A 57671-nucleotide genomic window follows, 5' to 3' on the forward strand; every position below is an offset into this window, starting at 1 on the left:
TGTTATTGAAAAAAGAAACATTAACTGAAGAAGATTTAGCTAACTTACATATCAAGTAATAACTGCCCAGGCTGTCTTCGTCTGGACGCGCTTTGTTTCATTGAGTCTTCATAAACTCCTCTAACTTAATGGCTTTAAAGCATTCGTTTTATCAAAATGAATTAGTCCATCAAACTGATAAGGGAGTCGCGTAAAAAAATAATGGCTGAAGCGCTCGGTATCTGGGAGATAGATCACGCCTATTGCCCGTTGCAAGCGAGGAATATTGAGATAATGTTCCAATTTTTCATTATTTTGTAAATTTAAGAAAAAATTCGGGTATTTTAATTGGTGAAAAAGTTCCTCAAAGCTTCCTGGCAAACCAGGTCTTACTTGCTTTTTCTCTCCAGGTCCCCCCCAATCAGATGCAGCCATAACAGTCCCTTCACACGTTGAAAAACCAAGAGAATAAGAATGTATGCCATATTGCTCACGTATTAACTGACCTAAATTCAATTCGTCACGTTCCCCCATTTCGGTCGCACGGGCATCTCCGATATGAGAATTATGGGCCCAGATGATAATTTTAGCCGGTTTATTGAATCGTGATTCTAAATGATCCGCTAACACATTAATTGTTTCGGCCATATGAGTATCTCGGATATTCCATGTAGAGATCCGACCTTCCAACATAGAACGATAATAATTTTCTGCATTTTTTACCAATCGAGCATTTTGAGTGGCAAAAAAATACTCATCCGCCACAGCAATGCCATCCCGATGCAGATATTCAAAAGCACGGTGCTGCAATTCCACGAGTTGAGCCACTGCTTCATTAATACAAGCTTTCTTAATTCCTGCGCTAATTAAATAGCCATACATTTGAGGATCTTGATTAAGATGATCAAAACACGCATAACGATGTTTGGCACGTTGTGCTGCTTCAGGATCGACTTTATCTAAAAAATCAATTACCGCTTGCATGGAGGAATTTAAACTATATAAATCAAGTCCATAAAATCCAATTTTTTGTGCTGTAGGCAAGCGATCATTGTAAAGACGTAGCCAATTAAGAAAAGGCGGAATCGTGGTATTACGCCACATCCAAGTGGGAAATCGTTCAAAAGCATCCAACGACTGCTCACTATGCGCTATACTCCCTTCTCCTTGTAAATAACGATGGACAGGGTACGCATCAGGCCAATCGCCTTCAATTGCAATCGCCATAAATCCGCGCTCTTTGATCAGACGTTTGGATATATTGATACGAGTCTGATAAAATTCATAAGTTCCATGGGAGGCCTCCCCAATCAATACAAAACGAGCATCTCCTATTTTCTCAAGCACCGCATTATAATCTTCATCCTGGGCATCTAGGGCAACAACGGCCTCGTTCAGTTCGTCGATTAACTTTTGCAGCGCATCCCTATTCATAGAGCCTCCTCCGCATAATATTAAAGTTATGCATTATTCAATTACCCAATACAATATTGCTCAAACCATTTTTTGGCTAAGTTTGAAACCTCTTGTAAAGTCCCAGGCTCCTCAAACAAATGAGTTGCGCCAGCAACTAGTTGCAATTGGGTGATACAACTCATCTGAGCCATCGCTTGCTGATTAAGTCCAATTACCATCTCATCATCGCCTCCCACAATAAGTAACGTAGGCGTTTTGACTTGTAGTAAATAGGCTCCTGCTAAATCAGGTCTGCCACCACGTGATACAATGGCTTTGACCAAATTAGGTCCCTGAGCTACAGCAACAAGTGCCGCAGCCCCTCCGGTGCTCGATCCAAACAAACCAATAGGAAAATGGTATTCAGCAAATTCTTTAGTACACCAATGAATTACATCAAGAAGCCGAGAAGCTAACAAATGAATATCAAAACGAAACTCTCGAGTTACGTTATCAATGACCTCTTCTTGTGAAGTAAGCAGATCAAAGAGCAAAGTTGCATATTTTCCTTCGTTCAAGATATTTGCCACAAATTGATTGCGACTACTGAATCGACTACTCCCACTTCCGTGTACAAAAATCACCATCCCTTTCGCTTCTTCAGGGATAAATAGAAACCCGTTCAGATAAACATTTTTACTGGGAATGGTTACTGGATGTTGGATGTCTACCGTATAAGCGTTCATGGGAATTCCTTTTTCTGGAACCGATATTATCCCAAAGTATAGACTTATTCTTGAGATGAGATGCGATGCTAAGCCGGTAACTTATTTCAAATTAGGCAACAGCAATTTAGAGCTGAATTATTGCATAGTAAAAAAAGAGCCTATATGATTAAGTTGCGTTAAAATTATGTCAATTTGATGCGATAAATGAGCTATTTCATAACTATAGATTATTCGTACACGACAGTCTTTATACGAGGAGCGGAGTATACATGAAGTAACTGAGCCCTCAGAAAGGAAAATAACCAGCCATAAAAAGGCAAGTTATGAAAATGCTCTAATAAATAACTTAGGGATAAGGAATTATCATGGGCAAAAACAACAAGCAGACAACTTCATTTATAAGAAAGAAGAATTTTGATATTCCTACAGGATTGGTTGCTCAAAGAAGAGCGGAATTAATTGCCGCCAGAGAACAATCTAGATTAAAAGAAATGGCCTCCATTGATACCGCCCCAAATAATCTTAATCCGAAACCACTCTCTCATCTTACTAAATCTAGACCTCAAATAGGGCACAAAAAGCCTTCACGACGACGCAAAACCTCAGAATCAACATCGGATTTTTTTAAACAAAATGAGCAAATAAGCAGTGAAGTAAGGGAGATAAAGGTACCAGTAGACTGGTTGAATGCGTTGAAAACCACTATATCGGATGCATGGCTTGCCTATAATAATTACTATAAATTGGGTATTAATACTCGCCAAGCTAATGGTTGGTTTAGTTGGTGGCGTCATACTGAGGATGGCCAAAAAAGAGCCGAGCGAATCAATAAAGAAGCACAGGCAAGCGATGATCCTCATAAAATTATGGAACAGTTAGAGCTATTTTTCGAAGCGCCCTTTACCCGCTATGAAAACCACTCTTTCGCCACTTATTTATTCGAAGAATTCAACAATCTGTTAGAACGTCATGAACAGAAACCTCGGGAAAGTGTAGTTTTTGATAAAAACTATTGGCATAAAATTTCAGAGCAGTTACACCTTTTAATGGCCAAAGAAGACTACCACCACAACTCAGAAACTCCCGTTCTGTGAGTCTCAGTTCAAATATAAGGGCAATTATTCATGCATAATCAAAATTCTTGGGCTTTAAAGGCTCCCATTGATACTTTTTTCTTTGATTGTGATGGAACGCTTTCCCTTATTGAGGGCATTAATGTCTTAGCAACAACCAATGGAGTTGGAGAGCAAGTTCATCAGATTACTGCACGATGTATGGGTCAAACCGGTATGACTCCAAGTGATTATCGACAACGCTTAGAGTACGTGCAACCCACCCGAAAACAAATAGAGGAGTTGGCAAAGCACTACAGACAACATATTGCTCCTGGGGCACAAGAACTCATTCAACTATTACAACGTTTGAATAAAAAAATCTATATCATTTCGGCTGGAATTAAGCTGGCAGTAGTTCAGTTTGCCAAGACTTTAGGAATTCCAGCAAGCAATGTACTCGCAGTGGAAGTATATTTTGATGAGCAAGGTAATTATGAAGGATTTGATGTACAAAGCAACATGACGAAAGGTAATGGGAAAACGGTAGAAATTGCCTCAGTACTTAAATCCGAGGAGCGCTCTTTATTGGTAGGGGATGGGGTAAGTGACTGGGAAGCTCGGCAAATAGTCACCCGATTTATTGGTTTTTCTGGCTTAAATCCTAAAGAGTGGGTAAAAAATCACTCAGATCTTTACATCAGCACTACTAGCTTTTACCCAATAATCCCTTTAGGATTAACTCAGGATGAGTTGAACGAATTGCCTCCCCAATATTATGCTTATTATGAACAGGGACTTACAGAAATTTACAATTCTAGCGTTCTGATCAAGGGAGATACCCATGTTTATCATTCAAATTCTTGATAATATATCACCACAAGGCTTGAGTTTGTTTCATCATGACATTTATCAATTAGGTCTCAATCCTGTTGATCCTGATGTCATACTAGTACGTTCCCATAAATTACATGATCATCCATTTTCAAAAAACTTAAAGGCAGTAGCACGAGCAGGAACGGGTACTGATAATATCCCTGTTGAAATACTTACCAATATGGGGATCCCCGTATTTTATGCTCCTGGAGCAAATGCTAATGCCGTAAAAGAACTGGTAATGGCAGCAATGATCATGGGTTATCGACATTTAGACGAAACCCGCTCCTTTATTAGTCAACTGGCTAAAGAGGATGATCAATTATTCAGTCGAGAAATTGAAACGAATAAAAAGAAGTTTATTGGGCATGAAATTTCAGGAAAAACTTTAGGTGTAATTGGCTTGGGCAATATAGGTGTTAAAGTAGCTAATGCAGGTCTGGCTTTAGGGATGAAAGTACTAGGTTTTGATACGAATATGACTTTGACTAATGCTTTGGCATTAATGCCGGGTGTTGAAAAAGTTATGGAAATGAATACCTTACTTGCTCACTCAGATATTATTACCCTGCATATCCCATTAAATGCAGCGACCACGAATCTAATTAATGAAGAAAATATTGCCTTGGTGAAACCTCATACCTTATTACTCAATTTTTCTCGCGAACAAATCGTTAATGAAGTTGCAATTTTGCAACAGTTAAATAATCAGCAAATTATGGGATATATCACAGATTTTCCAACAATTAATTTGGCGGGTCATCCCAATGTTTTGTCCTTTCCTCATTTGGGAGCAAGTACTCAAGAGGCGGAACAGAGTGCTGCAGAAATGGTCATTCGCAATATTTGCAATTATTTAGAACATGGTATCATCGAATATTCAGTTAATTTTCCTAATATATCCCTCTCGGCGACGCAGGTACCGAATTGCTACCGTATATTAGTGACCAACAAAAATACCCCAGGAGCCATGGGTAAAATCACCCAAAATATATCCAAACTAAAATATAATATTGAGCAAATGGAAAATAAATCCCGTGGGAAAATTGCTGTAAACCTGATTGATATATCTGGGCCTAAAGAATCATTACCCCCCCTATGCGATAAATTGAAAAGCATCCCCAATATAATAGATGTACGATTGGTTTCTAACGCTCACAAACAATAAAATTAACTTTTTTTGGAAATACTTTATTTTCTTTACTACACTTTTATATGTTGTTCCCTTATTTGGATATTTTTTTTATTTTAATAAGGATTGCTGTGCATAACATTGAATTACTCGCTATTCGTGCTCATAAAACCAATGGCATGACGGTTTGTTTAAAGCCCAAAATTCCTTATATCATTACCCCTTCCCTGGTACATGAGATTCGTAAACTGCAAAATAAAATAGCAGAGCAGTACTACGCCAAACCTTGGGATGGAGTTTACTACCTGCTTTGGTATTTACATTTTGATACAACGCCCTGGAAAGGACTAGACTTTCACTTTATTCATGAAGCACTACTCAATCACCATGAGCATAAAATAGAACTCTACATCGAAAAAATATTTGAATTACTTTTTATTAATTATGTGGGTTTAGGGCTTCCCTTAATTAACTGCTCTTTTGTAAACAGAAAACTAAGCGGCATTTCGCAGGATTTTTTCTATTTAAATCGAATAAACTTCATAAAGCGATATAAAGAATTCGATAGCACATGTTACAATAAACAGCCTTTTACTAAGCTGAATTTCAATTCTGAAATAAAAAAGGCCTCCTTTCCGATAAAAATTTATACTCGTAATAATTTCTATGGGTTTGATGCTATTGACTTGCACTTGATGAAAAAAATTCTGTGCTCGCATCGGTATTCACCCATTTTGCCACAGCAACAAAATGAGATAAGAGTGATTTTCAATCAAATAAGTCAGGAGACTATTGCAAGAATTTATCAATTGGCCTCAGAAAATATCCATTTAATCGAGCGGTTCTCTTTGATTCAATCTGCAAACCAAAAGTAATTATCACATGAGAAATACATGCTTTTGCTGCGCGTTCTCTAGGAGCTTATAAAATAAAAAATAAATGACAAGGGCTCACATTTTAAAAGCAATAGAGTATAATATGTAAAAAATTTATACACATCAAGGTCAATTAATGTTCGGACTGAACGAAAAAGTAGGAAAATCTTTTTTTAAGGAGGCAAAGCCAGGGGAGCTTTTTGTTACCAGTCGTTTTTTTACTTTGCAAGGAGAAGGACCTTTTCGTGGTCATCCAGCCTATTTTATTCGTTTAGCCAAATGTAATTTAGCATGTTCTTTTTGTGATACTTACTTTGAGATGGGAGAATGGAGAAGTTTTTCTTCCTTATTAGAAGAAGCAGATACTCTAATTGATGCTTTTTTTCAGAATCGAAGCCTGCCAACTCCTTCCTGGGCGCAAGGGCATGCAAAAAAAATAGTTTTAGTCATCACCGGTGGAGAGCCTTCACTACAACAAAATTTATCAGCATTTTTAGAGGAAGCTAAACCATACTTCCAATATACTCAGATCGAATCCAATGGCATCTCTATTTTATCTGACCTTCCTACAAGCACGATATTAGTAGTGAGTCCCAAGTGCTTGGAAAAAAATGGGAAATCAATTCGATATTTAGAACCAAATACCAAAATGTTGGAACGAGCAGATTATTTGAAGTTTGTCATGTCAGCCCCGGAAGATGAACAATACAAAACTTATAGTAGAATACCTGCATGGGCACTTGAATGGGCTGAAAAAACCAATAAACAGGTTTTTGTGAGCCCTATGAATAGGTACCAAAAAGAACCTCAGCGTGTTCGTGCCATGCGTGATAAAGGACGCGATCTAACGTTGGCAGAACGTTCGGAAATCAATGAAGTAGTGAGCTTTTGGGAGCCTGGTCTTTTAGATCTGGAAAAAAATCAACGCAATCATGAATATGCAGCAGAATATTGCATGAAATATGGATTTATTCTTAATTTACAAATCCATTTGTTTGCAAGCTTACCTTGAGTCAGTTAAGGGGCTGAACCCTTTAAAGAAAAGCTCTGGATCCCGCGAACTAGCCGCGGGACGGAGAATAAATTTATAACTTTAGCTTTGGATCCAGCGGACTACCCGTGGATTATATTAAATCATTAAGCAGAACATACCATATCATGACCGCAACATGTTGGTGATTTAATTTGTCCACAGCCGTGAGGACATTTTCGAAACTTGCACTTTACCATGGTCTGTTTTTACAACATCGCTAACCAATGGGGAATTGCATTTGGTACATGTTAAGTTTTTCACACCCATTCCACATTTATGACATTTGTATTCCATCACAATTTCTCCTTATCAGAATAAATTTCTTTCAACCCAACAATCTAGCAAAGTGTATCATTACCTCTCAACGAGCCTCGTTTTCTTGGTTAACTATAGCCACAATATAATGTTCTTGTAAATCTAGATCAGCTTTTTTGGGGTTTACCTTAATGCCGCATCCAATGCTTCATCAATATGGTGTTCATCGAATATCTGTACACCGTGCTCCCTTAAAAGAGCAGCCGTAACGCCCTCACCTTCCATCAATGTACGTGTATATGATCCATCATAAATCTCCTGCGCACCGCAAGAAGGACTTCGGGACTTCAAAATAGCAACACGTAGGTCATACTTTTTTACAAGCTCAAGTGCTTTTTGTGCTCCTTGAAGAAAAAAATGAGTCACATCCTGACCATTTTTTGTTTTGACTAAAGCATTTCTATTTAATACATCCGCACCCGATTTTTTATCCTGAATCTCAGCGGGAGCTCTTGGTGTAGGTAACCCACCTGCCATTTCCGGACAAAAGATAATGATTTTCCCCTCCTCAAACCATTGCTGTAAGAGTGGATGATTTTGCAAACAATCACCCCCATCATAACGAACTTTATGGCCAAGAAGACAAGCGCTTAGGAGTATTTTAGGCATTATTTTTGTATCAATTAAATCACATCGATTACGAAACTATAGTCCATAGCACTGGGTGAAACAAGGCTATTACAGGGTAACTTTTCGTAATCTCAGTGCATTAATAATCACCGAAACCGAACTTAATGCCATTGCCGTTGCAGCGATAATGGGATTTAATAGCCATCCTGTTACAGGGTATAGGACTCCCGCTGCCAAGGGAACTCCTAATCCATTATAAATAAAAGCAAAAAATAAATTCTGACGTATATTGCTCATTGTTGCCCGAGACAGATGGTGCGCTTTAACAATTCCATTTAAATCACCATGGAGCAAAGTAATACTGGCACTCTCAATTGCAACATCAGTACCTGTGCCCATCGCAATACCAATATCCGCAACTGCCAACGCAGGGGCATCATTAACTCCATCCCCTGCCATTGCCACAACAAAACCTTTCTCTTTAAGCTCACTAACGATACGACGCTTATCTTCAGGCATAATTTCAGCAATCACGTGATTAATACCTAACCGACTTGCCACGGCCTCTGCAGTTGCTTTACTGTCTCCAGTGAGCATATAGACTGCAATTCCATTTTTTTGCAACTCAAGTATGGCATCAGGTGTGCTCGACTTGATGGGATCCTCAACTGCCAGAATCGCAACTGTTTCACCAGAGACAGCAAGAAACATGACGGTTGCTCCCGTAGCACGTAACTCATCCGCACTTTCAATAAGTGATGGGTTATTTGTCCCATGTTCTTGCATCAATTGCAGATTACCAAGTGCAATTTTTAAACCATCAACTTTGCCAATAACCCCTTTTCCCGAAATCGATTCAAAATCTGATACCTTAGCAAATGATAATTGCTTCTCTTTTGCTTCAGAGATGATTGCATTAGCCAGTGGATGCTCACTTTGGTGTTCGAGTGCAGCCGCTAAAGCCAATATTTCATCGGCTTCAAACTCTTTATCAGTAAGAATTTGGGTTAATTTTGGGTGGCCAAGCGTCAAAGTACCTGTTTTATCAACAACGAGTACCTTAACTTGCTCCATTTGTTCCAAAGCGACAGCATTTTTCACTAAGACCCCATTCTGCGCCCCTTTACCCACACCCACCATGATGGACATAGGGGTTGCTAAACCGAGCGCACAAGGACAAGCAATGATCAGTACTGAAACCGCAGCTAGTAATCCATAGCTGAAAGCGGGTTGCGGGCCTAGGAAGAACCATGCGAAAAAAGCAATTATTGCGATTAAAATAACCAGCGGCACAAACCAGCCTGAAACAGTATCGGCAAGTCGTTGAATAGGAGCACGGCTACGTTGCGCTTCACTCACCATGTGTACAATGTGTGATAACATGGTATCGCTGCCAACATGCTCGGCTTTCATTATAAAACTTCCATTTTGGTTTATTGTAGCTCCAATTACTTTTGAACCCACCTCTTTACTTATGGGCATCGATTCCCCAGTAACCATAGATTCATCTACATTACTGCGTCCTTCGAACACCTCACCATCTACAGGAATTTTTTCGCCAGGCCGAACACGAAGTTTGTCCCCCACTTGCACTTGATCTAAGGTTACTTCTTCTTCATTTCCCTGCGGATCAATTCGGCGGGCGCTTTCCGGAGCTAAGTTTAATAAGGCGCGAATAGCACCTCCAGTTTGTTCTCGTGCTTTTAATTCCAGGACTTGTCCCAGTAGAACCAAAGTGGTGATGACTGCGGCCGCTTCGAAATAAACATTGATTATCCCTTGAGGACGTAGGGCAGCAGGAAAAAGATCAGGGAATAACAGCGCTATTGTACTATAAGTCCAAGCTACACCTATTCCTATAGCAATGAGGGTAAACATATTCAATTGCCGTGTTTTCAGGGAAATAAAACCGCGTTGAAAAAAGGGAAAACCACAGTATAAAACAACCGGCGTTGCCAATAAAAACTGAATCCAGGCAGAACGATAAGCCGAGATTAAATCATGGAATATATGTCCACCCATCTCTAATACAAATACTGGTACACTCAGTATAAGTGCAAGCCAAAACCGATACTTCATGCTCTTGTATTCAGGATTTTCTTTTTCTGCAGAGATGCTTTCCGGTTCTAAAGCCATGCCACAAATAGGACAATTCCCAGGTCCAGATTGACGAATCTCTGGGTGCATGGGACAGGTATAGATACCCGTTGCAATTCCCTCCATGGTGCGCTGTTGATGCATCTGATGATGCTGGTGACATGCATGAGGAACATTTAAGGGCTTTGAATTTGTTTTCTGATGCTCGTGTTCGCATTCTTCGTGTTTCATAATTTCCTTATCCCTATTTTTTGAAAAGTCCACGTCCCTATCCCATGAGAGCAATGCATCACTTCGATCCAATGAGCATTTAGAGAATTTTTTTAGTTTGCAATCACTCAATATTGCATTTTTTTTCAGAATGTTCCAGCTTCATATCCGAGCAGAAAGGGCATATTTTATTCTTTCCGCTCAATTAAATACTATAATAATTAATATTCATCTATCCTAGGTCTGTAAAATATACAGTGCTAATACTATGCCAAATGATTTATTGATAGTAGGTATGGGCCCTATCGGCCTCGCTTCCGCATATGAAGCAGCTAAAAATAAAAAAAAAATATTAATCATTGAAAAACGTTCTGAAAGCACCGCCGCAATCAGGCCACAAGTAATTGCTTTAAACCCTCGCAGCAAAGCACAACTAATTGCTATGATCGGACAAGGAGAAGACCTTGATGAAAGTGATATTTCTTTTTTAGATTCTTTAAGCACTTCTGCTGAGATCAAGGTATCCTCCGTTCAGCGGTTCATTTTAAATCGAATAAAAAATCAAAGTAAATCTGGCTCAATTGCACCGGTAGAGATTTTATATGAGACTACACTGCAAGAAGGCACAGTTGATCTTAAGAACGGTGAGGCAACTATCTCGACTAACGGCCAAAAACAAACAGTTCACTTCAATCATCTGGTAGGGGCAGACGGCTCCAATTCATCTACTCTGGAATTAGTTAATGCAACACTGACTGATAATGAAAAGATCGAGCGCAAAACGCCAATGGCTATGCAACATCTGGAAGGAAGTTATCATTTAGGAGCCTATGTAAAAATCTCATTGAAGAATGGCAAAGAATTAAAATTATCTGAAAAAGAATTTGCCTCATCCTTTTTAGAAAATAAGCAAGAGGGGCATTCGACTGAAAATCAACTTTACTTTTTAAGATTTGATGAGAGTTCCTATAAAAATAAAAATAGCGGAAGAAAATCCGTAAAATTGGGATTTATTGGTGAAGTTCCAAAGAATATTTTTAATCAAACCCAAATATTGAGCCAGGAAATTGAGTCTTTAAATATACAGGCCGAAAATTTGGACAAAGAAATGAACTCCAATTTTGAGATCCTAAATGAGATAGCGAAGCTTAAAGAAAAAAGGCAAAAATTAGCTTTAAACTATGTTAAAAAAGCTGTCGCAGATTATTTAGAAATTGATGAAAATGACTTAGATGTAACGATTACTGCGAGTAAGAAGCATGCTGCAAAAGATAATTTGAAAATTTTAACTTTTCAGGGAGGAAGCAAGCAAGCAAATAAAGCCGCCATTCAAGCAAATGGTCATGGATTCTATTTAATTGGGGATGCCTATTTTACACCCAATTATCCAGCAGGACATGGTCTTAATAATGGGTTAGAAGCCGCGAAGTTATTAGGTAAAATTCCAAAGAATTCAGCGGATAATGAAACTCCCGAATTAACATTACACATATCCAAATACAATGCCCTATGCTCCAATAATGCCCGGCTAGCATGCTTGTTTATGCAAGGTCTTCGCTGGTTTAGGATATTAGGCTTGGGCCGCATTTTGATAGGTGAACTATTGGAATATGCGGTAGAAAAGGGAGAGAAAGGAAATAAAATTGATTTGAAAAAATATTTATCTCACACAATCTTGGTCGATGATGCAAAACCAGAAGATGTTATAGAAAAATTTCTGAAGAAACTATTTAAGATACATAATGTAGGAGTCACAGCTGGTTCAGCTAATTCAATTCTACCGACGCCGGATCCTGCTAATGAGTCCGTGCCGCTCGAGATTGACCCTGACGAGGATCAAATCGATAAGAAAATACAAGAATGGAATGCTTTTTTAACAAATAATCCGTCAATAGTAAAACAATACCGAGTAGAAATAGCCAATCAATTAAACGCCCTCAATGAAGTTTTAAAGACTTATAAAAGTGAACTTTTAAAATTAAAATTCAAAGAATTACAGGAGGATTTTAACAAAGTTTTTGATAATCATAACCAGGAATTAATTAACTTGGCTAAAAATGCACCAAATAAATGGGATGCCTCAGGTCGTAGCCCACTATTTCACGCGTTACAATGTGGCGATCTCGGAACAATACAAGCCATCTTAAGGGCAGGTGCTGATCCTAATAAGGCATGCAAATATAGTTCCGAAACTATCTTTACTCGCAGGGTTCTTGAGAGTCCTGAAATTGCGCGAGAGCTACTCGCTCATGGTGCCAACCCGTTTAAACCAGCTAAATCTTCTGTTTTTATCCTCTCATTTTTAGCCAATAAAGAATCCCGTAATTTTAACCCTAAATTTGGTATCGAATGCCTTTTTTCGCTGTCCGCTCCAAATTGCAAAATGCAAAAGTCTGCTGTTACCAATATAGCCGAATCACAAATTATAACATTAAAGGAAATGCTTCAGGATAAATCGTTTTATGAAAAATACTTAGATGAGCAATATATCGAAACATTAGTAGAAAGGATACTTACTTTAAAGAAGATTCCCAAGCCGGATAAAAGAGATGAGCAAATTAATTTAATAAGCGATTTTGTGGACAAATCATTAGATAATGTTCTTGAATCCAAAAGAGGCTTTTTTCATTTTTTCAGTGTTTTTTTTGGTCCATCTAAAACTGATCGCAATGGAACGGAAATCGAACCCCAGGGAAATGACAAAGACCAAAATTTAATAAATTAGAATATGATTGCCCAAGCGCCTTTCAAAAGTTAACAAACATGATGGCAAATTAATTACTCATAACGAAGATAATTTTATATCATCGAATTAAATCTTCGACGATATATGCCTCTTTTGCTACTACCTTCGCAATCAGCTTATTAAATTCATTAGCAATTAACTCTTTGCAATGGGTTGTTACGGGACCATTAATCGAAATTAAATATTCACCTTCCTGATTCCTAGAAAATAAAATCCATAAAGTTCGATTGCTTACAGGACGATCTTCACTACCAAAATGATTTGCATATTGAAATTTAAGATTCGTATTACTCGATTCTGAAACCGCTTTACTGAAAAAAGAAGGGGTAATATTCACCAAAATTCTCAATCGTTCTGGTTTTTTCAAAGGGATTTTTAAATTAAATAATTTATTAATTTTGCGTTTAAATAAGGCATTAAAACGAATTGCTTCAGCCCAACTCAAATATTTAAGGTAAAAATCAACAATCCCCGAATAAAGCTTACTTCTCTTAAATTGTTTCGTTAACCAGAGCTTATTCCATCTATAAAATAAATAATGGCTCATTGTTAATCCCGAATCTTTAAACTCACTGTTTTTAATTACATGCGAGCATTTTTGAAAAGAAGCAGTTTTTAATTGTTGTTCATCAATTGACCTAACAAAATCGATGAAGGTGTATTGATCATCTACTGCAATATTTAAACGTTTATATTCTGAGAACAAACCCACAACTGCATTGTATTGACTGCCTTCCCTTCCACTATGAATTTGAATAAAAGGTATTTTCTTCTGTCTGCTGAGCTTATAAAAGACAAGATGACATGCAGCGATTAGTCCGGTGCTCACATTCATATTATTAGTTTTATGCCATTCTAGAAATTGCTCGGCCTTATTGGACTCAATAGGATAATGGAATAAATACTTTTTCTGACTATCTATAGCCATAAAGTGTTTATGTCCAAGATACAACATTTTGAATCCTTTATTATAATTTTGCCAAAAATTAATTTTATGTTTTAAATTCGTCTCATAAAGATGATTATTTTTTTTGACAAAATTAAGAAACAAATCTTTTTCGGGCTCTACACTTAACGGCTTCCCTTGTGCCAGCATTTCATAGTATTTTTTAAATTGACTCAAGACAAGATCACAGGAAGGACCATCCACTATGATGTGAGGGATTATCATGTGCAATTCATGCAGATCGCTATTTATTTTATAAAGAAAAACTCTTATTAGTGGTTGATCTGTTAGCGGAATCTCGCGCAACATATTATTTTGAAATTCTTGATTGAGTACGATCTCTTCATTGTCTAGGGAGATGTCTTTATAAATTAATTCAAACTGTCCTTTTTTCTTTAACACTTGGGTGGGCACTTCGGAATCAAAGCTCAGCCAAAAAGCACTGTTGTTTTTTACTACGGCATCAAATGCATGAGCGATATAATCCTTATTCAACTTGCCTTGAATCTGTAATTGCGTTCCAACGTTATAAGAATAGCCTTGCCTATTAAGCACCCAAAAAATGTATTGAAAATCACATAAAGGAACCTCTTCACCCACGAGAGTTATAGCGGCATTAGGCATTGCTTTATTTTCAAATTGAAACAAATTCTGTAATTCATTCGCAATATTTTTAGCAATCTTGCTAATACTGGGCTCATTAATAAAGTATTCTATTGATAAGTTAAGGGTAGGAGTTTGTAATTTGTCATGAATACGATTGCGAATTTCTATGGCCATTAGTGAGTCTAACCCTAATGAAAACAAACCATCATCCACTTCAATTTGTTCTAGATCGTCTAACCCTAAAACATCCACTGTAATTTCTCGTAAGATCTGACTCAGGATGGCAATTGATTCTTCTTTGGTATGCTGACGAAGAGAGTTTAATAAATGCTGATCGGCGGGCTGAGAGTGCTTCATAAGCTCAACCAACCATGCATTTTTCGGAGAATATTTAAAATAAATGTCCCAATTGATAGGACATACACCAATTTGCGGCAATTGAAGGGTTAATAAAACATCAAGAACATCAATACTATCTTTATCTAACAAACTAAACCCACGTTGTTGAATAGCCTGGCTTAGATTTGCAGTCATCCCCATTGAATGGAAAGGTCCCCAATTAATGGAAAGTCCTGGTAATCCTTGTTGCTGTCGTAAATATGCCAATCCATCGAGAAATCCATTAGCTGCCACATAATTTGCTTGTCCTCTGGTACCTAAGATAGAAGCGAAGGATGAGAACAAAACAAATAGATCTAGAGGAATGTCTTTGGTTAATTGATGCAAAATTAGAGCACTATCCATTTTTGCACTTAATACATTTTGCATCTCATCATCATTTAAATTAACTAACAAACCATCTTGCACAATACCTGCGAGATGAAATATGCCTTGTAGTGGTTTGGAATTCTGTTCGATATCGTTAATGATCTGTTCCATTTTCTGATAATTACTGGCATCTGCCTGATAGTGTTTGATGAATACTTGCTTTTTGCGCGCTTGCTCGATGATCCTTTTAGTATCTTCTGAACTTTCAGATCTACTGGTAATGACAATGTGTTGCACGCCCCTATGAATAAGGTACTCAATTAATGTTTTTGCCAAGGCTCCAGTACCACCTGTGATCAGATAGGTTGCATCACTTTTAAATAGCTCTTGATGTATGAGATTTGCAGAAACCTGTGCTTTCTTTAATCGAGGAATATAAAATGTATCTCGGATCGCAAACTGATTTTCAACGCTGTTGTTGGTCAATAGATATTTTAATAGCTCTGGCAACGTACTTTTGCTATCCAAATCAATTGCATAATTTTTACCAAGCTCAAGTTCATTACTAAAAGTTTTCCAAAAAGCACATGCCATAGTATGGTAGGGATTTACCGTATCTGTTTCATGAACCGCATATGCATTTTCTGTGACTAATGTGAAGCTTTGAGGTCGTGACTTAAACATTTTTTGACAGCAATGAAATAAGTCATTGAAATGGCTTTGATTGTATAAGAATACTATATTTTTATTCTCAATAGGTCCCAATTCATCCAGACTAGATATGAATTGATAATCCAAATCACCGAATAGTTTGTTTGCCCGATCCGGTTCTTTGGATATCACAAATAACTGGGGAAGCTGCATTGGTGTCAGTTCATTGTACTTAAATGGACTCCATCGAGTTTGATACAAATTTTGAAGATAAGATTCATAAGGAATAAAATGGCTTTGCGTTACCCTTCTTAATTTAAACTGTTCAATTTCACCAATGAGTAAACCTGCATTATCATAAAATTTGACATCAAAACACAATTCATTATCATGCTCGGAAGTTTTCTGGGTTAAACAGCTCCATACACTTCGAGGAGCTTCATGAATTGTAGTCATTCGTGCAAACGTATATGGTACATACGTGGAATGCTTAAACTGATTTTTTTTAAGTAATAAAATACTTTGCATTACACCATCAAGCAAAATAGGCGGATAATAATAGTTGATCCCTTGGCTGAGTTTAGTAAGTACTACTTTGGAAAGAATGCTGTCATTTCCAAGATAACTCTCTTGCAAAACCTGTAGTTCCTCTGGATAAAAGAGAGCATGATTTTTAAAATGCTCATATATTTGCGATCCATCCAAGCTGCGCTCAAAAGATGATTTTAATTCATTTATATCGACTGACACAGGAAGCAACGGCGATCGTGAATTGATTTCCATTTCAGAAAACAATTGCCAATTATCATCTTGTTTCGCAAAAATATTGATTTTGTATTGTTCGACACTCTGTGGTTTGACTTGCAACTGAAACTCTTGGGCCTGCTTTGGATATAATGGACGCTCAATATGAAATTTTTCAATTGAAAACGTATTGGATTTCAATACAAATTTAGCGGCTGCCAAACCCGACTCAATAAAAGCGCTAGCTGGGAATATAACTTTGTCAAAAATAAAATTCTGCTTAATGTACGTTAAATGTTCTAAGTCCAGCTTGTTACTAAATAAAAACTCATTGCCAGGCAGCGACAACATTTGTCCTAAAAGAGGATGCACTACATCAGTAGGTGACTTTATGGAGCTTTTTTTCTCAACCCAAAATTCAGTCGCATCAAATACATAATGAGGTAAATTAACTTTGTTAAATACCTGGCTACTGTTTTTATAGTATTGATTCCAGTCGATCGATTTCCCTTGCATGTAACTTGTCACAATAGAGTGGAGAGGAGCATCTTGAACATCAAGAGTGATACCTTTGCCGTTAGATTGAGCAAACTGACCTGACTCCAAGATTCTACCTGCCTCTTGAGCCGTATGGGCAATTAAAGCCAACCGATAATTATAATGTTCGCGGCAGGTAGCTGCTGTAAAACAAATATCACTAAACGCTTCTGATGTTTTTGCTAAATACTGCTGATAACTTTGCACTAAATGTTCTAAAGCGGTTTGTGAGCTCGCAGACAGGACTAATAATTGGGCATTAGTGGATTTAACGGGTTCCTGGGCCGCAGGGTTTGGAAATTCTTGTAAAATAAGGTGAGCGTTCGTTCCACTAAAACCAAATGCACTGACCCCTGCACTTCTCAATTTTGAATCCGTTTCCCAATCTAGGTTTTGTAAGGGAAGCCGAGTATCCCCTAGGTGAATGTGTGGATTTAATTTTTTAAAATGGAGCAATTTATAAATTTTCTTCCTTTGCAGACTGATCACTGTTTTAATAACACTTGCCACGCCAGCTGCACTTTCAAGATGTCCAATATTAGTTTTTACTGCACCAAGATATAAAGGATTATTCTGAGTGTGTCCTTTTCCATAAACCTGATTAATTGCATGTACTTCAATAGGATCGCCTAAGGGTGTACCGGTTCCATGTGCTTCTATATAACTGATATCACCACTGGATAAATCCGTTTGACTTAAAGCTTTTAGCATTACTTCTTCCTGGCTTTTGCCATTAGGAACAGTCAATCCTGCAGAACGTCCATCATTATTTACTGCCGAAGCTTTAATAACGGCTAAAATGGTATCCTTGTCGCGTAAGGCATCGGATAGTCTTTTTAATAGCAGTACGCCGCAGCCCTCCCCTCTTGCATATCCATCTGCATGCTCATCAAAAGTTTTACAGTGACCATCAGGAGCTAACGCTTTAGCTTTGCATAAAGTAATATTTGCTTCCGGCATTAAAAGCACATTGACCCCACCCGCAAGCGCATAATCAATTTCTCTGTTTTTTAAACTTTGACATGCATAATGAATCGCTACTAAAGATGAGGAACAGGCTGTGTCCACACTGATTGATGGGCCTTTCAAATCAAAAGTATACGCTACCCGTCCTGGAATCAGATTAGACACATTCCCCGTTATCGAGTAAACACTTAGTTCTTCGTTAGAGAAACCCGATTTTTCTAGCTGTGCGTAGTATTCATTGGGACCTACACCTGCAAAAACTCCCGTTAAACTGCCCCGTAATGAGTCAGGTAAATAATTTGCATTTTCAATAGCCTTATACGAACATTCTAAAAAGATTCGTTGTTGAGGCTCCATTAATTTTGCCTCACGAGGACTAATCCCAAAGAAGTTTGCATCAAAGCATTTAATCTTTTCGATTAACCCTAGTTTATTAACATAAGATTTCCCTGGCGCATCCATATCGGGATCATAATATTTTCGATTATCCCAGCGCTCAATGGGTATATCTTTCATTCCACTTTTACCCTCTTCGAGTAGTATCTCAAAGGCCTCAATATCGCTGGCATTGGGAAAATTGCAACTCATACCAATAATTGCAATTGCATCATTGGTTTGTTCTACTACAGGTTTGGGACCTTGTTGGATAACTAAATGTTTCCCCAATTCAGACTCTATATGCTGAGTCAATTTATTAATTGAAGGATAATCAAAACCTATTGTCGCAGTCACTTTAAGGGTTGGTGCTAGTTTTTCTTTGAGCTTGGTTGCCAACTCGGTAATCATCAATGAATCAAAACCAAGCTCAAAGAATCCCTCATCTTCATCCAGCTCATCCACCTGGGTAAGCTCAAGAATTTCTTTACAAATAAAACACACCAAATCCCTACAAAATTGGAGGCGTTTCTCTGGATTAATTTCCAAATAGTCATTAAGCCATGAGGATAAATTCTTATTTGCAAATTGTTCTGAAACGTGCAGATTATCCGCTAAATATTTATGGAAACCCGGTACGGGTTTCGGAACAAAATCAAGCATAAATTTGAGATAATCAGGAGAAATAATAACTGCATGACTTAACTGATCATTAATAAGAATTTTAATGAACGTATGACCTTGTTCATTACTGATCAAAGACTGTTTTAATCCTTGGTCTTGAGATCGCTTTTTAGCCATCCCCACTTCGCCCCAAGGCCCCCATTCAATTGCAGTTCCAACCAATCCCAAACGTCGGCGCTCCGCAATCAAAGCGTCTACGAAACTATTAGTGCCACTGTAAACTGACTCTTTATTACTGCCAAATACGGAGGAAATCGAAGAATAGATAACAAAAAAGTCCAGGTCGAGGTTTTTAGTTAATTCATGCAAATACCAACTGCCTTGCACCTTGGCAGAAAATAAATAATCGACATCCTCATTGTTATGCTCCAATAATGGGGCTTTAATTGCTACACCTGCTGCGTGAATAATGCCTTTTAACAATCCGTCTGCATTCAATTCAAGAAGTAACTCATGTACTTTTTCTTTGTCAGTAACATCCAAATTTACAGGACGAATAATTCGCCCGGTATAACTGTATTGAATTTTCTTAATTGCTTCTTTTACTGCGGGTTTCTCCACATTTCGCGAACCAAGAATTACTTCCCTTGCACCAGCTGAAAGCAAAGCTTGCGCCGTGATTAGGCCTAAACCACCACAACCACCCGTAATTAAATAACGGCCTTCTCCATAAAGCGATCTTCGCTTATCCACGAGTTTGGTTTTTTGCAATCGCGCAATAAAACGTTTGCTTTCTCGATATGCAACGATGTGTTCATAACATTCCTCAAAATTATGCCTAATTTCATCGACAATTTGTCCCGCATAATTTTCGTCTTCTGTTTTTTCGGTATCAATCAAAATAGTATTCAATTGCGGCAGCTCTAATACTAATGTGCGGCAAAACCCAATAAGTGGGCTATCATTCAGATTCAGCGCCCCTGCTGCCAGTTCTGCTATTGCATTGGATGTAAGCACAATAAGTTGCAATTTTATAGCTTTATGATCCAGCTCTTTAACAAGTTCCAGTAACTTTTTAAGGGTGTTTTTTTGAAAATGGATACTGGACCCAATATCTTCAGTTTTAGGAGCATCCAAACCTACCGCAAAAATAATCCCATCCAATTGCTTTAAGGGTGGACTCTCTTCTTCAAGGTGAATATCTAATCCCTGGGCAATAAGGCGGGGAGCAAGTTGTTGTGCGCCAATTAAAAGCCAATTATTTCCTTGCATTTTACGATTAGTGCGAGTACAGAGTTGAGGCAGCCATTGCAATTGAAAACACCAATCTTGAGGTAAAGGGGCATCTTTTAGTTTGTCTTTTGTTTCAAACCAATGTTCTTCGCGAGCAAATTCGTATAAAGGAAGTTTAACTTTTAGAAACTGAGTGTTGAGTGACTGATAAAACTCAACCCAATTTATAATCAACCCTGCTTGAAAATCTGCCTGTAATTCCGTCAATGACTTGCTTTGTAGCAAAGAGGCGGGATTCCTTTTTTCCTTTTTGATTTGAGTGATGGTGTACCCATTGTTCTCAATCACGGCAGCGGCTTCTTTCGCCGTACGTGCTTTAATAGCAACCCGAAATAAGAAATGGCTACGACACGTTGCAGCGGTATAGCATATATCCGCAAATTCCTCTTGCGTATTTTCTAGATAATTTTGATAACTTGCTAAAAGTAACTCTAGCGCTTTTTTACTTTTGGCGGAAATAAGTAATAAGGACTCTTGAGGGAGTGTACGTTTCTCTATGGTTCGTACAGGGGCTTCTTGGAGTACGATGTGTGCATTCGCTCCGCTAAATCCAAAGGAACTCACCCCAGCACATCGTAATCCTTCTTCCTTGACCCAATCCAGAGTCTTTAATGGAATAACTGTATTTTTTAACTCAATTTCAGGATTTAATCTCTTGAAATTAAGGTGTTTAAATATTTTACGAGCATGTAAACTTAAAACAGCCTTAATTACACCGGCCACTCCAGATGCACTTTCAGAATGGCCTATATTGGTTTTTACCGAGCTGATGTAAAGCGGTTTTTCCTCACTATGGTATTCACTAAAAATTTTGCTTAGTGCATTCACTTCAATGGGATCAGCCAATGGTGTACCGGTACCATGGGCTTCTACGTAATCAATATCTTTGGGTGATAAATGTGATTTAGCGAGAGCACTGCGAATCACCTCTTCTTGAGCAATACCATTAGGAACAGTAAATCCGCCACTCTTACCATCGCTATTAATGGAAGTTCCTTTAATTACCGCAAGAATGTTATCCTTGTCTTTTAACGCCGTGCTTAATCGTTTTAAAACGATGACACCACACCCTTCACTACGTGCATAACCATCCGCATCCTCACTAAATGTCTTGCAGCGGCTCTCGGGGGATAACATCCTGGCTTTTGAGAGCGTGATATTTGAATCGGGAGCAAGTAGGATATTTACTCCCCCTGCAAGAGCCATATCACAATCGCCATTTTGCAAACTTAAGCATGCATCATGAATGGCGGTCATCGAAGAGGAGCAAGCTGTATCAATGGCCTGTATTGGTCCGTGGAAATCAAACGCATAAGCGACTCGACCCGGTATCGCATTTAAAACATTTCCTGTGGCAAAATAAATGTTTAGATCTTCTAAACCAACACCAAGGCCTGCTAATAAACGTGGATATTCATTCGTACCACAACCAACAAAAACTCCAGTTTTACTGTCTTTAATTGTAGAAAGAGATAAGTTTGCATCTTCCAATGCATGATAGCTCGTCTCCAGAAATACGCGTAATTGTGGGGACATGAGTTTGGCTTCACGAGGGCTGATATTAAAAAAATCTGCATCAAAATTTTTTATATTTTCAATTAAGCCAAGTTGTTTGATATACAGACGGCCTAAAGCATTAACGTCCGGATCATAAAATTTCTCATTATCCCATCGCTCCAAAGGAATATCCGCCATACCGGTTTCGCCTCGCTCTAATAAGGACAAAAACGCCTCTATGGTTTCTGCTTTAGGGAAACGACAACTCATGCCAATGATCGCAATAGGTTCATTGCTCAGTATATTGACCGTGGGTTGTCGGTACACAGGTTCTGGCATCTGGACTTGATGTATATGTCTGGCCAACTTGTCCAAACTAAGAAAAGCAGGAATGGACATCTTATAAGAGAAGAGTTCATAAACACCCTGCTCCAGTGCGGTTAATGACTCCTGGTTGAATCCTAAAGAGCCGAAATCCTGATGTTCTCCAATGGGTTCTATTTTTAAAAGGAATTGTATGTAAGCAGCCAGTTTCTCTTTGATGGATTCTATTTGTTCTTCTTTGGGTTGCAAAGATAGAGTAATTAGCCCATTTTTCTCCCTCGTTTCATGCCAATAGGGTTTTCTATCAAAAAAATAAAGTGGTAAATCTGCTTTATTAAATTGCACATCTTCAGGATCAATTTTTATATTAAATCCCGCAAAATAGGCCTCGTGTATCAGCTTGGCGTCAGGAGATAATTTTTGGATTTCTTTTTTTATAGTGACCTTTTGAATCTCATAAGATTCAGATTCGATCGTGTGAATCAATGTTTCTTTATCCTGAGTCACAATGGCGCAACGATATTTATAATGATCACGACAGTTTATAAGGGTACAACAAATATCATGTAAACTTGTCGACGTTCCTCGAAGATATTGTGCAAAACGTACTAACATCTTCCTTAATGAATACTCACTATTTGCTGAAACAACAAAACATGTTGCTTGTCCATCATCTAATGATTCTGGTGTTAAGATATCATTGTCTGCTTCTTCAATGATGGCACTTACATTAGTGCCACTGAAGCCAAAATTAGATATTTGCACATGTCTTTTTTTATTTTTTTGTTTCTTAAAAGGAAGTGCTTGTACGGGTAAAATTGCGGGTATGCTTTCTGGATCTATAGTTTTATTTGGTTGAGTATAATGTAAATTGGCAGGAATTGTTTCATGCTTCAATGCACCAATTGCTTTAATCAGTGAGGCGACCCCAGATGAGGCAATACTGTGGCCTATATTACTTTTCACTGCGCCAATAATTAGAGGTTTATCTTGAGTATGATACCCTTTGTGGATCTGTTGGATTGCATTAAACTCAACTGAATCACCAACAACCGTACCTGTTCCATGAGCTTCAATATAATCAATGTCACTTGGAGTTAAATGAGCCAGCGCCAACACTTCATGATGCATGGCAATTTGTGACTTAATATTTGGAGCAACCAAAATCGTCCCATCATCACCATCCTGATTCATGGCAATACTTTTGAGTACTGCATGAATGGTGTCTTGATCTTTAATCGCATCAGTTAAGCGTTTTAAAATTATTACCCCACACCCTTCGCTTCGCACATAACCATCAGCATGGATATCAAAGCTGCTGCATTGATCCTGTGCAGATAACATATTTGCTTTAGTTACACTGATAAAACTTTCAGGGCAAAGACTAAGATGAACTCCACCCACAATAGCCATAGAACATTGCTTCATTCTCAATGAGGATGCTGCAACATATAGCGCTGCCAATGAAGAGGAACAGGCTGTATCTACAGCCATACTGGGACCTTTTAAATTGAGAAAATGTGACAATCGTCCTGGAGCAGCGCTGCTGGCCGCACCAATTTGGGTATAGGCATTAAATTCGATATTGTCTTTATAATTGAGCTGGCTGTAATCCTGGGTTGAAGCGCCGTAAAATACCCCGGCATTTGAATTATTCAATGAGTCTAGTGGGATATTGGCATGATTTAAAGCACGAATTGCCACCTCTAAAAAAAGACGATGTTGCGGATCCATTTGTTTGGCTTCTACTGCAGATATTTTAAAAAAAGATGCATCAAATAATTGAGGATTATTAAGAAAGCCTCCTTTACGACCAATTATTTTATCGGCTTTCTCCCGATCTGGATCATAATATTCATCAACATCCCAACGGTTTTTTGGCATTTCTTTAATAGGCGAAAGCCCCTTGAGCAACATCTCATAAAACGTCTCAACATCTTCTATATCTGAATCAATACCAGGAAATTGGCAATTCATTCCTATGATGGCAAGAGGTTCATTAAGAATGTCTTTTAGATCAAGTTCCTGGTTTTTTTTCACCACTTTAAAATACTCCCATACCACCAGAGACAATGCCATTAAGTTTAATGGCGGTGACCACCAGAGGCAGCACATAAAATAAAAATAAAAAATAGCAATAATAAGGACTTATAACAAGACACTGAATTTTTGCGTGGTAGGATAAACACACCTTGATTTTGTTTATTACTGAATATCAGTTTCCTTTATATGTTTATACAACATATCCCCACTACCTTTATTTCATCTGCAAACCATAACGTCATGGCTCAAAATTTATTCACAAAGTGGCTTGAAAATGAGCATCATGACACTCATACTTATTTAATAGCACAAAAGATTCAATAGAACAAAAAAACAGAGCTAAAATCTTCTTTGTCGCAGTATTGACGGGGAGTTGTATTTGATAAATACAACACTCCATGGTAGGTTATTTATTTAATGAAACATTTAATCACGGAAAATAACATTAAAACGTATGGCCAGGCTTTAAAGCAAATTCGTTCATTATTAAAACTAGGGAATCCTCATCCCTCAGAAGTAAAATTAATTAAAAATCAGATTCAAGAAAGCTATAAAAGTTTTGCACATATTATTTTTGATAAGTCCTTTTTGAATTGGGGGTTATGGAATAAAAAAATATATAATGAATACGCTTCCTTAAACTTTGATTTTTCAAAAATATGTACTATCCAGGATATTTATTCTCCTTTACTTCTCTATCATCTGATAAGACCGTTAATCAGGATGCAATTTTTTGATAAAAAACTGCTTGAAATTGGGTGTGGCAATGGAATTGGTTTAAAAGTTAGTTCTCTATTACTAAAAACAAAATATGCTTTAGGTGTTGATTTAACGAAAGAATTAGTTAACCACGCATATCAAAATTTCTACAAAGAAAACACAATTAATTATATTCAATCCGATGCGGAACATTTGCCTTTTGAAAATAACAGTTTTGATATTATAACCAATCTTGAAAGCTCACATCTTTACCCACAAATTGAGCTATTTTTTTCAGAAGTAGAGCGTATTTTGTCGCCTAATGGTTTTTTTTGTTATTCTGACCTTAATATTAAAGGTAAATTACAAGCAATGAAATTAGACGAATATCTTGAGACAAGTACCACCTTAAGAGTAATTCAAAAGGTAGACATAACGCGGATGGTTCAATCGGCTATTTATCATCGCTTGATTGTAAATGAACAAAAAATATTAGCCTATATTAATTCGATGATCAGTGAGGATGAAGAACTTCAAGATTTCGTTAGTTCCATGGGATTAGCATTTCTTCCTTGGTGGTTCTTTTTGTTTAAAAAAACAAGTCTCCGTCACATTGCAAAAAAAGAACGAAAAAAAACGCTTATTTATGGAAAAAAATATTATTTTTATTACTTGATTCAAAAGGTTAATCAATGAAAATCATGAATGTTAAGACCATCGAATATGTTTATGGCGAAGAAGAGAAAATCAAGAATATTCTATATAAATCCAGGGAACCTCTGCTCATAAAAATAAAAAACTTTAAGGGTAACTTTAATTTAGATTATTTTGAAAAACACATTCATGCCGATACAACCTATGCTACTTTTGAAAATAACCGTCGTGTGGCGCATCAACCTGCTGATTTTGGAACAATAATAGCTAAAATCAAACAAAATATGCCCTATCGAATCTTTGGGCAAATTCTTACTGAAAAACAATCGGCCGAGATTGAAAAGCATATACCCCTTTGGCAACATATCCCCTTAAGACCAAGATACTTTAATAAGACCTTAAAAGTAATCTATTTTTTTGGTGGCCAAAATACTCATACCTATATGCATTATGACCGAGAGCATTGCAGCAATCTTCATGTATGTTTCAGTGGGAGAAAGAGATTTTTACTCTTTACTCAAGATCAGAGTGAAGCGATTTATAAACTTCCTTTTGTGAGCGATAGCTTGATCGATTTTAGTCGACCTTTAGAGGAAATTAATCAGCAATATCCCAGATCACAACATGCTGAAGGATACAGGGTTACTCTTGAAAAAGGCGATATGTTATTTATGCCAAGAAATTGTTGGCATTATACTGAATATCTCGAGCCCTCTTCTTCTGCGTGTTATATTTTTTATCCCAAAAAAATCCTGCAGATTTATGGGTATTTTACAGGATATTTTTTTCTCGGTTTTAAAGAGCCAACGGGCTTTTTAATCAGTAATTGGCCTATCGTTAAAAAATTTAGCGAGCGCTATGCCTTAGCAAGTGGAGTAAAAAAATATCTAATGAAAATGATAGAGTTCATAATATTCCCAATCATATTACCTATTGTAAGTATCCTTGCACTCATTGCTCATAAATTAAAGCCACGGCGCGTTTATTAGGGAACAGGATTGGACCTCGATGCATTACTGCTCACTCATTCCAAATCCATCTATTTTTCGATCCGTGCAGGAGTATGCTTGGATCTTGAGGAATAGAGGCTAAACGCTTCCTAATTTTTTACCAATTGACAAAATACATTCATCATCGCAATTTGCTCAATATTCGTTGGCGTCGCTTCAAGCAAGAAAGGCGAATAGACAACAATTGCTAAACACTGAGCTCGCGAGATGGCAACGTTGATTCTGTTTTTATCAAAAAGAAAACCAAGTCCTCGAGGCGATTCATTTGCATTACTTGCACACATACTTAAAAAAACGATTGGCGCTTCTTGGCCTTGAAATTTATCAACGCTTCCTACTTTAGCCTGTTCACCAAGTGCATTCTTCAATTTATTGACCTGGTGATTATAGGGAGCAACAAAAAGGATATCCTCCCAACTAATTTCTTTTTGTGAGCCATTTTTATCCTGAAAGGTTCTGCCTAATAGTTCCTTGGTTAATAAAACAATTTGTTGGACTTCTTCATCACTCGCTTGGGTATTTCCTTCATGAATGACGGGTACCGGAATAATACCGGCCTCTTTAGTTAACAAGCCCTGATATCCCGGAGGAATTACTATTAATTGGTGCTCATTTCCAGGAGCAGTTTCCAGTTTGCTTTCATAAATCGCATGGCTGATAAATTGATTTACTGCAGGATGCATTCTATAAGTTGTGCCCAGAAAAACTCCCATAGAATCTGGAATTGTTGGGGTCGTGTGTAACAAGTACTCTAATATGGATAAACCACTTTCTTCAGGATGACATCCCTGGGAGGGTTGGCCTAACTGCATTTGGTCGCCCATTAATACAATATTGTGGGTTGCACGACTCATCGCAATCAAATTAGCCACACTCACTTGTCCTGCCTCATCAATAAAAAGATAATCAAAAGCACCAGCTAACTCTTCTCTGCTAAACCCCCACGCTGTAGTACCTACAACACACCCAGGTTTAATGAAATGAACCACCTCTTTATTCTCCAGGACTGCAATATCCGAAGCCTTGATGTTCCCATCGGTATTACGGGTACAAGCAAAATGCCCTTCTATCCCGTTTTTGCGGCAATAATCAGCAGTACTCACTAACAAATTATTGATTGCTTTATGGCTATTGGAGGAGATGCCTACTTTTTTTCCTCTTTGAATAAGCTCGGCGATTAGATGTTTTCCGGTATAGGTTTTTCCAGCTCCTGGAGGACCTTGAAGTGTTAAATAACTATTGTTTAAATTTAAAACGGCCCGAATTAGCTCCTCCAGTCGCTCCTCAGGATGATGACTTGGTGCTATAGCAAGTCCTTGAGGATGATTTTTAATTCGCGGATAAGACCTGTTCAGAAAATCCAATATCGCAGTATGTTCAAGTAAGCCTTGCTCAAATAAAGCCGCCTGTTTGGCAATTGCATCGGGAATCGAATGGGGATCTACGTATTCATTAGGGATCAAAGTAATTGGGTCATCCACTTCATTTTTCATTTGCAAGACAATAATCCCATGCTCCAAATCACTGTCTTTTTCATAATAATTGACAGTGACGGTTTTCCCCTCCTCTGTTTCCTTACCTAAAATAAAATATTGCTGGGCTCCCCCTTTAAACTCCTGTTCTGGATCAAAAAAATACTCATAAGCTAAAGTTCGTGACTTAGGTGTAGGCTTATAAGGAGGTTTAGGGGTTCGTCGACAATAGGCCAAACAATCAATATCATCGAGTAGTTCTTCTCCAGTTAATCCCAGGCGTTCAAACATTCGCCAAAAGACGGGTTTAGCTTCACGTCTATGGAATTCAATTGACCAGGCTAAAATTAAATGGATTTTGGCTAAGGATAAGTTGCCGTCTGCCTTTAAGCGTTCAGCGTTTGCGAGTAATCGATCGCGTAATTGAATACGCTCACCCAACTCTTTTTTGACCTCAAGTTCAACAGGTTCGGTTTTTCCTAAATAACTTATGCCTTGTTCTTGTTGTCGGGCTCTCAACCAATCAACCAACTCTAAAGTGGAATAACAATCATCAATATTATAATCACGAATATCATTTAATATTTTTGAAGTTTGCCAATTTTCTCCATCGGGATTTTCTCGCCAATGTTCGTAAACAACGACTGAATCCCCTCCAGATCCCACTTCCGTATCACGTTTGCTTCGGTATAAATGCTCTACATTTTTAATTGAATAACGCGGCTCACCGATAATTAGAGAGGCTTTAACGATTTTATATAAATCAACAAATACTTCATTGCGTAAAAGTTGATCCACTTCCTCTTCGCACACGCCGTATCGTCCCATGAGACGACGACATGCGGAAACTTCATAGTTGGCATAATGATAAATATGCATTTGCGGATCTTCTTTCCAGCGCTGAAAAACCCACTTTATAAACGCTTGAAAACTTTCTTTTTCTTGTTCCGAATTATGAGCCCAGAAATCCTTGTACTGGCGTTGACCTTGATCATCAAAATAGGCAACCCCCCAAAGGTATTCCAATCCTCCATCTTCGAGAGGAAATCCTTCGATATCAAAAAATACATCATGTGATGATCCAAAAGGTAAAAGTGCCAAACCTTGTTTGTGGCCGGGGACATGAGGGAGTATTTTATATAGAGGAATATCCTTACCCATACTTTTCTTTTGGATTTTAGCTTGTGCTTGCAAACGTGCAAAACGATCCGGTTTAATTCCTTTGACCCAGGAGCACTCTGCATGAGCTAATGCAGTCATCGTCTTAATACCCGCCGAATACAACTTTTTGATTTGTGCTGCCGTAATGGTGGCAACTTGAATTAAATGATCAGCATTGATTAATAATTCTTCAGCATACGTGCTCCATCTTCCCCAACTTTTAGATGCAGCAGGATCAGGACATGCAGTAGGATTAAAATTTTGCTGCGCCAATAAAAACTGATGTTTCAAATTCTGGTAATAATAAAAAAAATCTGCCGTACGGAAACGTTTCTGTTCCTTATTCCCTAAAACGACAGTGAGATATTCTGTTCTACAGCCTTGCATGGCTTCAAGCATTTCTGCATAGCAACATAATTGCAACAGAAAACTAGGTTTTACCGAACGGGCAAGTTTGGTATCCAACACCTCATAATTGTACTCACCAAATCGACTTTTTCCTGCAGTTTTTATTAGAAAATCTGCATAACCCTGAAAGGGAAGCAATTGCAAATGAGCCTGATAGATCACCTCGATTCCATCCTTCATCGCTGTTAATGTTGCCTCATATGAATTCGGGTGTTGAAACAGATTCGCAACGGATAATCCTTGCTTTTCAAAAAAAGCCAAGAGCTCTAATTCATGCTGATGACCTAAATGTTGCAATACATCAATTAATTTATCGCTCTCATCAGGCGGCGGTAATAAATTAGGATGTACCACGGCAAGATGTTCTATCCAAGATACAAAAGGACTCTCCATAAATTGAGTGAGATCGGAGGGTGAAAAAACTAATTGATTGGAGTGAATGTACATTTCGGCACAATTGAATAAGAGAGTTAACTCAAAAGTATACCAAAACATGAGCCTTGTGAAATATTAAACTAACTTATTGATTATAAGCACTTTAAAATTTGGCGTAAGCGACTTGAAAATAGTATAAAATCCGGCACTATAACGCGCATTTAAGGACACTCTAGAAAATGATGAATAAAAACGAAAAAATTCCTACTGAAGAAAAAATATCCCCTGAAAATCAAAAAATAATGAACCGCACCATTGGCATCCTAACTACCTCTATAGCACTGTATGCCTTACTTCGCAAAGGCAATTACCGTGCTGCTTTTTTGTTTTATGAGAAAAGTGGCGGAGGTGGATTTAATATTTATAAGGAACTGGAACATGGGAAATTAAAGCGCTGTTTTGCCATTGACTATCATCCGTTTTGGGATAAAAAGGCCAATCAATCGGTATGGAAGTTACATTATCATCGGGGTGAAAATGAAAGCCAAATGAAGAAACATAGACCGCATCAGGGAGGGTGGTAACCTTCGTCTTGATTAACTTACTGTTGAGGATAATAAATTTGCACGGGATCCTTCTTTTTATCTACCACAGCAAAAGAAGTCAACTGATGGGGTTTTGCGGTTGTTTTGTTCATTATATCCCAAACGGTATAATCTCGAATTATTTCAGCATCCCCAATGAGCGAACGATGACACCGCCAAGGGACTGCTTCGGCACACATAATCGCAACTTTATAGTCTTTTATTAAATGATTTAAGGCATCAATTCCTTCAAGAAAATCCTTCGTTTGCATATAATCAGCAAATCCACGAAAACTCGCATTTCGCCATCCAGTATTAATAGAGTTTTTTTCAACCTTACGCAAACCACCTAATTTAGCAATGTGTGTGTACGCAATTTTTTCTTTGGCGAGCGATTTTTCAAATTCTCCTTTATTAAACCATGGAACAGTGCGCGATCGAGGTATTGTTCGCACATCAACAACATGAGTTATTTGATGTGCTTGAATTATTTCAAGAAACTCCTGCAAAGTATGTGTTGAATGACCAATCGTAAAAAGCTCAGGCATAAATCCCTCCCTTAAATTTACATTGCTCTCAAATATCCTCAACAGGTTGTTGTTCTAAAGTCTTCGCTCCAACCCAACGTGGAAAAAATGGACGCAGCTTTTTGATAAAATCATAGGCCATCAATAATGCGCCTAAAGCAAATACAACATCTCCAGGAAAGCGTAACCATTGCCATAATAAGGTTGTATTATAAAATTCAAGGCTTCGTGAATGAGCAAAACCATGCTCATACACATCCATCAACTGCGCCCACCCAATAGGAAAGAAATTCAAAACAATCCATAAAACAAGCCCCAGGTTATATAACCAAAAAGCCCAGATTCCTAAACGATCACTCCATGGGTAGCGATCTCCAGCGGCATAACGTAAGCAAAAATAAATTAAACCAAGACCCAGCAAACCAAATGCCCCGAATAATGCGGTATGGGCATGGTTTAAAGTAAGAAAAGTTCCATGCTCATAATAATTTACAAGTGGGGCATTCAGCGTACCGCCACCAAATACTCCTGCACCCACAAAATTCCAAAAAGAGGCCCCCAAGATATAGACATAAGCCAGATTATAGGTAAACGCACGTTCTCGTTTAATTAATTGACGATGTTCAATGGAATCAATGATAAGAAGAACCAAAGGTAATACTTCAATAAAGGAAAACATTGTTCCTAATGGCACCCACAGATCCGGAGTGCCAGTCCAATACCAGTGATGACCTGTGCCAATAATACCGCCTAAGAATATTAAAATGGTTTCAAAATACATTGTTCGTTCCGCTAAAGCACGCGATACCAGCCCTGTTCCCATTAAAAGATAAGCCGTAGCACATGCTGCAAAAAATTCAAAAGACTGCTCCACCCAGAGGTGAACCACCCACCAGCGCCAGAAATCCGTGATTGTGAACGATTTTTCAATTCCGGTTAAAGGAATCATGCCAAAACAATACAATACAGCCACATTTATCGTGCTTGCCCAAAAAAGATGCTCTAAACGAATACGACCGGTCCAAAACTCAACCGTAGCAGTTTTTAAGCCATTCCACGTAGGCCACATACCTCGGAACACGATAAAACTCCACAAGAAAAGCCCTAAACAGAATCCAATTTGCCATAATCGACCGAGCTGCAGATAGGATAATCCCTGATTACCTATCCAAAACCAAGATTCATTCACATATCCCATAATTCCCAAGTAATTACCGATGATTGCACCGCCCACAATAAAAAGAGTGACCCAAAAGAGAAGGTCGACTAGCAGACCTTGTCTTTTCGCCTCTTTCTTACTGATAAGCGGTGCCATAAAAACTGCCGCGCTCACCCATGAAAGAGCGATCCAAACAATCGGTGTCTGGATGTGTACATCACGCAAGAAATTAAAAGGTAAAAAATCATTGATATTTATTCCATAAAAACCCGTACGTTCTGCATAATAGTGCGCCATAATTACACCTACAGCGATTTGAATCAGCAAAACCAGTGCCACAATTACGAAATACTGCCCCACCTTACGCTGACTCGGGGTTAAGGGCTCAAATCCCCAAAATATAGGTGTTTTCAATGCGTCATCAGGCCCACTCAAAAAGCGATGATAAATATAAAGTACTGCGCCAAACCCCAAAAATACGAAACAAAATGATACCCACGTCCAGAAAAAAGTATTGGGTGTGGGTGTGTTACCCATTGAAGGTTCATAGGGCCAATTATTGGTATAAGAACTGTTTTGTCCTGGTCTATGGGCAATTGTAGTAAGGGAAGAATAAATTAGAAAATCAGCCGTCTGTAGGGCAGTTTGCTCATTCAAGCTGTACGCTTTGGTCCAACCTGTTTCTGGATCATGATTAAGTAGAGTTTGTGAAATTTGATTCCGCAATTGCACTATCGCATCAGCTACTGGCTGCGACAACATACTGATTGGTTTGCTCAAATCTGTCTGTTGTAAATCGCGTTGCATTGCTTGGCGAACGACGTATTGTTCCCCTTCAGCCAGATTCATAAAAGGTTTGCCAAAACGTTGTTGTGCTATTTTATCCTCTGTAATTCGTCCCAGGCTTACTAAATATTTTGCCGTATAATCCTCGCCAAAATAAGAACCCATTCCATAAAGACTTCCATAATCCATAAGGTCTGCACGTTGAAAACCTGCTTTACCCGCGACTATATCCTCTGCAGTCATGACGACCTGTCCCGAAGGGGATTGAAATTGCTGCGGTAAAGGAGGGGCAAGTTGATAGGTTTTATAGGTTCCCCAAATTAATATGATAAAGCAAATAATGGCCGTAATTAAAAGAACCCATTTTAATACGTTTGAGACTTTATCCGAGTTTATGGGCTCAGCGATTGAATTTGAGGATAGATAATCCATTCGACACATTCCTTATGTGAATATAGAGCTCATTTCCTACCATAAAGTTTTGCTCTAGTGCATCTTTGTTTTAAAAGAGCGAAGCTCCTCTAAGTTGAACACCGCAGAAACCGAAATAAGCAGCAGTATACAGCCTATCCCGCTAACCTGATAATTTTATACAAGATTTATCATAAAACAAAGTCTTCATAGGATTGATTTTTTAAACCGAAGATTATTTTAGTACCCTTTTTTCATCCAGTTTTTTTAATAATAAATGAAAATAAACAAGCCCTGCATAGGGATACCATTTCGCAGTGATTTCCGCTATTTTTTTATAATCTGGCTTCTTATCAAGATGTAACATTTGATATAAATTATTTTGTGCACCCACATCATCACCAGGAAAAATATCGGTTCGTCCCAAACCGCGTAATAAAACATATTCAGCCGTCCAACGTCCTATTCCTTTAAAACGACATAAAAAGCTAAGGACCTCATCATTTGATTTATTTTCCAAAGAACTAAAACTTGATTGATCGTCCACAATGGCCGCTGCGATTTGAATTAGAGTTTCACTTTTATGAGTGCTATAGCCTATTTTTCTAAGTTCAGAAACGGTGCAATTTGCCACTGCATCCGGTCTTGGAAATGCATAAAGTACTCGCTCTTTTTCCTGTAGTCTTATACTTAAGAACTCGGTCAATCGATTTTGAATATGCAATCCAGCGTCTAGAGATATTTGTTGACAGGAAATCGCATTAACCAGTGCTTCAAAAATGGAGGGAAATCGGGGGGGTTTAAGACCTTTAAATTGGCAAACAACAGGTTGTAATTGAGCATCTTGTTGCGTGATTTGATAAAAATGATTTAAATTGCATTTTAACCCCAGAAGCTTCTCCAGTTCATTACCAATGCGGTTTACAAATAACTCGGGGTATTCGCTCTCAATAGTGAGTAATAGTTGCGCCTCATTTAGTTCTTGTGTGACAACCACTTTGACAGGCATGTTGTCCATAACTAATAGTCTTGTGTAATGTTGCCCATCCCAGAGATCCACATTGTTTTTACTTCTTCTGCGTAAAGCAAAAACTGTATAATCCAATCTAAATGGCGCAACAGGATGTAAAATCAAAGAGGTGCTCATGCTCATGACCAAACCTGCTCTTTCGTTGAAAATCTTCATTAATTCTTTTAATACACTAGGCAAATAAAGCTATAATTTCCACTAGAGGATCTGTACTCAACATATTTTAGAGAGGAATGCATGGCTGCTTTTTATGATGATCTTATTTGTTATAAACAACTCCATATAACCCATGATGGGAAGCTCAAATTCTTCCTAGACAAGCACAGTACCAAAGAAGGAACCTGGGGTAAACTACAAGTTCACGCTGGGGAAATTGATTTTGTTTTCTTAGACGGACATGGAAACGAATTGTCTCGCCAATGCCTAAATGAAAAAAACGCACAAATCATAATCCCCCCTGCTTCTTGGCACAAGATAATACCCATCAGTCCGGTTTTTAATGCCTCTTTAGACTTTTATTGTAAACCCCATCGCTATTTTGATAAAAAATACAAATTAGGTAATGTGCATTCTGATTTATATTATGTTTATACCACCTACTTCCAGCACCAAAACAAATTAAAGATTCTTGATGTAGGTTGTGGTTCAGGAAGAAACCCTCTTTTCTTAGGACTTAAGGGGCATGCGGTAACTGGAATGGATCATAATGAAGCGGCTATAGAAAACATTCGTCAGATCGCTCATGATGAAAAAATAGCCACACTTAATCCTGTATTGCATGATCTCCACCATCCATTAAATCTTGAAAAAGAAGCTTATGATTTAGTCATTGCAACCGTATCCCTACAATTTTTAAATGCGGAACGCATTCCATCTCTTTTGCATGAATTACGAGATGCCACCGTAATGCAGGGATTTCATTTTCTGGTTTTCCCGATTGGGTCAGAGCAATTTGAATTACCCTCATTCTTTACTTACTTGGCCGAACCCGAAGAAGTTTATCATGATTATCAAGACTGCGGCTGGTCCATTTTAGAATATAGAGAAACCATCGGGAAACTACATAAGCTTGATGAATCAGGCAAGCCAATTCAGGGTCTCTTTGGTCTTTTGCTGGCGCAAAAAACTTTGTAGCAAATTTTATAATTTCAGTGGATGGGGTGTGAACGCTTATGAAGGGTTAGACTATCCTTTAATACAAACAATAGGTATAAGCTTGGCGACCTTTTTGGTTAGTCCGGATTCTTGGGCCGAATCAACAACGAAATCCACATTCTTGTAGGCCTCTGGAGCCTCCTCTGCTACGCCCCGATAGGAACTACTGCGGATTAAAATGCCTTGTTGTGCTAATCGATCAATGATTTCACTACCCCTCCATTGCTTGGTGGCTTGATGTCGACTCATGGCACGTCCTGCACCATGACAAGCAGAGCCAAAAGATTTAAGTTCGGCACTTGCTGTTCCCACAAGAACATACGATGAGGTACCCATGCTGCCCCCAATAATTACCGGTTGGCCTACATGGCTTAAAGCTTGGGTTAATTGAGGATTTCCAGGACCAAAAGCTCGAGTGGCTCCTTTGCGATGGACAAATAAACGCATGGTCTTACCATCTACCTCATGCGTTTCCTCCTTACAGGTGTTATGTGATACATCATAGATGAGTTTGATTTGCGTTCCTGGTATCTCATTCTGAAAAACCTCACGCATAAAATGAGTAATAATTTCTCGATTTGCTAGGGCACAATTAATTGCTGAACGCATTGCGCCTAAATAACGTTCACCCATCGGGGAACGAATAGGCGCGCAGGCTAATTCTCGATCAATAAGTTGAATACCATATTGCTGTGCATGAATTAACATGGAACGCAGAAAATCGGTTCCAATTTGATGACCTAATCCGCGAGAACCGCAATGAATACTCACTACTACGTCTCCTTGAGCTAAACCAAATGCAGCAGCGGTTTTTTCACAATATACAGTTCGTACTTCTTGAATTTCTAAATAATGGTTGCCTGAACCTAAAGTACCCATTTCATTTTTTTGTCGTTTTTTGGCTTGTTCCGAAACATGTTCAGGTAACGCCCCTGCTACTCGACCATTATCTTCGATTCGTTGCAAATCTTCACGTTCACCATATCCTTGCTTGACAGCCCAAACAGCGCCACCACGCAGCATATCATCCATTTGCTTCATCGTTAGATTAATCCGGCTTTTACTTCCTACGCCTGCCGGGATATGAGCAAAAAGTGAATCTGCCAATTGTTCCTTATAAGGATCAAATTCTTCCCGTTTAAGACCTGTAGATAAAAGTCGTACCCCACAAGAAATATCAAAACCCACACCCCCAGCAGAAACCACACCGTCATTATCCGGATCAAATGCAGCAACACCTCCAATTGGGAATCCATACCCCCAATGTGCATCAGGCATCGCATAGGAACCACGAACAATGCCTGGCAAAGTTGCTACGTTACTGACTTGTTCATGGACTTTCATATCCATATTAAGGATCAACTCTTCTGAAGCAAAAATAATCCCAGGAACGCGCATCTTCCCATGTTTGGGAATTCGCCATTCAACATCACTTATTTTTTCTAACAGATTTAGATCCATTGGTTCCCTACCTTAATTCCTAAGAGCCTATTGAGAGCCTATTGAAATAAATTTAAGTCTTATACATCAACAACACATTGTGCGACCCAAGACTTATTGTCGTGAAACACTTTTAATTCGGTGAACGTAGCACCCTTGACTTCTACTGCGGGTTGATGTCGCTTGATATCCACTGATTCTCCTGCAATTATAGCAGTTAACTGTAAATCCTTGATGGAGACATCGAACTGGCTAAAAAGCATGTTATGAACAGCCATGTTATAAATGATGGCATTTAACCAGTCGACAAATAAAATTTCCTGGCTTGGTGCCTCACACGTTATATGCAATGTCTTATTGGGTTGGACCGATTGGGCGTTTGTAATCACATTGGTCAAAGCTAAAGCTCCCATAGCAAACGCCGCAGATAAAGTAGAACCATATCCTCTTACCCCGATATCTGATTCATGAGAAAAATGTTCCCATTTTTTTTTCGCAATCATTAGAATCCTGTTTTTATAACTTGAGAAGGACCTGAATTAGTAAAACCCTAGTCCAGGAGAAAAATACCTTAACCTTTAAAATAATGGCTATCCAAGTCTAATATTTCTACTGAAAACATGATATTTAATTGATTTTCTTCCGATCTGAAAAAATCCTTTAATGAATCAAAAATCTCTTTAGCTAGGTTTTTTTTCTTAGCATCTTCTCTCCCAGGGAGTATTTTCAGAGTTAAATGTACAAATGCATTTTCAATTCGTTGATCTCCAATAAAAAATAACGGATGCACCATACATCTGCTCCTACAATTTGATAATTGAGTAGGAAGTTTTTCTGCAAGCAAATGATGTAACTTATCAAATAACTGATTTAAAGGCCGAGTCTTAATATTACTGCTTAATTCCAAAATCAAGTGAGGCATAATAATTAAACTTAAAATGGGTATAGTAAATCATAACGTGGCTTGAGGAGATGTTGCAAAGTAAATCAACTTTCTTGCCTAAAGCATCAACATTGAAACTCTTCTGTAACCTGCAGATTTTGGTGCAAGGCATGTCGGTTACGGAAACACCGTCTAATGAACACCGCAGAGCTCTATTATGTACATTAGCGCTTTGCATATACGGCTATAGACAGAATTACCATTCCCATCCCTATAGATTGTCCAGTAGTCAAACGTTCACCAAGCAACATCCAGGCAATAAGTACGGTAGCCAAGGGCATCACCGCGGTAGATAATGAGGCCATTACACCATCTACTTTCTGACATCCAAAATTCCAAAAAACATAAAAAAGGCCAGAGCTTAAACCTAAAATGATTAGAATAAGCCAATCTATTGGATGGATCGTTAAGTCACTCCAAGAACTAAAACTTAAACAAAGTATTAATAAAAGGGCATTCATAGCATTGAGTAAAGAAGAAATCAGAAACACCGGCAGAGAATTAGCATGTATTTTGCTTAAAATATAATAGGTCGCTTCGGGCAAAAGAGAAATTAAAACAAGTGCATCTCCAAAAAAAGAATGGTTCGCTTCAATTCCAGCCAGCTTATTGTAAGCAATAATTATTAATCCCAGTGTGGCAAATCCTACACAAATAGTTTTTTTCCCTGAAATTTTTTCACCCAGAATAAGCCAAGACATGATCGCGATGATGGCTGGCAAGGCACTGGTAATAATACCTGCCACATTAGCATCGGTATAATTTAATCCCCATAAGATAAGGAAATTAAACAATATTCCAGCGGAAATTGCCTGAGCCCCAATAAAATACCAATCTCTTAACTTCAACTGAGAAAAATAAAACCTAACTGGTTTGTTTTTAGCGGCTGTAAACCAATGCAAAGGCAATAAAATGAGCGCAGCCAGAGTAAAGCGGAGTGTTAATATAAATACCACGGGAATCGAAGAGAGGACATACTTGGAAAAAACAATATTTATACCCACCATAATTTGCGCCAAAATAAGGAAAAACATACCCTTGAAAAAAGAAGCATTGGATTTGTTCATAATAAATTACTTCATTGAATAAAATGAGAACGAATTCATAGCTTATCAAGTTTGAACTCAGTATGAGTTATCCATTTCACGCATTTTATGTGCTGATAACGCTTTTGTTCTCCATTGAGAAGGCGATTCACCAAATACTTTACTGAAGCGTCGACTAAACGCAGACAAATTTTCATAACCTACTGCAAGAGCGATGGCTTCAATGGAGCGATCTTGTGAAGCAAGTAATTGCTGAGCATGATGCAATTTTTTAAAGCGCCAGTACTCTGCCACACTACAACCTAGAGCAAGTTTGAATCGCCGTTGCAGTTGACTGATGCTGAGATAGCAATATTGTGCCACTTTACTTACATTAACTGCATGGGGAAAATTCAAATCAATCCAGTTTTTTGCCTTAATCGCAACGGGATCCAATTCAGGTGTACACGATTTAGTGGCAAAATGAATAATTAATTGATTAATCAAAGAATCAGCAAAAATATCTCCTTCATGCTCTGCCAAGTAGTGATGTGTAAAGGTGATGAGTTTTTTAATATTGGCTGTTAAATCAAAGGCATGCGATCTACCCTCTTCGAAAAGATGATTTTCAGTAGGCACATCAATCACTAAAAAAAGATTTTCCGTACTCCCAGCAAAACAATGCCTTTCATTAGGTGCGATGAATACTCCAATATGCTCCTTTACAACCCCTGAGTAATGACCAGCTTCTAACTCCATAGAACCGGAAAGAGGAAGAATCCATTGTGCAAAATCATGAGAATGACTACAACTTTCAGTATGATAGGAACGAAGCTCCATGCGATGGGTAATCAATTAATACTCACTATGTAAATAGTTCAAATTAAAGCGATTAGTATATCAGGAAATGGAGCATGTAGGATGATTAATGAACAAATTTTGCTACTACAATTTAATTACCAGTACATCGGTAGGGTGAGAAAACAATTGATTTTCTGCAATAATTTGAGTCTTGGAATGTTCCTTACCATTTCCATAAAACCGATTTAATGAAGGTTTTAAAGTATCAAGCATGATGAATTCCGCCTCTTGTGCTTTTGCTATTTGCTTCGCTTCCCCAATTATTTGCCTACCTAAACCTAGACCGCGATAGGGTTTGTCCACATAAACATACATTAACTCACTCACAGCAGGCGCTTTAAATTTTTTATTGCTAAACTCAGCAGCCATTTCTTTGGGAAAAATAGCAAAAAGCGCGACAGGCTCACCGCCCAATGTTCCTACATACACATAATCCTTCAAGCCATTAAGAAGATTCTTACGGTATTCAACACCTTTATTCCGAATATATCCCCATTCACCCTCAGCCCAAGCTGCAGCCAACGACAAATGCTCCATACACTCGGATAATCGAGTAAATTTCAATTGATGATTAAATAACGTGGTGCTAAAAAGTAACATCTTACATCCTAATGCTTGTTTCTGAATTCGAATATTAAACTATAAACAATAGAGAGATAAACTTTTTTCAACGAGTTGCTAGGATCGAATATTCATTTCTTTAAATTTAAGATTATCGAACTAGAAGAAATAACAAGTCGCTAATAAGACCTATAGGAATCGTATATACTAGAATCTATAATCTTAATTAAGAATTGGAGCCTTTGCGTGAAGTCTGTTTGGAAGAAATTCAAAGAGTTTTATAATGCCTCAGCTGAAAATAGAATAGGATTTTACAACTTTCTTGCCTTTCTTGTTATTCCTATTCTCGGCATGACAATTTTGTATGTTCTAGTTCGTATTTTTTGGATAAAAGCCTGAGCAACCGCAGCAATAGGGGTTGCCCAATAGCCTAACTATATAGTAATTACAAAACTATTTTGCTTGTTCAATTTTTATATCGTGGGAACCTGTTCTAGATTCCATTTTTTTAGGTAAATCCACCCAGAGCATTCCCTTTTTAAAAGTTGCCTTCGCTTTAGCTACATCAACAGTTGAAGGTAAAGAGATAGAGCGTTCATATCGACCAAAGCTAATTTCTCTGGAAAGATATTTTTTACCTTCATTTTTTTTCGAACTGGATTTTTCGCCACTAATAGTAAGCACGTTGTCAGTAATAGCTACCTTAATATCTTTTTCATCCATACCAGGCATTTCTAATTGAACACAAAAATGCTCCTTGTCTTCCACAATGTCCATTGAAGGGGCAAGATCCAATTTTTCAAATTTCCCCCAATTAAATCGGGATGGAGAAAAAAATTCATTAAAATCGCTAAATAATCGATCCACTTCATTTTGAAGATTTAAAAATGGATTTTGTGAACGATTAATTTGAATTGAAGATCCTTTACTGGTACTGGAACTTTTGCTGGGAGTTCCTTTCTTAAATTGGGTTACTTTGCTCATGATACACCTCCATATAATCTATAATTGTGGTACATCCACCAGCTTTGTCAAATGCAGTCCTAAGCAATAAAACGTACCTTTTTTTATCCCAAGCTTGCATCTATGGTACTTCATAACTAAGATAACCCTGTATGTTCTAATGGTTGACCAGAATAAACTACAACCACCATATAGATTAATATGAATTTTCTTTGTGTAAGAAATGATTAGGTAGATGGGTTTCTCCTAATACATGTCGAAACAAAAAACTAAAAATTTTGCTTTTCGTTGGGAGTAAAACATGAAAACCCCCAATTCAAGAAATTCACAAATGGAAAAGCTTTTAAACCTAATTCATGATTTAAATCAACCTCTAACAGCAATTAAAGCCTATCTCGGCGGTTGCGAACTTAGACTACAAAAAAACGACTTACATCCAAAGCAAATGATTGAAGTTTTGCAAAAAATTAATGAACATACTGAGTTATTAAAAAATAAAATTGAATTCATGAAAGAGTTATCTGCTCAAGATCAATTAATAGAGCCTGTCAATCTGCAGAGCATGATTCTAGAGATTATTTCACTTTATTCCTATGAAATAGAACATCACAAATTAAATTTAATCTTGAATTTCGAAAAAAATTTTCCCAACTTACGTATTAATCCATTTCAGGTTAAACAGATTTTATTTCGTTTATTAACAAAGTGTATTTATGCTATAGAACAAAATAAAATTTCTGAGGCAAAAATAGAAATTCAAACAATCAAGGACCAAAACACAGCAAAAATCATAATAAAAAGTTATTTTTTAATTCGAAAAGAAGACTTTGAAAGTGACCTTGCTTATTGTCGCTCTTTTCTTAATCTGGAAAGGAGCAGTTTATCAGCGGAATTATTTGCTGATAGTATTGTTTTTCAACTTATAATAGTTAATTAGGGTAAATGGATATGCCTACTAATGCGACAGTTTTTGTTGTAGATGATGATCCTGAGATATGCAAATCATTTCAATGGTTATTTGAATCTATCAACCTTCCCGTGCAAACTTATAAAAATGCTAAAGATTTTCTTTCCAGTTATACCCATCAACCTGGGTGTTTAATCATCGATGTGCGAATGCCCATAATGAGTGGTTTAGAATTGCTAGAGCATTTGAACTCTTCACATGCTCAGCTACCAGTAATCATCATTACAGGTTATGGGGATATCTCTATGGCGATCCGTGCTATGAAAGCAGGGGCAGAAGACTTCATTCTAAAACCAGTCAATCATCAGCATTTACTTGAAATCACCCAAAAATGTCTTAAAAAAATTAAAAGCAATAACCCATCCCAATCTAATATTGATGAGCGTATGCAAAGCTTAACCAAACGTGAAAAAGAAGTTATGGAGCTGGTTGTTGAAGGGAAGCTTAACAAACAAATTGCTTATGAACTTGATATATCCATATCAACAGTAGAAGTTCATCGTGCAAATGTGATGAGAAAAATGGGGGTAAAATCTTTAGCAGAGCTTATAAAAATTAATCTGATACACGCAAAAATTATCGATCCCAACCTTTGCATCAATTGACGTATAAATAATTTTTGTGAGATACATCAGTGTATGAAAGATTGAGCAGCAATGCATTTTTTAACTTACAATTATCAAATTTATGCAACTAAAAAAAGAGCAATTTATTTTATTAGTCGAAGATAATACTGCAGTCCGAGAGGCTTTGGTTTGGGCTTTGGAATATGCGGGATATGAAACGGTGACTGTGCAAAATGGCCAAGAAGCATTAAATTTACTGGATAATGGTTCTTTGCCCATGGCAATTTTTTTAGATTTGATGATGCCTGTTCTCGATGGCTTTGAATTCCGAGAGAAAAAAAAGATATCTCAGCGGATAAGACATATCCCAACAATTATAACTTCCGCTAAAACCAATTTGGAAAAAATGGAAAAAATGCCGTATGAAATTTTTTTACCCAAACCTTTTGAACTTAATGATTTATTTCATGCTCTTAAAAAAATCTTGTAATTCAAATTAAAATATTTTGATGAATGGATCGATCAATGTATCAAGCATTTATGAATTGGAATTTTAAACTTAGGTTTAATTTACTTTGATCGTATATGCGACTTGTTCCATTCTTTTAGAGAAATAAGTCGCTATATTAGTTATAGAGTGGATACGAACGGAAAAAAACTTTAAATCCGAAAAAACAATTCAGAACAATATAATAAGCAGCAAAATTGTTTTTCAAATTCAAAACTAAAGGATTTATAAGAAAAAAAAAATTAAGTAATACATTCGGTGAATTAAGGATTACCCTATATTTGTTTAAGGAACTTATAAAATGGATTCAAAGATTATCGAAGAGTCATCATTCCACATTCAAAAAGAAATTAAAAATTTACAAGACCGTCTGTTATTTAAAAGAAATAAGTTAAATGAAAAAGAGCAAGAAATAAGTTCTCTCCATTCTGAAATAGAAGAATTAAAAGATCAAATTATTGAATTTTATGATTTTAATTCTTCAGCATTTTTTACGATCGATGAGAATTTTTTAATTCATGCTGTAAATTTTCAAGGTGCTCTTTTACTCGAATACGACCGTAACCAATTAATTAACAAGAATTTTTTAAATTTTGTAAATCATCTTCAAGAAGATACTTTAAAAAAGTGCATTAAAGATCTCATTAGAAACAATGTTAAACAAGTTTGTGAGTTGGAATTATTACAAAAAGGAGGAAAACGTAAATATATAAATATCGAATGTTTCTTTACCAAGGATAAATTAATCCTACTGCTCCTGAGAGATATTACTTATATACGCCAATTAGAATCACAACAAACTCAATTAAACCAATCAATAGAGACACTTAATAATTTATTGAAAAATGTTTCAGATGCAATTGCTACTTTAGATAATGAATTTTATTTTAAAATAATTACTCCATGTTTTACTAAATATTTTTCTAAAATTTTTGCAATTGAAATTGAGCGGGGAATGAATTTCTTTACGCTTATTTCTACCTTTTCAGAATATAAGCAGCAATTTATTCATGCTTGTCAACAAGCTTTATTAGGGATTGGAACATGTATTTTAATTGAAAATACGGGTGAAACACCTGAAACTAATTTTTGTATTGAATTAAATTTTAATCCAATCCATAACCACTTTTCTCAAAAAACCGAAATTATTCTGCTTATTAAAGATTTGACCGATATTTTTTTACAAAAAAAATTAAAAATGAAAGAACAGGCCAAATTAGTTGATTCAATTCGCTTAAATACCATGGAAGGAATGGCATCGGCATTAGCTCATGAAATAAATCAACCTTTAACGGCGATTTTTCTGTATAGCCAAATGTGTCTCTTGAAAATTAAAAAACTAGACGAAGAGAATAAATTAAACGCTAATTTATTAGCCTTAATGAATAAAATAATTACACAAGCCAAACATGCTAGTGAAGTAATGAAACGTTTGAAAAGCTTTATTTATCAAGATGTATATTTACTCGAATTAGCGGATTTGAATTCATTAATTAAGGACACAATGATTTTTCTAGATTATGAATTAAGCAATTCAAAATTAAAAATCAATTTACAATTAGATGAAAATCTCCCTCAAGTTCACATAGATAAAATTCAAATAATGCAAATCATTATAAATTTAACCCGCAACAGCATGGAAGCAATGCAAGAACTCAAAAACCATACTCCTGAACTCACCATACATACAAAAAATGAAGAGAAACATATTGAAGTTCATTTCCGTGATAATGGGAAAGGTATCATTCCCGAACATGTGGAGAAAATTTTTAACTCTTTCTTTACCACCAAAAATCAAGGGAACGGCTTAGGTCTTAATATTTGCAAAAACCTCATGGAGGCCCATCAAGGGAAACTTTCTTTAAAAACTCATAATGGAAAAGGCGCTTGGTTTGTTTTTACGTTACCCAAATAGCATTCTCTTTGTGTAATGGGATGCTGTTGCTGATTAATAATGATACACTATCAACTTTAAATTATCACAATAGATTTATTTCGACATTTATTGATTAAAATAGGACCTTTATATGAGAGCAACATTGGCAAGAAACATTACGTTAACGAGTCTTCTCGCGGGAATTTATATAAATACCTCCTTTGCTCATGCTCATCATGAAACAAGCTCCATAGGTAATCCTGTAGCCGCAACAAACACTACCAAAATAATAAAGGTAACTGCCTCAGATGATATGCGCTTTACTTTTTCAGAAAAACCCGAACTTCATGAGGGTGAGATCATCACATTTGAAGTCACAAATATAGGTAAGGTAGCTCATGAATTTTCTATAGGTGATGAAGCAGAACAAAAAGAACACCAGAAAATGATGCAGTCTATGCCAGGAATGGTTCATGAAGATGGCAATACCATTACAATTAATCCCGGGGAAACCAAAAAATTGACTTGGAAGTTTCAATCCAACTCAAAACATGAAGTGGTTTTCTCCTGTAATATCCCTGGTCATTTTGAGGCCGGAATGTATATGAAAACAACCATTGCAAGAACTTAAATAAACTACTAAATCATAAAAATTGCATCTCTAGGAAGAGGAACTTTGTAAACATCTTTAATTTTGATAATTTAATACCTAGGTCCTCTTTTTCTAATTTGCACTATACGTGTTTTCCTTAATTTCATCAGTACGATCAAGGATGTTAAAAAAAGTAGATAGAACTTAAAATGGCAACAATTGTTGATAAGAAGCTCAATAATACTTTATTCCAAAAAATAAAAACGATAGAATGATTTTTAAATCGTTTTTTATTGAAAATCAAACAGACTTACTGATATACCAGTATAATACAATGTTTCATAATAGCTTAGTTGGCTGTATCTCTATTAATGCATCGAAGTAACCTAAAGAATGGAGTCATTATGGATAATAAAAACATAGAAACGGTTGAAGAAAAAGAAAATCAAATTGATGGAATCGTGGTTTATCTTTTGAAAAAATATGCAATAAAAAACGAATTTTCAACAAAAGTGGATGCAGATTTGCCCGAAGAAATGGAGGCGTAGACCGACGGGTCATATGAGCCACTGTTCTGTTTAATAACATCAAATAAAAGGAATGTGGATTGAACAAGAAGTTCCGCAGACCTCTGGCCCGCGGAATTTCTATGTGGGTTTCATTAACTTATCTAATCTTACAACGTTTTTTCTACAGCGGCCAACGAATATAGGGTAGGACAAATAAAACTAAACAACTTATACTTCATCCGCTAAAAGCCCCTTCTGTCCTCTCCTTGTTTAAAGACTACCGCGTCTCGTCGAAGTGTCTTAAAAACAGTTTCTTGAATGGAGCTAAATGTAAAAAATACTCCTGTTCTTCGCATTGAATAAATCCAAGACCTTGCGTTCATTAAACCATTTTACAGTTCTTTATTTTTTCTGACCTTGTGATATTCCTTAATGCTGTGAGTTCAAAGCAGTGTCTTTTGTTGGAAAAAATTTTAATGAAAACTATGTTTTAAGCACATGCAAAAGAAGATGCCCCCAGGATGATTCATTTTAAAATCTAGGTACTTTTATACAATGGTGGGTTTTACCTAGAAGTTAAGGTAAATGGGCAGTACCGCTTTCCTAGCTGTTAGGGTCGCTAAATTAACCTATCTGATCGGAAACTGATAATTTAGAGCAATTTCTGGAATGAGAAAATAGGAGCCGGGATCATCTATTTGAGCTCATTCCTTTAAAACCCATAATGATTAAGAGCATTAATAAAGTAAAAGGTGTGATAAAAATCATCAACAAAGGCCACAGATTGGAGCCTAAAAATAATGCAAAAACTGTATAAACAAGTAAAGGCAGACTAATGAACAAAGGAATGCAAGCAAATCTTCGCCATCTACCAGTCCATTTCCATAACAATCTGAGCTGCAAAATCCAGTATATGGGTATCGAAAAACAGAGTAGTTGTACGAATAAAATATCCCAAGTTGAAAGGGATTGTTTAGGTTTCACTCTGGCTTGCTGCTGCCGATTCAGCTCGTTTACCCATGAAGCCTTTGGATTCGATAAACTATTATTATCCTTTTGCCAGGTTGCTGAAAGTGGTATGGATTGGGTTTTTAACAGCTGCCAATTTGCATCATAAACCGAGACCTTTACGGAATCGATCTGGGTTTCTTTGTAATAAGACACCCAGGCAATAGCTTGATCTTCACCTGCAGGATAGGCTGGTGACGGATTCATACGGATATTGGCCTTTATTTCCTGTCCGTTATATATTCCCATAGCCTGGAAACGTAACGGCTGTTCACTTTGATAATGAATTAGAATATACAGCGCTTCGTCTTGATGTAATAGTGCAGGTGATACTGGACTTGTTTCTCTCAGTTCTACATTCAAAGCCCTGACTGTAGTAGCATAGGATAACATAAGCCCAATCAAAATAATCAAAATAAATTTAGTTCTGAATGATTCATTGAGCGGGTAAAGTGCTCTACTAAAGAAACGACTCCATGTCATGGTATACCTTGAATACCTTAGTTAATTACAGATTAGTATAACAAAACATAGCGGTCAAACCAGAACTGTCTGACAAGATGTTGGAGAAAGGTGAAATGAAATCCCGTATATGTTTGTATACGGGATTTCATTAATCAGTGTCGTGTTTTTTCCTTTGCTTGACCGAACAGCCAATCAAAACTTACCTCAAGCTCATCGGCAATTTTATGCATAGAAGGAGTATCTAGAGCAACAACTCCATATAACAGCGCTTCTATTTTATATTTAGGTAATTCAAACAATTTAGTACATACTTGAACCCGCTCTGTCATTAAGGCTGGAACACCTAGTTCATCAAGCTCATAGTTCAAACGTTCAGTGAGTTTTTTGTTTGACATGTTAATCTCCTCTTGCCTTTTCATCAGTGTAAAACAATTAAGCTTAAGGATTGATTAACATAGAAAAGTTTTTTAAAAAAAATAGGGATAAGCCGCAGGACATCAGAATATGACCTTAGACTTTGCGTGTGCTAAGAAAAATTAAATAACACCAAGCCATTATTGTCTTCGCCATTACTTATAGCGCAAAACCAATCGACAACTAATTTTTGTTTATGGCGAATGGGATCGAAGAAATCCACATGTAGTGTTGCAGTATTATCCTCAAAAATACTTAAGCGGCCAGAAAGCGTTAAAAACTCTCCCGAAGAACTCTCTATAAAAATTTTCATAGACGTAGTTACAGCATCCATTAAATGATCATTAACATTCTCTTTCCCATGAAAAAACTGAGTAAAATTAAATCGAGTCGTGGCACCCTCTAATTGTTTTCTTATTTGTGTCTGAAGTTCCGGACCTTTTACTTCACAGTTATCAAAATGAATAATTGCTCGGACATCATTCCCACTCTCAACCGCTGCCACTAATTGCAGATAATTAGTGATATTGTTAGTAGGAGTGAGCGGCGTGACGATGGTTTGCGCATTGGCCTGACCCAAGAAAAGCAACAGTAAAATTCCCACTCCACGTGATTGCCAAATTCTCATATATCCTCCGTGACTTCTATGCTTATTTGGAATTATTCTTATATAGAGAGAAACTAATCCCATCATTATTCTGCTATTTAAAATAGGAGACTTTAGATACATTAAGTGTAGATCTATGTTTCATTTTGTCCATATTTTATATTTTTTATACAGTTGCTTTCATTTACAGATTGTGATTTGATTTGGTAAAGGAATTAACTAATTAGTAAAATGATATACGCCCTCTTCGTGCTTCTCCTAATCTTTCTACTAATTGTAATGCAAAAGCATTTTATTGCATCTAATCGAATAATCCCCGCTTTATCCTCTGAGGCCTCCAACGATAATGCTTTAGAGCATGAAGATTTGTTAACTCTGTTTGATAAATTTAATTATCAACACGATGATGGGGTGTGTCATGGTTTTACTTTAACCTGGGCTCAAGAAGCAGCATTAGGACTAGATTATCAATTTTATAGCCGTCTTAATCTAATCAAACGAGAAAAACAAACTTTACCCAATAGCTTATACGCTATAACAGAAAAAATAAAATCAAGCCAAACTTTATCTAAAAAAGAACAAAAACGGATTGAAATAAGGCCTTTTCTGGAAGCCATATGTCTGGCTCAGTCTCCTGATAATTATTACGAATTCTATTCTCAAGCACTCCAGCAATCGAATATTGATACCATCTACAAAATGATCCAGCTTCATCTGTGTAGATCTCAAAGTACGGTTAAAAACTTATTTGGTAAAACAATGAGTTTTACATGTCCTACAGACCTCAATAAATTTTTACAAAAACTCAGTGAAATCCTTTTTATTAAAAATAATGTCGTAGTGGTATGTAGCAGTGAAGAGCACACAGTAGGTTTTAAAAAGTACAAAAATAATGTATGGTTATTCATGGATATCAATCACTTATATGAACAAAGCGAAGAGTATCCTTATCAACTTTTAACGAGCGAAGAACTTTCCCCAACCCTATATCAGTCCCTTTTTGAGACTAGTAAACAATTAGTATTTCACTGCTCTTTCATTGCAAAAACCGGCCAACGAAATTTAACCCAACAAATACAATCTCTCGATGCATTGTATCCAGTCAATTTTGAGGACACCAAAATCAGTAATTGTCGTGGCTATGGTCCATTAGCCATCGGGGTTCAAAATGACGATCGCCATACAGTCTGGAAGATACTGAAATTACATAATAAATCGCCTGTAATCAGCCAATCCGAATTAGAACATGCATTCTTTTATGCTGCAGCCTGCAATCGTCCTCACATGATGCATCAACTGATGGGTATTCCCAAGATAGATATAAATAGTCCTTGTGACAATGATGGTGCCTCGGCCCTTTGCGTTGCCTGTACGTATGGAAATGAAAGTGTGGTGCAATTATTGCTTCGCAATGGCGACATTAACGTTAATATCAAGAACTCCAAAGAAATGACCCCTTTAATGCTGGCCTGTAAATCAGCTTATACCAAAAAAAATCATGCATTATTTAAATTGCTTTTAGACGCTGGCGCCGATCTCACGCTCACGAACCAGAAGGGAGAAACCGCTTATGAGATCGCAGAAAATCACGATAACCAAACAGCACTGGATGCAATAGCCTTTTATAGTTCAAGAACCCATCATCAATTCGATCCAGATAGATCACCTGAGCGGCTCTCGACAACAAAAACAACATCAAACACGATACTTTCGTTCTTCAAGCATACTTTTTTTGATACAAAAAATGAGGTTTTCACTGCCAATGAGGTATTACGTCCTGCTAATAATTCAAAAGTTAGGTAAGATACAAAAACTCTTAAATCATTTTATTCGAGTGTACCCTTGTCATGATTTCGTAAATTACTATACTATTTTATTTATTAGTTCATAAGGATATAAGCTAATGCAAAAAATAACACCTTGTCTATGGTTTGATGGTCAAGCTGAAGAAGCGGCTAATTTTTATATTTCTGTTTTTAAAAATGGGAGTATTGAACAAACTTCTTATTACGGAGAAGAAGGTTTTAAAATACACCAGAGACCTATCGGCAGTGTTATGACCGTAATTTTTAAGATCAATGGTCAACAATATATGGCTCTTAATGGTGGTCCTCAATTTAAATTCAATGAGGCCATCTCATTTATAATCAATTGTGATACTCAGGAAGAAATTGATTACTTTTGGGAACATCTTTCTAGCGGTGGAGAGGAAGGACCTTGCGGTTGGCTCAAAGATAAGTTCGGTATTTCCTGGCAAATCGTTCCGACTGTTTTAGATCAATTAATGAAAAATACAGCTACATCAGGAAAAGTGATGAAGGCTTTATTGAACATGAAAAAACTGAATATAGCCACACTCAAAGCAGCTGCAGAATAATGGTCAATCTAGCATTTTGTGACTGTAAATAAAGTGCTAGTTGTATGATTTTTCTGGACTTAAATTTAAAAGTTATCCAATATTTTTAGTAAGTTACTTACTTATTCAATTATCAAAATTAAATTGAAAGAACCCTTTTAATTCTCCAAAAAATATGGCATCTATGCATCTAGCCAAATAATATTAAACTCTACAAACTAATAGAAGTCTTATACACATTAAATATTTGGGACCCTGCTCCATTTTTAGATGAAGTCGAGTCCATTGATATGAAATTTTAAAGCGGAAATACACACAGGAGAAGGATAAAGATATGAATTTCGAAGAATATAGTGTTCAAAAAAACCAGGGAAAAGATGTAAATCTCAAAATAATGCCACAAGAATTTGAGGTAAAAAGGCTCTGTAAAAGCTCTTTATTTACAAGTTCAAGTCTTTATAAACATAAAAGGAAGCAACCCTCATGAATGAAAATAATGATTCAGTACAGTTACGCTCAAACGAAGAATTAACCAATTTCAGAAAAAAACATTTTTTGCCTACCGCAGGATTTTACCACAAAGAGCCAATCCAGCTCGTCAAAGCACAAGACACGTATGTATGGGACTCAGAAGGAAAACGTTATCTAGATGCTATTGGTGGAATTGTTTGTATCTCAGCCGGACATAATCATCCTAAAATTAAAAAAGCACTCATTGAAGCACTTGAAAATGATACCATTCAACACACAAGTCTTCTTTATTTAAATCAGGCACCTATTGAAGCTGCCGAACGTTTGCTTGAAGAAGCACCTTATGGTATGGACAGAGTATCTTTTACTAATTCCGGTTCAGAAGCCAATGAATTGGCCATCATGGCAGCACGCCATGCGACGGGAGAAACAATGGTCGTGAATGTGCGTCATTCTTATCATGGTGGAACCTCTGCTGCACTTGCCTCTTGTGGCCATTCAATATGGCGATTTAAAGCGCAGCCTGTTACAGGCGTAACCTCTGCAGTTGAACCCTACTGTTACCGCTGTCCTTTTAAACAAAAACCAGATAGTTGTGATCTATCCTGCGCAAAAAATGTTGAAACAACCATTCAGAATTCAACGCATGGAAAAATCGCAGCTTTTATTCTTGAACCCGTGATGGGTGTTGGTGGCTTTATTACACCTCCAGATGAATATTTTAGTGAAGTTGCCCGTATTGTGCATAATTACGGTGGCAAATACATCAGTGATGAAGTTCAGACCGGGGCCGGTCGTGGTGGCGGTGATCTCTTTCTCACCAAAACTTTAGATATCGATGCAGATATGGTGACTATGGCTAAAGGCTTAGGTAATGGCGCTCCCGTTGGCGCTGTGCTTATGAAAAGTGACGTCGCGGAAACAATGACTGGCAAAACATATTTTAATACGTTTGGAGGTGACCCACTACAAATGATCCAAACCAAGCTCACTTTGGAAATTATTAAAGAAGAACAACTCATTGAAAATGCACGTGCCATGGGAGATTTATTAAAAGATGGTTTTTGTCAGTTACAAAAGAAGTATCCTCTCATTGGCGATGTTCGTGGTCGGGGATTAATGTTGGGAATTGAATTAGTTAAAGATCCTCAAACAAAAGTACCTGCATCTGATGAAGCATTTCAATTAATGGATCTTTGCAAGGATAAAGGACTCTTAGTTGGAAAAGGAGGACAGTTTGGTAATGTTTTCCGAATTGCACCCCCTTTAACAATTAACCGAGAGCAGGTCAACTTCATACTTGAAACACTCGATCAATCTTTAGCAGAACTGACCCACGCTTATACTCCGTAATAAACTACCAAAGAGGTTGGTCATTCTCAGTGGTCATTCCCGCGCAGGCGGGAATATCCCACAACTTAGTAAAGTATTAAATTGAATGGATAGCTTCTCACCTGCCGAATATTACAAACCTCAGAATGCCATTACCTCAGGTCAGCCTGACCAATGTGAATTATTTCGAAAGGAATTTGGAGAAAGCTGCCTTTAGGTTGTCACATTGGATAAAGATTACGTATCAACATATACTTCGCGTACTAGAGCTAACCATGCTTTTGCTGCCTCAGAAAGATACGCACCACGTCTCCAGGTCATTGCCATATTCCATTGAAACTCATCTCCTTTCAGTAATGGATAGGAAACTTGGGGATTTGACTTTTCAAGAGCGATCATTCTTGGTAAAAACGCCACACCAAGACCTGCAGCAACCAGCTCCAACATAAAATCAATCTGACTGCTTTGGGAAACTACTTTAGGCTCGAAACCCGCCTTATGGCTTGCATTCAGTATGATTCGATGTAAGGCAAAACCACTACCAAATAAGATAAACGGCGTATCTTTAAGCTCGGATAAACCAATTGCATGCCGACTTGCCAAAGGATGGCTCGACGCCAAAAGAGCAACTAAGGGCTCACTACGGATTAATTGACTATCGAACTCATCGGAAGTTGTTAATAATGTTCCTGCAAAATCGATTTCTCCTGCTCGTAAACATTCGGCAAGCTTTACACTTCCATGTTCGATCAGTTCTACTTCAATACCAGGATAACGTTGATTATAACGTGCAAAAAGAGGCGCAAATAGAGTACTGCTACCCACTGGAGCAATACCAAGACGTAATTTTCCTTGCTTCAAACCACGAAGTTCATCAAGTTCTTTTAGAAGATCATCGCACTCTGCAAGCAATTTAATACCTCGACGATAAACAATTTCACCCGCAGCGGTAGGAACACTACGCTTTTTAAATCGCTCAACCAGAGGAATACCTAGTTCTTCCTCAAGCTGTTTTATTGCTTTACTCACGGTAGACTGAGTCGCAAAAAGAGTTTCTGCTGCCTTAGAAAAACCACCTTGCCGAACAACCTCAATAAAAGCACGGAGAAGTTTTAATTCCATAATTATTCCATTTTAGAATCATTATTAGTCTATAAATTCATTTTATTCATAATATAAAAAAGTGTAAACTTAATTGAAATTGGAATAATCAAAATGAAAAAATATATAACATCTAAAATTCAGCACAATGCAATACTTCAAGTTGGATTAGTATGTCTTTTCTGGTTATCAAGCGAACTGATAGTTCACTTTTTAAAGCTTCCCTTTTCAGGAGGAATTTTTGGTTTGGGGATGGTTTTACTGCTTTTAGCTACAAAACGTTTAACCCTCAATCTCATAAAACATGGAGCGGAATTAATCCTTGCAGATATGCTGCTTTTTTTTATTCCAGCAATACTTGCGATACTTGAGCATCACGAGTTTATTGGTCTTTTGGGCCTTAAAATTCTCTTTGTTATTTTGCTAAGTACTTTATGTGTCATGTTAGTTACTGGGACTGTTGTGGATTATTGTTATCATTGGAGGACTAACCGTGTTAAGTCACATTCGCTCTGAACCCATAGCGCAAACCATCTTCTGGTCCTTTATAACCATTGGCATGTATTTTATAGCCAAAAAATTATATATACGCTGGTCATTTTGGTGGTTAATGCCCCTGATACTAACACCTGCAATTATTGCAGGCATTATTCTTTTGCTCCATCAAAACTATCAAGACTATTTTCGGGGCACCCGATGGATAGTCCAATTAATTGGACCGATGACTGTTGCCTTCGCCATTCCTATTTATGAGAAACGTGCCCTTATACGTCAACATTGGCTTGTACTTTTAATTGGGGTATGTGTCGGAAGTTTTACCTCAGTATTAACAAGCTGGGGATTAGCTAAGTTGGTAGGACTTGATAAAAATATAAGCTTAAGCCTATTGCCTCGTTCTCTCAGCACGCCCTTCGCGCTTGAAGCATCACATAGCATAGGCGGCAGCCCAGAATTAACAGCGATATTTGTGATTATTACAGGGATATCGGGAGCGGTTATTGGTGAGCTCCTTCTCAAACGTTTTTCATTTCATTCAACCCTAGCTCGTGGGTCTCTTTTCGGTGCTGGAGCACACGCAGCAGGTGCTGCACAAGCTCATAAAATAGGGCCTCCCGAGGGAGCGATTGCTGGCTTAGTGATGATTTTAGTAGGGCTCATAAATGTACTACTTCTTCCTCTTACTCGTCATTTTCTGCACTAAGCATTAGACTCACAATAAGATTTTGGAAAATATTTGAAGATTAATCCGCGGCGAGCATACTTTTTCACAAAAAGTTGGAGAAGCACGTAAAAATAGATTCCATTAATACGAAAAAAGTTTTAAATTCTATCAACGCCTACTAATACTAAGAACAAGTTTACCATGCGCTTAAGACTCCTTTTTTTATTTATTTTTTTTGTTAATGCTGCAATGGCAAGTCCATGGTTTACAGGACCATTACTTGCTCCGGCTGGAAAAACAATCCCCAGAGGCCATCTAAATTTTGAACCCTATGCATTTTATAGCGGCTATCCACAAGGGTTCAGAAACTTTGAAGTTGTTCCTATTCTCAGCGTGGGAGTTTTTAGTTTTGTAGATTTACAAACATCGATACCATGGGATTACAGTTGGGATAATGGACAGCATGGAGATGGTGTTGGAGATTACAGCTTGGCACTGGGATTTCAAGCTTTGCGACAACAAGAAGGTTCTTGGCTTCCCGATCTTCGCATAGTAGTACAAGAGGTTTTTCCTACAGGACGCTTTGACAATTTAGACCCTAAAAGATTGGGTACTGATCAAACCGGTTTAGGATCCTATCAAACCTATCTTGGTTTTAATTTTCAAAGATTGTTTCAGTTGAAAAATGACCATTATTTACGTACGCGTTTGAGCTTGGTCGGAGCAAAATTTTCTGATGTCGAAGTGCAAGGAGTGAATGTTTTTGGTGGTAGCGCTACCACCGAAGGGAGGGTAAAACTGGATAATAGTTATTCTGCTGACTTAGCCTTTGAGTATACGCTAACCCAAAATTGGGTTCCGGTTTTTGAAGTTTTGTTTGTCCACAACCCCAGCAGTAATTTTGAAGGTAATCCCGGATTCACGCCGGGGGGGACTGTGGCAGGTATTGGAGGAAAAGCGAATGAACAAGTGTCACTCGCTCCTGCTATTGAGTATAATTTTACCTCCAATCTCGGTCTTATTGGTGGAGTTTGGTTTTCTGTAACTGGACCTCATGCAGCTAAATTCGTAACTGGTGCTCTTGCACTTAATTGCTATTTATAAAGCTGTCGTTGACCGCTTCTTACGCAGCAGGAGCGGTCAATAAGCGAGCTTCGCTTCCTTCTTCCGGTAATTGCTTAGTAAGCCAATGATCTTTTAAATCTACCTCTCTATCCGTTTCTACCTGGTTAAGGAAACTACTGAAAAATAAGGTTTTTCCTGCAGCTAAACGCCCGAGTCCTATAAAAATCCCTAAGCCAAAAAAAGTGACACTCACAATCATCGCGATATCAGCTATTAGACGGCGTCCATCGTGGCGATGTTTAAATTCAGAGTGGGCGGCATTAATTATATTCTCAGCTTGCTTTTTTAGGGGAAGGTCTGACAATCGGATATCCAAGGCCTTTCTATAAAATTGATCAATTGATTGTTCGTATTCGCTTTCATATTTCTTCTCTTTACTAAGAGCAATTTTTTGATCTCGGAACTCTTTTAGAGTTAATAGATCCTGAAGCAAAACTGGAGTGAATTTTTCATATGATTTTTGCCTTAGAATTACTTGCTTAAGAAGTTTATCTTGTAAAAGTGCCTTCATTAATTGAATTTGGAGCGGCTCTTTAATGCCATTAAGGATTGGTTCAAGCCGGTATAGAAGCGGATCTACCAGTTGTGTTGGAGATTCAGGTGAAATAACTTTGACCTCAAGTAGCTGTTCATATATGTATTTGGTCCGTACTAATTTCTTATGAATTTTTTTGGCACATTCAGCAGTCAATTCAGGATCTAATTGCTCAAAATTTTCTATGATTATGGAAAATGATGGATTGTCAAATATACGTTTTTTAGCATCTACAGAAGTTGCTTTCCTTAGCTCAAAATATAATTGATACAAACTATCCTCTGTTTGTTTTATTTTATATTCATCTTGAAACGGGTCGGGTGGTAATTTTTCAATTAATTGCTTTAAGAATACAAAGTTTCTTCTTTTCTCTGTAATCTTTTGGGCTGAATTGATTTTTTCAAGGTACGTCTTAAAAGCAAGCGCTGTGGAGTCTTGCAATTGAGGCGCGTAATGTTTTTGCTCTTTTTCCGGAAGCCTTTGATATTTTTGTTCTAATACTTTAAGCGCTGCATTGGGGTCTTCTTCTTT

The 57671-nt window shown here is 37.3% G+C and carries 44 protein-coding genes (2 of these 44 only partly in view); 23 read left to right on the top strand and 21 right to left on the bottom strand.

The window, feature by feature from the left end; translation table 11 throughout:
- A protein-coding gene (gene ftsH, locus ACWTE2_RS27530; RefSeq protein WP_454785278.1) for an ATP-dependent zinc metalloprotease FtsH crosses the window boundary here: on the top strand, positions 1 to 59 show its 3' end. Its footprint begins 1789 nt before the window's first position; 59 of the gene's 1848 nt are visible here — the last part of the coding sequence; the start codon falls outside the window, past its left edge; it ends in the stop codon at positions 57 to 59.
- Between the two features lie 61 nt (positions 60 to 120).
- On the opposite strand, the gene ACWTE2_RS27535 is transcribed toward ftsH, so the two are convergent.
- Together ACWTE2_RS27535 and ACWTE2_RS27540 are read right to left on the bottom strand one after the other, a co-directional pair.
- Positions 121 to 1413 (bottom strand): erythromycin esterase family protein, encoded by a 1293-nt coding sequence (locus ACWTE2_RS27535; RefSeq protein WP_454785279.1) that lies wholly within the window; start codon positions 1411 to 1413, stop codon positions 121 to 123.
- A 41-nt stretch (positions 1414 to 1454) separates the two neighbouring features.
- Entirely contained in the window at positions 1455 to 2120 is a 666-nt protein-coding gene (locus ACWTE2_RS27540) for a dienelactone hydrolase family protein (RefSeq protein ID WP_454785280.1), read from the bottom strand.
- 347 nt (positions 2121 to 2467) lie between these two features.
- Between ACWTE2_RS27540 and ACWTE2_RS27545 the strand changes: the two genes are divergently transcribed.
- The 5 genes from ACWTE2_RS27545 to ACWTE2_RS27565 all read left to right on the top strand — a co-directional run bounded on the left by ACWTE2_RS27545 (position 2468) and on the right by ACWTE2_RS27565 (position 7049).
- Positions 2468 to 3196 carry a hypothetical protein gene (locus ACWTE2_RS27545; RefSeq protein ID WP_454785281.1) on the top strand — a complete coding sequence of 243 codons (729 nt, stop codon included), beginning with the start codon at positions 2468 to 2470 and terminating at the stop codon, positions 3194 to 3196.
- Between the two features lie 30 nt (positions 3197 to 3226).
- Complete coding sequence (locus ACWTE2_RS27550) at positions 3227 to 4021, top strand: HAD-IB family phosphatase (protein WP_454785282.1); 795 nt, start codon at positions 3227 to 3229, stop codon at positions 4019 to 4021.
- Positions 3999 to 5198, top strand: coding sequence for a 3-phosphoglycerate dehydrogenase family protein (locus ACWTE2_RS27555; protein WP_454785283.1), 1200 nt, complete (start codon positions 3999 to 4001; stop codon positions 5196 to 5198). The genes ACWTE2_RS27550 and ACWTE2_RS27555 overlap by 23 nt, the downstream gene beginning before the upstream one ends.
- 95 nt (positions 5199 to 5293) lie before the next feature.
- Entirely contained in the window at positions 5294 to 6037 is a 744-nt protein-coding gene (locus tag ACWTE2_RS27560) for a hypothetical protein (RefSeq protein ID WP_454785284.1), read from the top strand.
- A 136-nt stretch (positions 6038 to 6173) separates the two neighbouring features.
- Positions 6174 to 7049, top strand: a complete 876-nt coding sequence (locus ACWTE2_RS27565) for a 7-carboxy-7-deazaguanine synthase QueE (protein WP_454785285.1) — start codon at positions 6174 to 6176, stop codon at positions 7047 to 7049.
- A 459-nt stretch (positions 7050 to 7508) separates the two neighbouring features.
- On the opposite strand, the gene ACWTE2_RS27570 is transcribed toward ACWTE2_RS27565, so the two are convergent.
- Positions 7509 to 7994: a 2-thiouracil desulfurase family protein gene (locus ACWTE2_RS27570; protein ID WP_182392825.1), complete on the bottom strand. Its 486-nt coding sequence runs from the start codon at positions 7992 to 7994 to the stop codon at positions 7509 to 7511.
- 69 nt (positions 7995 to 8063) lie between these two features.
- Positions 8064 to 10283: a copper-transporting P-type ATPase gene (gene copA, locus ACWTE2_RS27575; RefSeq protein WP_454785286.1), complete on the bottom strand. Its 2220-nt coding sequence runs from the start codon at positions 10281 to 10283 to the stop codon at positions 8064 to 8066.
- 247 nt (positions 10284 to 10530) lie between these two features.
- On the opposite strand from copA, the gene ACWTE2_RS27580 reads away from it, so the two are divergent.
- Entirely contained in the window at positions 10531 to 12987 is a 2457-nt protein-coding gene (locus ACWTE2_RS27580; protein ID WP_454785287.1) for a hypothetical protein, read from the top strand.
- Between the two features lie 79 nt (positions 12988 to 13066).
- Here ACWTE2_RS27580 and ACWTE2_RS27585 read toward each other — a convergent pair whose 3' ends face one another.
- The gene (locus ACWTE2_RS27585) at positions 13067 to 24322 is read right to left on the bottom strand and encodes an SDR family NAD(P)-dependent oxidoreductase (RefSeq protein WP_454785288.1); all 11256 of its coding nucleotides are present in this window, start codon (positions 24320 to 24322) and stop codon (positions 13067 to 13069) included.
- Positions 24323 to 24739: 417 nt separating this feature from the next.
- Between ACWTE2_RS27585 and ACWTE2_RS27590 the strand changes: the two genes are divergently transcribed.
- Entirely contained in the window at positions 24740 to 25717 is a 978-nt protein-coding gene (locus ACWTE2_RS27590) for a class I SAM-dependent methyltransferase (protein ID WP_454785289.1), read from the top strand.
- Positions 25714 to 26664, top strand: a complete 951-nt coding sequence (locus ACWTE2_RS27595) for a cupin-like domain-containing protein (protein ID WP_454785290.1) — start codon at positions 25714 to 25716, stop codon at positions 26662 to 26664. The genes ACWTE2_RS27590 and ACWTE2_RS27595 overlap by 4 nt, the downstream gene beginning before the upstream one ends.
- 110 nt (positions 26665 to 26774) lie before the next feature.
- Here ACWTE2_RS27595 and ACWTE2_RS27600 read toward each other — a convergent pair whose 3' ends face one another.
- Positions 26775 to 30173 carry a TM0106 family RecB-like putative nuclease gene (locus ACWTE2_RS27600; protein WP_454785291.1) on the bottom strand — a complete coding sequence of 1133 codons (3399 nt, stop codon included), beginning with the start codon at positions 30171 to 30173 and terminating at the stop codon, positions 26775 to 26777.
- A gap of 167 nt (positions 30174 to 30340) precedes the next feature.
- Between ACWTE2_RS27600 and ACWTE2_RS27605 the strand changes: the two genes are divergently transcribed.
- Positions 30341 to 30685 (top strand): hypothetical protein, encoded by a 345-nt coding sequence (locus ACWTE2_RS27605; RefSeq protein WP_454785292.1) that lies wholly within the window; start codon positions 30341 to 30343, stop codon positions 30683 to 30685.
- A 17-nt stretch (positions 30686 to 30702) separates the two neighbouring features.
- Here the strand turns inward: ACWTE2_RS27605 and ACWTE2_RS27610 are convergent, their stop codons facing one another.
- From ACWTE2_RS27610 to ACWTE2_RS27620, 3 genes are all read right to left on the bottom strand, one after another.
- Positions 30703 to 31233 carry a DUF488 domain-containing protein gene (locus ACWTE2_RS27610; protein WP_454785293.1) on the bottom strand — a complete coding sequence of 177 codons (531 nt, stop codon included), beginning with the start codon at positions 31231 to 31233 and terminating at the stop codon, positions 30703 to 30705.
- A 28-nt stretch (positions 31234 to 31261) separates the two neighbouring features.
- A complete protein-coding gene (locus ACWTE2_RS27615) occupies positions 31262 to 33589 on the bottom strand; it encodes a nitric-oxide reductase large subunit (protein ID WP_454785294.1) in 2328 nt (775 codons plus the stop codon).
- A gap of 214 nt (positions 33590 to 33803) precedes the next feature.
- Positions 33804 to 34721 carry a DNA-3-methyladenine glycosylase family protein gene (locus ACWTE2_RS27620; RefSeq protein WP_454785295.1) on the bottom strand — a complete coding sequence of 306 codons (918 nt, stop codon included), beginning with the start codon at positions 34719 to 34721 and terminating at the stop codon, positions 33804 to 33806.
- A 114-nt stretch (positions 34722 to 34835) separates the two neighbouring features.
- Between ACWTE2_RS27620 and tehB the strand changes: the two genes are divergently transcribed.
- Positions 34836 to 35732, top strand: coding sequence for an SAM-dependent methyltransferase TehB (tehB, locus tag ACWTE2_RS27625; RefSeq protein ID WP_454785296.1), 897 nt, complete (start codon positions 34836 to 34838; stop codon positions 35730 to 35732).
- Positions 35733 to 35783: 51 nt separating this feature from the next.
- Here the strand turns inward: tehB and ACWTE2_RS27630 are convergent, their stop codons facing one another.
- From ACWTE2_RS27630 to ACWTE2_RS27660, 7 genes are all read right to left on the bottom strand, one after another.
- On the bottom strand, positions 35784 to 37214 hold the full coding sequence (locus ACWTE2_RS27630) for an RtcB family protein (RefSeq protein WP_454785297.1): 1431 nt from the start codon (positions 37212 to 37214) through the stop codon (positions 35784 to 35786).
- 59 nt (positions 37215 to 37273) lie between these two features.
- A complete protein-coding gene (locus ACWTE2_RS27635; protein WP_454785298.1) occupies positions 37274 to 37696 on the bottom strand; it encodes an archease in 423 nt (140 codons plus the stop codon).
- A gap of 68 nt (positions 37697 to 37764) precedes the next feature.
- Entirely contained in the window at positions 37765 to 38115 is a 351-nt protein-coding gene (locus ACWTE2_RS27640; protein ID WP_454785299.1) for a 5-carboxymethyl-2-hydroxymuconate Delta-isomerase, read from the bottom strand.
- Between the two features lie 185 nt (positions 38116 to 38300).
- Positions 38301 to 39203 (bottom strand): DMT family transporter, encoded by a 903-nt coding sequence (locus tag ACWTE2_RS27645; protein WP_454785300.1) that lies wholly within the window; start codon positions 39201 to 39203, stop codon positions 38301 to 38303.
- Positions 39204 to 39260: 57 nt separating this feature from the next.
- Entirely contained in the window at positions 39261 to 40001 is a 741-nt protein-coding gene (locus tag ACWTE2_RS27650) for a helix-turn-helix domain-containing protein (protein WP_454785398.1), read from the bottom strand.
- A gap of 105 nt (positions 40002 to 40106) precedes the next feature.
- Entirely contained in the window at positions 40107 to 40622 is a 516-nt protein-coding gene (locus ACWTE2_RS27655; RefSeq protein WP_454785301.1) for a GNAT family N-acetyltransferase, read from the bottom strand.
- A 414-nt stretch (positions 40623 to 41036) separates the two neighbouring features.
- Complete coding sequence (locus tag ACWTE2_RS27660) at positions 41037 to 41567, bottom strand: Hsp20/alpha crystallin family protein (protein WP_182392809.1); 531 nt, start codon at positions 41565 to 41567, stop codon at positions 41037 to 41039.
- 280 nt (positions 41568 to 41847) lie between these two features.
- Between ACWTE2_RS27660 and ACWTE2_RS27665 the strand changes: the two genes are divergently transcribed.
- The 6 genes from ACWTE2_RS27665 (at position 41848) to ACWTE2_RS27690 (ending at position 46603) form a co-directional block, all read left to right on the top strand.
- Positions 41848 to 42483: a sensor histidine kinase gene (locus tag ACWTE2_RS27665; protein WP_454785302.1), complete on the top strand. Its 636-nt coding sequence runs from the start codon at positions 41848 to 41850 to the stop codon at positions 42481 to 42483.
- Between the two features lie 11 nt (positions 42484 to 42494).
- Positions 42495 to 43118, top strand: a complete 624-nt coding sequence (locus ACWTE2_RS27670; protein WP_454785303.1) for a response regulator transcription factor — start codon at positions 42495 to 42497, stop codon at positions 43116 to 43118.
- 82 nt (positions 43119 to 43200) lie between these two features.
- Positions 43201 to 43569: a response regulator gene (locus ACWTE2_RS27675; protein ID WP_182392806.1), complete on the top strand. Its 369-nt coding sequence runs from the start codon at positions 43201 to 43203 to the stop codon at positions 43567 to 43569.
- 319 nt (positions 43570 to 43888) lie between these two features.
- Positions 43889 to 45502, top strand: a complete 1614-nt coding sequence (locus tag ACWTE2_RS27680; protein ID WP_454785304.1) for a PAS domain-containing sensor histidine kinase — start codon at positions 43889 to 43891, stop codon at positions 45500 to 45502.
- 112 nt (positions 45503 to 45614) lie between these two features.
- Positions 45615 to 46094 carry a cupredoxin domain-containing protein gene (locus tag ACWTE2_RS27685; RefSeq protein WP_454785305.1) on the top strand — a complete coding sequence of 160 codons (480 nt, stop codon included), beginning with the start codon at positions 45615 to 45617 and terminating at the stop codon, positions 46092 to 46094.
- Between the two features lie 365 nt (positions 46095 to 46459).
- Positions 46460 to 46603 (top strand): hypothetical protein, encoded by a 144-nt coding sequence (locus tag ACWTE2_RS27690; protein WP_454785306.1) that lies wholly within the window; start codon positions 46460 to 46462, stop codon positions 46601 to 46603.
- Between the two features lie 651 nt (positions 46604 to 47254).
- Here ACWTE2_RS27690 and ACWTE2_RS27695 read toward each other — a convergent pair.
- The 3 genes from ACWTE2_RS27695 to ACWTE2_RS27705 form a co-directional block, all read right to left on the bottom strand.
- Positions 47255 to 48055 (bottom strand): hypothetical protein, encoded by an 801-nt coding sequence (locus tag ACWTE2_RS27695; protein ID WP_454785307.1) that lies wholly within the window; start codon positions 48053 to 48055, stop codon positions 47255 to 47257.
- Between the two features lie 134 nt (positions 48056 to 48189).
- Positions 48190 to 48432 (bottom strand): hypothetical protein, encoded by a 243-nt coding sequence (locus ACWTE2_RS27700; RefSeq protein WP_454785308.1) that lies wholly within the window; start codon positions 48430 to 48432, stop codon positions 48190 to 48192.
- A 131-nt stretch (positions 48433 to 48563) separates the two neighbouring features.
- Positions 48564 to 49079, bottom strand: a complete 516-nt coding sequence (locus ACWTE2_RS27705) for a hypothetical protein (RefSeq protein ID WP_454785309.1) — start codon at positions 49077 to 49079, stop codon at positions 48564 to 48566.
- A 210-nt stretch (positions 49080 to 49289) separates the two neighbouring features.
- Here ACWTE2_RS27705 and ankG point away from each other — a divergent pair, with 210 nt between their 5' ends.
- The 3 genes from ankG (at position 49290) to ACWTE2_RS27720 (ending at position 53238) form a co-directional block, all read left to right on the top strand.
- Positions 49290 to 50861 (top strand): Dot/Icm T4SS effector AnkG/AnkZ/LegA7, encoded by a 1572-nt coding sequence (gene ankG / locus ACWTE2_RS27710; protein ID WP_454785310.1) that lies wholly within the window; start codon positions 49290 to 49292, stop codon positions 50859 to 50861.
- 100 nt (positions 50862 to 50961) lie between these two features.
- Positions 50962 to 51435, top strand: a complete 474-nt coding sequence (locus ACWTE2_RS27715; protein WP_454785311.1) for a VOC family protein — start codon at positions 50962 to 50964, stop codon at positions 51433 to 51435.
- 462 nt (positions 51436 to 51897) lie between these two features.
- Positions 51898 to 53238 carry an aspartate aminotransferase family protein gene (locus ACWTE2_RS27720; RefSeq protein WP_454785312.1) on the top strand — a complete coding sequence of 447 codons (1341 nt, stop codon included), beginning with the start codon at positions 51898 to 51900 and terminating at the stop codon, positions 53236 to 53238.
- A 216-nt stretch (positions 53239 to 53454) separates the two neighbouring features.
- Here the strand turns inward: ACWTE2_RS27720 and ACWTE2_RS27725 are convergent, their stop codons facing one another.
- Positions 53455 to 54339 (bottom strand): LysR family transcriptional regulator, encoded by an 885-nt coding sequence (locus ACWTE2_RS27725; RefSeq protein WP_454785313.1) that lies wholly within the window; start codon positions 54337 to 54339, stop codon positions 53455 to 53457.
- 93 nt (positions 54340 to 54432) lie between these two features.
- On the opposite strand from ACWTE2_RS27725, the gene ACWTE2_RS27730 reads away from it, so the two are divergent.
- From ACWTE2_RS27730 to ACWTE2_RS27740, 3 genes are all read left to right on the top strand, one after another.
- Positions 54433 to 54834: a CidA/LrgA family protein gene (locus ACWTE2_RS27730; protein WP_182392796.1), complete on the top strand. Its 402-nt coding sequence runs from the start codon at positions 54433 to 54435 to the stop codon at positions 54832 to 54834.
- Positions 54812 to 55519 (top strand): LrgB family protein, encoded by a 708-nt coding sequence (locus ACWTE2_RS27735; protein ID WP_454785314.1) that lies wholly within the window; start codon positions 54812 to 54814, stop codon positions 55517 to 55519. Before ACWTE2_RS27730 ends, ACWTE2_RS27735 begins: the two co-directional genes overlap by 23 nt.
- 162 nt (positions 55520 to 55681) lie before the next feature.
- A complete protein-coding gene (locus ACWTE2_RS27740; protein WP_454785315.1) occupies positions 55682 to 56584 on the top strand; it encodes a hypothetical protein in 903 nt (300 codons plus the stop codon).
- Positions 56585 to 56603: 19 nt separating this feature from the next.
- Here the strand turns inward: ACWTE2_RS27740 and ACWTE2_RS27745 are convergent, their stop codons facing one another.
- Positions 56604 to 57671, bottom strand: partial view of a LepB GTPase-activating domain-containing protein gene (locus ACWTE2_RS27745; protein ID WP_454785316.1) — the final stretch only. 2604 nt of this gene lie beyond the right edge of the window; only the last 1068 of its 3672 coding nucleotides appear in the window; its start codon lies beyond the right edge, outside the window; it ends in the stop codon at positions 56604 to 56606.

The organism is Legionella nigrisilvae, assembly GCF_977063395.2.

Excerpts from the sequence above, each read along its gene's own strand:
- ACWTE2_RS27670 (WP_454785303.1), top strand. The coding sequence starts at position 42,495 with ATGCCTACTAATGCGACAGTTTTTGTTGTAGATGATGATCCTGAGATA.
- ACWTE2_RS27680 (WP_454785304.1), top strand. The coding sequence starts at position 43,889 with ATGGATTCAAAGATTATCGAAGAGTCATCATTCCACATTCAAAAAGAA.
- ACWTE2_RS27540 (WP_454785280.1), bottom strand. The coding sequence starts at position 2,120 with ATGAACGCTTATACGGTAGACATCCAACATCCAGTAACCATTCCCAGT.
- ACWTE2_RS27705 (WP_454785309.1), bottom strand. The coding sequence starts at position 49,079 with ATGAGAATTTGGCAATCACGTGGAGTGGGAATTTTACTGTTGCTTTTC.
- ACWTE2_RS27640 (WP_454785299.1), bottom strand. The coding sequence starts at position 38,115 with ATGCCTCACTTGATTTTGGAATTAAGCAGTAATATTAAGACTCGGCCT.
- ACWTE2_RS27580 (WP_454785287.1), top strand. The coding sequence starts at position 10,531 with ATGCCAAATGATTTATTGATAGTAGGTATGGGCCCTATCGGCCTCGCT.
- ACWTE2_RS27665 (WP_454785302.1), top strand. The coding sequence starts at position 41,848 with ATGAAAACCCCCAATTCAAGAAATTCACAAATGGAAAAGCTTTTAAAC.
- ACWTE2_RS27630 (WP_454785297.1), bottom strand. The coding sequence starts at position 37,214 with ATGGATCTAAATCTGTTAGAAAAAATAAGTGATGTTGAATGGCGAATT.
- ACWTE2_RS27610 (WP_454785293.1), bottom strand. The coding sequence starts at position 31,233 with ATGCCTGAGCTTTTTACGATTGGTCATTCAACACATACTTTGCAGGAG.
- ACWTE2_RS27725 (WP_454785313.1), bottom strand. The coding sequence starts at position 54,339 with ATGGAATTAAAACTTCTCCGTGCTTTTATTGAGGTTGTTCGGCAAGGT.
- ACWTE2_RS27715 (WP_454785311.1), top strand. The coding sequence starts at position 50,962 with ATGCAAAAAATAACACCTTGTCTATGGTTTGATGGTCAAGCTGAAGAA.
- copA (WP_454785286.1), bottom strand. The coding sequence starts at position 10,283 with ATGAAACACGAAGAATGCGAACACGAGCATCAGAAAACAAATTCAAAG.
- tehB (WP_454785296.1), top strand. The coding sequence starts at position 34,836 with ATGGCTGCTTTTTATGATGATCTTATTTGTTATAAACAACTCCATATA.
- ACWTE2_RS27730 (WP_182392796.1), top strand. The coding sequence starts at position 54,433 with ATGAAAAAATATATAACATCTAAAATTCAGCACAATGCAATACTTCAA.
- ACWTE2_RS27535 (WP_454785279.1), bottom strand. The coding sequence starts at position 1,413 with ATGAATAGGGATGCGCTGCAAAAGTTAATCGACGAACTGAACGAGGCC.
- ACWTE2_RS27600 (WP_454785291.1), bottom strand. The coding sequence starts at position 30,173 with ATGTACATTCACTCCAATCAATTAGTTTTTTCACCCTCCGATCTCACT.
- ACWTE2_RS27740 (WP_454785315.1), top strand. The coding sequence starts at position 55,682 with ATGCGCTTAAGACTCCTTTTTTTATTTATTTTTTTTGTTAATGCTGCA.
- ACWTE2_RS27700 (WP_454785308.1), bottom strand. The coding sequence starts at position 48,432 with ATGTCAAACAAAAAACTCACTGAACGTTTGAACTATGAGCTTGATGAA.
- ACWTE2_RS27570 (WP_182392825.1), bottom strand. The coding sequence starts at position 7,994 with ATGCCTAAAATACTCCTAAGCGCTTGTCTTCTTGGCCATAAAGTTCGT.
- ACWTE2_RS27635 (WP_454785298.1), bottom strand. The coding sequence starts at position 37,696 with ATGATTGCGAAAAAAAAATGGGAACATTTTTCTCATGAATCAGATATC.
- ACWTE2_RS27615 (WP_454785294.1), bottom strand. The coding sequence starts at position 33,589 with ATGGATTATCTATCCTCAAATTCAATCGCTGAGCCCATAAACTCGGAT.
- ACWTE2_RS27545 (WP_454785281.1), top strand. The coding sequence starts at position 2,468 with ATGGGCAAAAACAACAAGCAGACAACTTCATTTATAAGAAAGAAGAAT.
- ACWTE2_RS27720 (WP_454785312.1), top strand. The coding sequence starts at position 51,898 with ATGAATGAAAATAATGATTCAGTACAGTTACGCTCAAACGAAGAATTA.
- ACWTE2_RS27595 (WP_454785290.1), top strand. The coding sequence starts at position 25,714 with ATGAAAATCATGAATGTTAAGACCATCGAATATGTTTATGGCGAAGAA.
- ACWTE2_RS27605 (WP_454785292.1), top strand. The coding sequence starts at position 30,341 with ATGATGAATAAAAACGAAAAAATTCCTACTGAAGAAAAAATATCCCCT.
- ACWTE2_RS27690 (WP_454785306.1), top strand. The coding sequence starts at position 46,460 with ATGGATAATAAAAACATAGAAACGGTTGAAGAAAAAGAAAATCAAATT.
- ankG (WP_454785310.1), top strand. The coding sequence starts at position 49,290 with ATGATATACGCCCTCTTCGTGCTTCTCCTAATCTTTCTACTAATTGTA.
- ACWTE2_RS27655 (WP_454785301.1), bottom strand. The coding sequence starts at position 40,622 with ATGTTACTTTTTAGCACCACGTTATTTAATCATCAATTGAAATTTACT.
- ACWTE2_RS27550 (WP_454785282.1), top strand. The coding sequence starts at position 3,227 with ATGCATAATCAAAATTCTTGGGCTTTAAAGGCTCCCATTGATACTTTT.
- ACWTE2_RS27675 (WP_182392806.1), top strand. The coding sequence starts at position 43,201 with ATGCAACTAAAAAAAGAGCAATTTATTTTATTAGTCGAAGATAATACT.
- ACWTE2_RS27660 (WP_182392809.1), bottom strand. The coding sequence starts at position 41,567 with ATGAGCAAAGTAACCCAATTTAAGAAAGGAACTCCCAGCAAAAGTTCC.
- ACWTE2_RS27695 (WP_454785307.1), bottom strand. The coding sequence starts at position 48,055 with ATGACATGGAGTCGTTTCTTTAGTAGAGCACTTTACCCGCTCAATGAA.
- ACWTE2_RS27620 (WP_454785295.1), bottom strand. The coding sequence starts at position 34,721 with ATGAGCATGAGCACCTCTTTGATTTTACATCCTGTTGCGCCATTTAGA.
- ACWTE2_RS27685 (WP_454785305.1), top strand. The coding sequence starts at position 45,615 with ATGAGAGCAACATTGGCAAGAAACATTACGTTAACGAGTCTTCTCGCG.
- ACWTE2_RS27565 (WP_454785285.1), top strand. The coding sequence starts at position 6,174 with ATGTTCGGACTGAACGAAAAAGTAGGAAAATCTTTTTTTAAGGAGGCA.
- ACWTE2_RS27590 (WP_454785289.1), top strand. The coding sequence starts at position 24,740 with ATGAAACATTTAATCACGGAAAATAACATTAAAACGTATGGCCAGGCT.
- ACWTE2_RS27555 (WP_454785283.1), top strand. The coding sequence starts at position 3,999 with ATGTTTATCATTCAAATTCTTGATAATATATCACCACAAGGCTTGAGT.
- ACWTE2_RS27650 (WP_454785398.1), bottom strand. The coding sequence starts at position 40,001 with ATGGAGCTTCGTTCCTATCATACTGAAAGTTGTAGTCATTCTCATGAT.
- ACWTE2_RS27645 (WP_454785300.1), bottom strand. The coding sequence starts at position 39,203 with ATGAACAAATCCAATGCTTCTTTTTTCAAGGGTATGTTTTTCCTTATT.